General features: G+C 39.8%; 35 protein-coding genes (2 of these 35 only partly in view). 2 read left to right on the plus strand and 33 right to left on the minus strand.

The window, feature by feature from the left end:
• The 9 genes from A33Q_RS13520 to xylA all read right to left on the minus strand — a co-directional run.
• Positions 1 to 9, minus strand: the 5' end (the start) of a protein-coding gene (locus A33Q_RS13520) for a CHY zinc finger protein (RefSeq protein WP_009033388.1). It extends 429 nt beyond the left edge of the window; 9 of the gene's 438 nt are visible here — the first part of the coding sequence; the start codon lies at positions 7 to 9; the stop codon falls past the left edge of the window.
• Positions 10 to 128: 119 nt separating this feature from the next.
• On the minus strand, positions 129 to 2,885 hold the full coding sequence (locus tag A33Q_RS13525) for a M14 family zinc carboxypeptidase (protein ID WP_009033389.1): 2,757 nt from the start codon (positions 2,883 to 2,885) through the stop codon (positions 129 to 131).
• Positions 2,886 to 2,950: 65 nt separating this feature from the next.
• Positions 2,951 to 4,102: an aminotransferase class V-fold PLP-dependent enzyme gene (locus A33Q_RS13530; RefSeq protein ID WP_009033390.1), complete on the minus strand. Its 1,152-nt coding sequence runs from the start codon at positions 4,100 to 4,102 to the stop codon at positions 2,951 to 2,953.
• A gap of 255 nt (positions 4,103 to 4,357) precedes the next feature.
• Positions 4,358 to 5,569 carry a glucuronyl esterase domain-containing protein gene (locus A33Q_RS13535; protein ID WP_009033391.1) on the minus strand — a complete coding sequence of 404 codons (1,212 nt, stop codon included), beginning with the start codon at positions 5,567 to 5,569 and terminating at the stop codon, positions 4,358 to 4,360.
• 10 nt (positions 5,570 to 5,579) lie between these two features.
• Positions 5,580 to 7,220 carry a sulfatase family protein gene (locus tag A33Q_RS13540; protein ID WP_407635786.1) on the minus strand — a complete coding sequence of 547 codons (1,641 nt, stop codon included), beginning with the start codon at positions 7,218 to 7,220 and terminating at the stop codon, positions 5,580 to 5,582.
• A gap of 330 nt (positions 7,221 to 7,550) precedes the next feature.
• Positions 7,551 to 9,140, minus strand: a complete 1,590-nt coding sequence (locus tag A33Q_RS13545; protein ID WP_009033393.1) for a hypothetical protein — start codon at positions 9,138 to 9,140, stop codon at positions 7,551 to 7,553.
• Positions 9,141 to 9,285: 145 nt separating this feature from the next.
• Positions 9,286 to 9,807, minus strand: coding sequence for a hypothetical protein (locus A33Q_RS13550; RefSeq protein WP_152527412.1), 522 nt, complete (start codon positions 9,805 to 9,807; stop codon positions 9,286 to 9,288).
• A gap of 172 nt (positions 9,808 to 9,979) precedes the next feature.
• On the minus strand, positions 9,980 to 10,558 hold the full coding sequence (locus tag A33Q_RS13555) for a hypothetical protein (RefSeq protein ID WP_152527413.1): 579 nt from the start codon (positions 10,556 to 10,558) through the stop codon (positions 9,980 to 9,982).
• Positions 10,559 to 10,952: 394 nt separating this feature from the next.
• Complete coding sequence (xylA, locus tag A33Q_RS13560; protein WP_009033396.1) at positions 10,953 to 12,266, minus strand: xylose isomerase; 1,314 nt, start codon at positions 12,264 to 12,266, stop codon at positions 10,953 to 10,955.
• Between the two features lie 719 nt (positions 12,267 to 12,985).
• Between xylA and A33Q_RS13565 the strand changes: the two genes are divergently transcribed.
• Positions 12,986 to 14,293, plus strand: a complete 1,308-nt coding sequence (locus A33Q_RS13565; protein ID WP_009033397.1) for an IS110 family RNA-guided transposase — start codon at positions 12,986 to 12,988, stop codon at positions 14,291 to 14,293.
• Positions 14,294 to 15,262: 969 nt separating this feature from the next.
• On the opposite strand, the gene A33Q_RS13570 is transcribed toward A33Q_RS13565, so the two are convergent.
• The 4 genes from A33Q_RS13570 to A33Q_RS13585 all read right to left on the minus strand — a co-directional run bounded on the left by A33Q_RS13570 (position 15,263) and on the right by A33Q_RS13585 (position 28,518).
• Positions 15,263 to 17,701 carry a GumC family protein gene (locus tag A33Q_RS13570; protein ID WP_009033398.1) on the minus strand — a complete coding sequence of 813 codons (2,439 nt, stop codon included), beginning with the start codon at positions 17,699 to 17,701 and terminating at the stop codon, positions 15,263 to 15,265.
• A gap of 5 nt (positions 17,702 to 17,706) precedes the next feature.
• Entirely contained in the window at positions 17,707 to 18,519 is an 813-nt protein-coding gene (locus A33Q_RS13575) for a polysaccharide biosynthesis/export family protein (protein WP_009033399.1), read from the minus strand.
• A gap of 282 nt (positions 18,520 to 18,801) precedes the next feature.
• Positions 18,802 to 19,764, minus strand: a complete 963-nt coding sequence (locus A33Q_RS13580; RefSeq protein WP_009033400.1) for an MraY family glycosyltransferase — start codon at positions 19,762 to 19,764, stop codon at positions 18,802 to 18,804.
• A gap of 57 nt (positions 19,765 to 19,821) precedes the next feature.
• Positions 19,822 to 28,518, minus strand: a complete 8,697-nt coding sequence (locus A33Q_RS13585) for a T9SS C-terminal target domain-containing protein (protein ID WP_040490457.1) — start codon at positions 28,516 to 28,518, stop codon at positions 19,822 to 19,824.
• 240 nt (positions 28,519 to 28,758) lie between these two features.
• On the opposite strand from A33Q_RS13585, the gene A33Q_RS13590 reads away from it, so the two are divergent.
• On the plus strand, positions 28,759 to 29,772 hold the full coding sequence (locus tag A33Q_RS13590) for a glycosyltransferase family 61 protein (RefSeq protein ID WP_009033403.1): 1,014 nt from the start codon (positions 28,759 to 28,761) through the stop codon (positions 29,770 to 29,772).
• A 78-nt stretch (positions 29,773 to 29,850) separates the two neighbouring features.
• Here the strand turns inward: A33Q_RS13590 and A33Q_RS13595 are convergent, their stop codons facing one another.
• The 20 genes from A33Q_RS13595 to A33Q_RS13685 form a co-directional block, all read right to left on the minus strand.
• On the minus strand, positions 29,851 to 37,140 hold the full coding sequence (locus tag A33Q_RS13595; protein ID WP_009033404.1) for a PKD domain-containing protein: 7,290 nt from the start codon (positions 37,138 to 37,140) through the stop codon (positions 29,851 to 29,853).
• A 234-nt stretch (positions 37,141 to 37,374) separates the two neighbouring features.
• Positions 37,375 to 37,743 (minus strand): hypothetical protein, encoded by a 369-nt coding sequence (locus tag A33Q_RS13600; RefSeq protein WP_009033405.1) that lies wholly within the window; start codon positions 37,741 to 37,743, stop codon positions 37,375 to 37,377.
• Between the two features lies 1 nt (position 37,744).
• A complete protein-coding gene (locus A33Q_RS22450; protein WP_009033406.1) occupies positions 37,745 to 37,894 on the minus strand; it encodes a DUF5989 family protein in 150 nt (49 codons plus the stop codon).
• 6 nt (positions 37,895 to 37,900) lie between these two features.
• Entirely contained in the window at positions 37,901 to 38,983 is a 1,083-nt protein-coding gene (locus A33Q_RS13605) for an SGNH/GDSL hydrolase family protein (protein WP_009033407.1), read from the minus strand.
• Positions 38,984 to 38,985: 2 nt separating this feature from the next.
• Positions 38,986 to 40,851 carry a carbamoyltransferase family protein gene (locus A33Q_RS13610; RefSeq protein WP_009033408.1) on the minus strand — a complete coding sequence of 622 codons (1,866 nt, stop codon included), beginning with the start codon at positions 40,849 to 40,851 and terminating at the stop codon, positions 38,986 to 38,988.
• Between the two features lie 238 nt (positions 40,852 to 41,089).
• Entirely contained in the window at positions 41,090 to 41,929 is an 840-nt protein-coding gene (locus A33Q_RS13615; RefSeq protein WP_009033409.1) for a methyltransferase domain-containing protein, read from the minus strand.
• 51 nt (positions 41,930 to 41,980) lie between these two features.
• Positions 41,981 to 42,934 (minus strand): polysaccharide deacetylase family protein, encoded by a 954-nt coding sequence (locus A33Q_RS13620; protein ID WP_009033410.1) that lies wholly within the window; start codon positions 42,932 to 42,934, stop codon positions 41,981 to 41,983.
• Positions 42,931 to 44,052 carry a GNAT family N-acetyltransferase gene (locus tag A33Q_RS13625; RefSeq protein WP_009033411.1) on the minus strand — a complete coding sequence of 374 codons (1,122 nt, stop codon included), beginning with the start codon at positions 44,050 to 44,052 and terminating at the stop codon, positions 42,931 to 42,933. The genes A33Q_RS13620 and A33Q_RS13625 overlap by 4 nt, the downstream gene beginning before the upstream one ends.
• 7 nt (positions 44,053 to 44,059) lie before the next feature.
• Positions 44,060 to 45,160 carry an exostosin domain-containing protein gene (locus A33Q_RS13630; protein WP_016255259.1) on the minus strand — a complete coding sequence of 367 codons (1,101 nt, stop codon included), beginning with the start codon at positions 45,158 to 45,160 and terminating at the stop codon, positions 44,060 to 44,062.
• Complete coding sequence (locus tag A33Q_RS13635) at positions 45,157 to 46,092, minus strand: glycosyltransferase family 8 protein (RefSeq protein WP_316929413.1); 936 nt, start codon at positions 46,090 to 46,092, stop codon at positions 45,157 to 45,159. The genes A33Q_RS13630 and A33Q_RS13635 overlap by 4 nt, the downstream gene beginning before the upstream one ends.
• Complete coding sequence (gene asnB, locus A33Q_RS13640; protein ID WP_009033414.1) at positions 46,089 to 47,957, minus strand: asparagine synthase (glutamine-hydrolyzing); 1,869 nt, start codon at positions 47,955 to 47,957, stop codon at positions 46,089 to 46,091. Before asnB ends, A33Q_RS13635 begins: the two co-directional genes overlap by 4 nt.
• A 1-nt stretch (position 47,958) precedes the next feature.
• Positions 47,959 to 49,008 carry a glycosyltransferase gene (locus tag A33Q_RS13645; RefSeq protein WP_009033415.1) on the minus strand — a complete coding sequence of 350 codons (1,050 nt, stop codon included), beginning with the start codon at positions 49,006 to 49,008 and terminating at the stop codon, positions 47,959 to 47,961.
• Positions 49,009 to 49,024: 16 nt separating this feature from the next.
• Positions 49,025 to 49,909, minus strand: coding sequence for an NAD-dependent epimerase/dehydratase family protein (locus tag A33Q_RS13650; RefSeq protein WP_040490502.1), 885 nt, complete (start codon positions 49,907 to 49,909; stop codon positions 49,025 to 49,027).
• A gap of 60 nt (positions 49,910 to 49,969) precedes the next feature.
• Positions 49,970 to 51,163 (minus strand): glycosyltransferase family 4 protein, encoded by a 1,194-nt coding sequence (locus tag A33Q_RS13655; RefSeq protein WP_009033417.1) that lies wholly within the window; start codon positions 51,161 to 51,163, stop codon positions 49,970 to 49,972.
• Positions 51,164 to 51,200: 37 nt separating this feature from the next.
• Positions 51,201 to 52,307 carry a PleD family two-component system response regulator gene (locus A33Q_RS13660; RefSeq protein ID WP_009033418.1) on the minus strand — a complete coding sequence of 369 codons (1,107 nt, stop codon included), beginning with the start codon at positions 52,305 to 52,307 and terminating at the stop codon, positions 51,201 to 51,203.
• A 2-nt stretch (positions 52,308 to 52,309) separates the two neighbouring features.
• Positions 52,310 to 53,533 carry a phenylacetate--CoA ligase family protein gene (locus A33Q_RS13665; RefSeq protein WP_160169352.1) on the minus strand — a complete coding sequence of 408 codons (1,224 nt, stop codon included), beginning with the start codon at positions 53,531 to 53,533 and terminating at the stop codon, positions 52,310 to 52,312.
• A 92-nt stretch (positions 53,534 to 53,625) separates the two neighbouring features.
• The gene (locus A33Q_RS13670) at positions 53,626 to 55,041 is read right to left on the minus strand and encodes an O-antigen ligase family protein (RefSeq protein WP_009033420.1); all 1,416 of its coding nucleotides are present in this window, start codon (positions 55,039 to 55,041) and stop codon (positions 53,626 to 53,628) included.
• 68 nt (positions 55,042 to 55,109) lie between these two features.
• Positions 55,110 to 56,279 carry an acyltransferase family protein gene (locus tag A33Q_RS13675; RefSeq protein WP_016255263.1) on the minus strand — a complete coding sequence of 390 codons (1,170 nt, stop codon included), beginning with the start codon at positions 56,277 to 56,279 and terminating at the stop codon, positions 55,110 to 55,112.
• Positions 56,279 to 57,253, minus strand: coding sequence for a hypothetical protein (locus A33Q_RS13680; protein ID WP_009033422.1), 975 nt, complete (start codon positions 57,251 to 57,253; stop codon positions 56,279 to 56,281). The genes A33Q_RS13675 and A33Q_RS13680 overlap by 1 nt, the downstream gene beginning before the upstream one ends.
• Positions 57,254 to 57,266: 13 nt before the next feature.
• Positions 57,267 to 57,671, minus strand: the end of a protein-coding gene (locus A33Q_RS13685; RefSeq protein WP_009033423.1) for a glycosyltransferase. Its footprint extends 684 nt past the window's final position; 405 of the gene's 1,089 nt are visible here — the last part of the coding sequence; the start codon falls outside the window, past its right edge — the gene reads right to left on this strand; it ends in the stop codon at positions 57,267 to 57,269.

Below are 57,671 nucleotides of genomic sequence, written 5' to 3' on the forward strand. Positions count from 1 at the left end.
AAACTTCATTGTATTGAAAGAATTTGAATTTAAACTATTCCAAAGTTGGTTAAAATTAAAACAAACTCAATTGCCAAAACTCAACTTTGGAATAGTTATCCTAACTAAACGATATTGAACCAATAGTTTTATTTCCTCAATTTATCCCAATTGATCAGGGCGTTCCAGACCATTGGAGAATCATGATGGTTCAGGTAACGGTGAAGAGGATCAAATGTAAAGGCTACCACAGTTCCTTTCCCAAGTGGCAGGCTGAACACAGAACCATGACCTACGATCTCCTGCTCATTTCTGACCATTCCCGCAATCACATAATCAGGATTTTTCTCGTTCTTCTCCCTTTTCTCTACTTTTTCTCTTTCAGGCATTCCCATGATATGGCCATCGTATTCCACTTCGTCCTTCAATGGATCAAAACCATATTGAACCAACATCAAGTCCCTGTTGTATTTGTCAGTCTGCAATAGTGGCCCATTTCCTCTGAATAACTGGAAACTTTCTCCAAAGCCGTACAATACCGGAGAATCAGATTTTCTGGCTTTGGCCCGGATAATAGAACCCGGGTGAAACAATCCCGAAGTACTTACAGGTGACAGTTCGGAAGCGATGCCCAGCTCAGCCAAGATAGCGCTCATATTGTCAAAGCTTATAATGACCCCACCCTCTTCACCGAATTTTCTCAAGTTATCCACTCCCATGAAGCCCGGACCACCGGTCATGTCATTGGTAGAGGCAGGAAATCCATGAGATGGGAATTCAGCTGTTTTGGTAAATGGCATAGGACCGAATTTCTTATCGACCCCATTGACGAAATTCTTGGCATTCCCTCTGATCCTAGGCATGATGATCACATCAAATTTGGACTTCAGGCCACCTGCTTTCAGGTCATCCTTGTCAATAGAAGTGTAAGGAATTCCCCTTTCCTCAAACGTGTACCTGGTCCAGCCTTCGTCCTGTGAATTATACCAAGTGTGGTAAACTGCCACTCTTGGGAGATTGACTGTTTTCAAATCATCAGAGGAAATATTGGCATTACTGGATTCTAAATCCAAACCGAAACCTGAAGCAATTTTCGAAGCCTGATCGGCATTGACTTTTTTCAAAATCAATGACCCTGCTCCGTAAGTCTGTCCTCCTATCTCAGTTTCTTTGGTAAGAATGGATATTTCGGCATTTTTATTGTCCTTCTTCAAACTATACAAGGCAGGCAGAACAGTGTTCTGGGCATGATAAGGAAGAATATAGGTATTTCCAGATCCTGAAATCTTTCCTTCATAAACGGCATCTTCTGTCAACATTTTCAGGGAAGAAACATCAAAGTCCACTTCCTCCTTGGCTTCCACATTTACGCCATACAGGTATGGCAATGTCCAAGCAATGGCATCATAAGGCGGATATTTGGCCTCTTTTGGATAAGACTGTGGCGTCAAAAGAGACACCAGAAGATTTCTGTAAGGTTGCTCTGAAAGCACTACATAATGGCTGTCGTTTTCATGAACTTCTATACCTTGAACCTTAAGCTGGTTGGCAAGATAGGCTACCATGGCCGGGTCTCTTTGCTCCTTGGCGATGGTAAAGGCTTTTGGTCCTTCTTTTTTTCCTTTTTCTATGCTGTTGTATCCTTTTTTATAAAAATTCCTCAACAAAAGTTGTCCATTGGTGGCCGCATAATAAAGGGAAGCGATGACACCCACTTGGGTATAGTTGATGTTATTTCTGAAAGACCAATACACCAGAGGTGTAGCCGGATCTGGTCTATACCATTCTTTGGAGGAGGCGAGGTCTCCGGCAAATTTGGCTGTGGAATAATCCCTCAAATAGGTATCTGCTCCTGCATTACCATAAGTTTCGTAAAAGCGGCCGTTGGAATTGTGGTTGTTTGCCACCCAAATTCCATATCCTGGCCACCATCCATCATAAAATGCCCAGGTAAATGCTCCAGGCATACCTTGTGCAGAAACTTCCGCCACATCATGGTTGCCCATGACCTGCCATTCACTTTGGGTGATTGGATCTACAAACTCATTGTAAGGACCTGTTCCGGTAGAGATATAAAGCAAAGGCACAGACTCATGCAAATCCAACATCACCGTGGGGTGAAATTCAAAGAAGCCTTTAAATATTGATTTGGTGATTTCCTGGGAGACCTGAAGACCGTCTCTATTATTGTCATGGAACACATACTTAGCCCAGTAAGGCGTGGATCTTGGGAATCCATCGTCAAACTTTTCCCTGCCTTTGGTATATCGGAAATACCAATCCACTTGCTTGTCCCAGCCATCCGGCTCTGAAACAGGATTAATCACCGTGATGACATTTTCACGGATCGCATTGATATCATTGGCATCGGAAGTGACCAGCCTGTAGGCCAATTCCATCAACATCTCGGGCGCACCCATTTCGGTGGCATGCATGCCGGCTGACACATAATAAACAGGCTTGCTGTCCATGATAATTTGCTCGGCCTGTTCCGGACTAGTTTTTCTGGCATCCGCCAGTTTGGCCAGTTGGTCTTTGTAATGGTCCAGCCGGTCCATAGACTCCTGATTACCGATGACGATCAGGTAAAAAGGCCTGTCTTCTTCCGTCCTGCCCATTTCCTGCATGTGTACCAATGGAGAGCTTTCAGCTAATTTTTGGTAATACCCATAAATCTCAGAAGTACGATGAACAATTCCTTCTGTACCTATGATATGTCCAAAATGCTTCAAAGGTGAAGGAATGGAAGGATGATCTACAATATCCAGTAAGGACTTGGGTAAAAAGCGCTCATCTGTAGTGAAATCTTTGATTTTTTGCACATAGGCTTCATCTACCTTTTGAGCCTTCAGCTCCAAGCTGAATAAGACCAAAAGGGCAAACAAAATTTTAAAGGTAGGCTTCATATCGATGGTTATATTATTTTCTTGAAGGGAAGCTACAAAAAAAGAACGTATAGATAAGGTGAAATTTATTTGGATGGTCGATCCAATACATCCATCAAAGCCTCAAGGTCCTCAAGAGTATTGAAAAGATGTAAGGAAAGCCTGATGGCCTCTCCTCTTACAGAAACATATATTTTACTTTTCTCTAAATCCGCCAAAAGACTTTCCTTGTCCATGGTAGCGGGTAGATGAATCCCAAAAAGATGCCCGCTTCTGAAAGCCTCTTCCTCAAAATCATATCCTTTTTCTTTCAGGAAAGGGAAAAGAGGTTCCACCAGCTTTTTGGTGTAAGACTCAATATTATCCACTCCCCAATCGAGTATTTGTTCCAGGGCTTTGTTCAGCATAGGCAGAAGTATAAAGTTGCTGAATTCTCCCATATTGTACCTGCCGGCGCCTTTGGAGTACACCGGATCATACTTTGTAAGTGATGAAAATTCCTGTGAATTGGACCTGTTCATCCAGCTTTCTTCCAAAGGAATCCCATCATCAAACAGCTCCGAAAAGTACGCCAAACCTATGGAATATGGTCCCAACAGCCATTTGTATCCTGCGCAGACCAGGGCATCCGGTTTCACTTTTTGTACATCAAATGGTATCGCTCCAACAGACTGGGTCCCATCCAGAATAAATACCACCTGATGCTCCCTGCATTTTTGGCCTATTTCTTCCAAGAGGTACTTTGTCCCATCTGTCCAGTGAACCGTTGACATCATCAATACAGCCGTTTGATCTGTAATGTTTTCCATCAATTGTTCGTGCCAATCTCTACCTACCTCAGGACTTTGAGAAGGTCTCGGAATAGTTTTGAGCTGTTTGTTATGCTTTTCACACCAGCGGACTATGCTGAAGTATCCGCTTGGAAACTCTTCTCCTACTACCAAGGCTTCGTTGCCATTTCCCAGAGGCAGGTTATTGATCGCCGTCATCAGTCCATAGGAAGCTGAAGGCACGATGGCAATCCGCTCCGCAGAAGCATTGATGATTTTTGCGAAATTTTGCTTCAATACTCCAGCTTCTTCAAAAAAATGTTTCGGTTTGATCTGAGTTGGATTGTTTTTCTTCAGGACTGCTTCAATGCCCGCATGCTCCACAGTCTTGAGCTGTGGCCCCATATAAGCACAATTCAAGTAGTGGATATCCTTGGGAAGAGAGAAAAGGTGTTTTTGGTTTTTCAATTGGTATTGGGTTGATCTTTATTCACATGCAAACTACTGCTTGTAGATCTATCGACAAATTATAATTTGATCTAACTAAAGAAAAAATTCAAAAATTAGCTCCTCAATAATTAATGTACATAATTTCTATTATGATCGAAATCATTCACCAAATGAATTTACATTTCAATTGTAATCGAAATTTATATTATTGCCAAAAAAAAGGAAATGACATTGATTATTATAAATTTTGCCCGAATATAAAACCTGCCAGGATTAATACAATGATTTGAATGTTGAAAATCTCTTTTCTGCAAAATCCAGAAAACGCTTCCAATCGTAAATACTCAGGTCATGTTCTCCCTCACGGAGATGGTATCCTATATTTTCCAAATGAAGAGTATTGACTTCGGTATTGAAGGTATCAGGTAATTCCTGTGACGCTTGATAAATTTCATCATACACCCTTGAAGCAAAAAGCAGAGAAAGGTATTCTCCTTTGGGATCAGCCCATTGGTCATCTTTGGAAGAGGCGACATAAAGTCCCCTCGGCGCGATCAGCGACAAAAGCATGTGTTGGTCCAATGGCAAAGATTCCTCGTTTCCATTGTACTTTTTGAAATTATCGGTAAACCAAAACGGGAAAGTGGTATTGATCCTTTCTATGGTTTCTCCATACTTCCTTTTGGATAGTGCAGCACCCCCACAACCAGACTCATTGGAGACGGTTATAGACCAACGGTTATCATTGGCACCTGCCCACAAAGCAGCCTTACCACCTCTTGAATGCCCTACAAGCATGGATTTTTTAGTATCAAATTCACTTTTGCTTTCAAAATAATCCATGGCCCTCATGGCTCCCCAAGCCCATGCCCCCAAACCCCGCATGCCATCTGACCTTTGGAGTTGTTCCGGATAAAGCTTCTCCAAGACTCCTTGACTAAACCTCCCCTTATGATCAGGGGAGACATCTTCCACATCAAACACTGCAGCTACCATTCCTTTGCCGATGATTGCTTTTAGAGGAAAAAAACTGTCGGTAGTATCTGACAACAAATCCAAAACATTTCTATGACTGATCAACAAAACGACAGGTAGCGGTTCGGTAAAATCCTTAGGAAAAAACAAGTGCAGGTTCATTGTATTTTGGTTTCCAGACCTTTCCACCTTGATTGCCACCGTTTTCATTTTGGAAAAATCACTGTAAGGATGCTCCGTAACTGGTTTCTCCTCAAAGCCTATTTGGTCAAAATTCTGAGGCAAATCTCCATAGACTTCATTTGCAAATTGCCTGAGTATTTCTGCTCTCCTAAGCTTTTCCCAGGATTGTACATCTTTGATAAGCATCCCGTTCTTGCTGATAAACAGATCCGGAATGCTCAACGCCGGCACTTTACTTTCGTCATAATTGGGTTCTTTTTGGGCCATAGCAATAGGGATGTTAAGAATGAATATCCATAGGCAAATGTTGGAGATTTTCAATAGCATGGATTTGGATTTATTTAAGTGAGGTATTTTTCTTCAAAATCTCCTGCAATTGTGATTCTTTGAATCCCTGCGCTCCTTTTATTTCAAATTGCCTGAGGTATTCTTCCAACAAGCGCTGACTGATTTCAGAGGAATCCCCGTATTTTTCTCTAACGGCATCAAGTTCCCCATGCAGCTTTTCTCTTATTCCAGCATAATCTGGGTCCTCGTATACATTTTTGAGCTCATTTGGATCATTGATTCTGTCATATAACTCCCATTCATCCACATCAAAATAAAAATGGATCAATTTGTATTCCTTGGTGACAATGGCATAATGCCGCTTGACCATATGAATAGAAGGGTATTCATAGTAATGGTAATAAACGGCATCCCGGGTCCATTGGTCCGACTCCCCTGTCAAAAGCGGAATCAAACTCTCACCCTGCATGTCTGAAGGGGCTTCAATGCCTGCAGCTTCCAAAAATGTCTGGGCGAAATCGAGGTTTTGCACCATTTCATCTGATTTGCTCCCTGCCTGAACCTTTCCTGGCCAAGCCACCAACAAGGGAGTTTTGAAGGATTCATCATACACAAATCTTTTATCGAACCAACCATGTTCTCCCAAATAAAATCCCTGGTCGGAAGTATAGACAATGATGGTATTTTCCATCAATCCATTGGCTTCTAAATAATCCAGGACTCTTCCCACATTTTCATCCACAGAGGCAATGGTGCCCAGGTAATCCTGCAAGTAGCGTTGGTACCTCCATTTCATTTTTTCCTCTTCGGTCATCTTGGGATAGGCGGCTTTGAAGGCCTCGTTTACAGGACCATATACCTCATCCCAATTGGCCCTTTGTGTTTCATTCATTCGCCCAACTTCCCTTTGGAAGGCTCCCTTGTCCCAGCCAGAGGCGTCAGGAATACCCAATTCATCCATCACTTTCGGATACACCTTGGAATCCCCTGCCCAGTTCATGTGATGAAGCAAATTCATCTCCGCCTCTTTGGCAGCAGTACCACGACCTACATAATCATCAAAAAGTGTCACAGGCTCAGGATATTCTTTCTGGGTAAATTCTGCGATGTGCCTTTCAGCAGGCAGCCATTCCCTATGTGGCGCCTTATGCAGGTACATCAACATAAATGGTTCTTCTTCTTTCCTTTCATTCTGTAACCAATCCAATGTCATGTCAGTGATGATATCCGTCACATAACCTTCAACTTTTATATTTCCTTCATTTTTGGTGATGAAATCAGGGTTGTAATAAGACCCTTGTCCAGGGAGAATTTTGAACTGATCAAAACCCTTAGGGTTATTTCCAAAATGCAGCTTTCCAAACATGGCAGTCTGATAGCCAGCCTCCTGAAAAAGCTGAGGAAAGGTGACATTGGTCGTGTCAAATGGAAAATGGTTGTCTGTTTTCCCATTGAGGTGGGAATGTTTCCCGGTCAGAATGGTCGCTCTAGAAGGAGCACATATGGAATTGGTTACAGAAGCATTGGTAAACAACATACCCATTTTCGCAATCCTGTCGATATTTGGAGTCTGTATCAAACGCTCATCGTAAGCAGAAATGGCCTGATAAGCATGGTCATCAGACATAATAAAAATGATATTGGGTCGCTTTTTTTCTTCTTCCTTTTGTTCACAGGAAAAGTTTAACATGATCAAAGCAAAATAAAAAGGGAGAATAAAGGCGACATTACGCATGCTATGGAAGGTTTTTAGTGATTATTGAGAAGAGAATTTTTTTCCTAGAGTCACCCCTTTATTATTGGATTTTTAAAAGGATATTCTATAATCCCAATTTAAGGTTCAATTCCCCTTATTCAAATTTTATTTTGCTCAATGGTAGTAAAAGCCAAATATACTATTCCACAACAATACGAATGGATCTATTCTGGAAAGAAATAAACATCTAAAGTTTTGGCTTGGCAAAGCTAATTTACTTGCTAAGATTGCCTAAAGACTATTATGGCCATTTTATGGAATGAATCACAGATCAGTCACTTTCAATTCCTGAAAGAAAAAGTTGTTTTCATCAACTGCTTGACCATCCTCTTTCACATACCTTATTTGTTGCCTTCCTGTCAATAGAAATGACCCATTATTTAATGCTTTGACCTCTAAGTCAGAGTTTCTTAAACTCAATACTTTATCACCTTTCTGAGGATTCAGGATTTTGACTTCTTGGTTAATTTCCTGAAAATCACCTTCTGAAATTAACGAATAGAAAAGCTTTCCTTCAAATTCATATATAAAATGATCCTTGTTACCTGAGAATATCTGGCCATAAGAGAGCGGGACAAAAGTAGACTTTTTGGGCAGGGGAACGGCATAATCCCATAACACATTTCCATTGTTGTCAAACTGTACCACATGAGAAGAAATAAAAGAAAAATAAATTTTCGGATCCCCAAGTTCCACTTTCACAGTACGGCCTGTATCCGTATCTATAAAACTGTCATCCATTCCTCCCTTCCTTCCGATGGAAAGATTTTTCATGGGATTAAGACGGTAGTAGTTGCGGTCATATACACCGTCTTTGATATAAAATGAATTGCCCACAGGCAAGAAATGATCTGAATACAAAAGATAGCCGTGATCATTTTTTATGATTTCCCTTGCAGCCAAAGCTCCTTTCAAAGAAGGGTTCCTGGACTTTTCCCAGCTTTTACGGCTCTTTTCACCTCCATCTTTTTCAAAAGCAAAGAATCCGTCCAGGTCATTGATCTCCACAATATTGTTAAAGGGGTCACTCCCATCGGCAAGGTATCCTCCATAAAAACCATTATAGCCAACTTTATTCGTCATCCCAACAGTTCCTGCAATAAATTTCAAAGGACCTTCATTAGAAATGATCATGTCAATGTTCTCTCTGTTTTTGGATTCGTTTTCAAACAAGTGGTTTCGGAGCAATACACCTTCCTTGTTGATCGAGGACATGAGAAAAGATTTGCTTCTGTCTTTCGTCCTGAAATTGATCAACAGGTTAAAAACCCCTGTCAATTCATCTCCAAAAACTTCCTGAACAACCATCCCAGGTTGAAAAACATCCTCTACCGTATAAACCTTCCCGGTAGCCATTTCTTTGACCTGGGCAATAAGCCTATTTTGAACATAGGACAACAGAAGAATTCTGTCATCTAAAATTTCAAAATCAGAGATTGGACTTTCTACTGTATTCTTAAGGTCAATTTCTTTTGATTCTTTGGTTTTCAGATCTAAGATCAACAGGTATCTCTCATTCAAATACCTCTCGGTATTTTCACATAAAAAATACACTGTATCCCCAAATACTTTTATTCTTTTGAGGACATGACTCCATTTGAGAGGAATGTCTACCACCTTTTCATCCCCAAATGACATATTCGCCGTGAATATCTTCAACTTCATCTCCTTATCCGCCATTCCTTTATTGACCTGATATGCAAAAAAGTAATCCTCAGAAACGTCTAACCACACTGGCTGGATGGAAAATTCGCCGCTTACCTCAAGTCGTTCGCCAAAGCTGACTTGCCCAAAGGAGTATGTGCAGAATACACTTAAAAAAGATGCCAGGAAAAATTTATACAGTAATTTCATAACTAAATATAAATTATTCCAGCGAATAAAAAAAACCTGCTCAAATCTTGGATCTAAGGAGGTTTAAATGAAAACACAAATTTCTATTGATTAATGTTAAGTATACGGACATACTTAAACCCATTAAGCTAACTCTTTCTCATTTTTAAAGAAAAAAAATGTTATTGGTAAAAATTGCTGTAAAAAGATCCAATTCCTTTTCAAAGTGATCAAGGTGAATATTCTTAACAGGTATTGATGCATAAGCATTATCAAATTTGGAATACTGCGGAAAAAATTCTCCTACTTCATGGAATAACTTTCTTGCGAAAATCTCTCCCTCTTCATCATAAGGGTAATAGCTATACCAACCTTTTCCGGTACCATCCTCTAAAGGAACTAGTGCCCGCTTTTCATAATCGGCAAAATACAAGCCATAAAGCCCGAGCATACTTACCAAAAGTACTACTCCCCGACAACCCGGAGCATCCATCCTCACTTTCACACTCAGTATATGATTTCCATGCTGAAAAGAAGAGTCCCGAACTTCATATACCTCTTCAAAGGCTCTGATTTTTTCGGCAAACTTCTCCCATTTTGGTAAATAACTGCTTCGCATTTTACCCAGTTTTGAATATTGCTTCTCCATAGCAGGAATTAAGGGAGAATTCCAATCCCAGGGATCCATGGTAAAATCCTTTAATAAATTTAAATATGCTTCTGGTTTATTGACAATGGGTTCCATATACGGCTGGGGAGTCTTATACAATTATTTTATTGTCTTACTAAGAAAAACTCATCAAAGTTAACCTTATTCAAAACCTAAAAACCTTGTTTTACTAAAAGACATTGTAACATATCTATAGAAATATAGTATTAGTAGTAAATATGGCCTTAAACAAATCAAGTTCCTTTTCAAAATTACCCAAATAAATGTTTCCCACTTTAATGGAAGCATATGCATTATCGAACTTGGAAAAATCAGGGAAAAGAATCCCAATCTCGTTAAAGATTTTGCGAGAAAGAATCTCCCCTTCCTCATCGTATGGGTAATAACTCAACCAACCTTTTCCATAACCATCATCTAAAGGGACCAGAGCTGGTTTATCATAATCCACAAAAAAAACGCCATATAGTCCAAGCATACTTACTAAAAATACAAGCCCCTTACATCCTGGCCCTTGCAGTCTAATTTGTGTACTTAAGAGATGGAAACCGTGTTGAATCGAGGTTTCTTTCACTTCATACACACATTCATAAGTACTGAGTTTGTTTACGAATTTCTCCCATATTGGGGATAATTGAATTCTTTTTTGACTTAATTCTTCCTTTTTTGATTCCATAGCCGGAATTAGGGGAGAATTCCAATCCCAGGGATCCATGGTAAAATCCTTTAATAAATTTAAATATGCTTCTGGTTTATTGACAATTGGTTCCATAGTTTGCTGAGGAGTCCGGGGCATTTATTTTATTGTCTTTCTGGCATTAACTAGAGTCGACTAATTTTCTAATTTAATAAAAAACCTGCTCAAATCTTGGATCTAAGCAGGTTTAAATGAAACCTCTAATTTATTCTCCCGCATCACTGCGTATGAATATCATATTTTCTGTCTTGAGGGGATATTCATAGATATCAAATTGATATTGGGATATTTATCACTCAGATTCTACGAGTTTGAGTGGGAAAACCCAAAGGATATACTTACTTTTTTAAAGAAATATTAGTTTTCCAAAGAAACCAACATTCAAATTATGTTTAACCCCAATATCCAATATCTACTAGTATCCATTAATATCTTAATCTATGAATCCTGGCAAGTTGACCGAATATTATCAAATATAATCATTCAAAATATTCTCGAACAACTCCTGTCTGCCACTTCTCTGCTTAGGCTCACCTACTGACTTGGCATGGTTTCTCAAATCCTCCAAAGTCAAATTGCCTTCTTCAAAAGATTTTCCGTTTCCGGAATCAAAAGAAGCATAGCGCTCTTTTCTCAGGTCTTTGTAGGCTGATTTTTCCAATATTTCACTGGCAATCAAAAGTCCTCTGGCAAAAGCATCCATACTACCGATATGGGCATGGAAAAGATCCTCAAGGTCTGTGGAATTCCTTCTCACTTTGGCGTCAAAGTTGACCCCTCCTCCTTGAATACCTCCACCTTCCAAAATGACCAACATGGATTCTGTAAGTTCTTGGATATTGATGGCAAACTGATCGGTATCCCAGCCATTCTGATAATCTCCTCTATTGGCATCTATGCTGCCCAACATGCCGGCATCCACAGCTACCTGAAGTTCGTGCTGGAAAGTATGGCCCGCCAATGTGGCGTGGTTCACTTCAAGATTCAGTTTGAAATCTTTATCCAAACCATGATGTCTCAGGAATCCAACAACGGTAGCGGCATCATAGTCATACTGATGCTTGGTAGGCTCCATAGGCTTAGGTTCGATCAGGAAATTCCCTTTGAAACCTTTTGATCGGGCATAGTCACGCGCCATGGTTAAGAATTTGGCCAGGTGCTCAGTTTCTCTTTTCATGTCTGTATTGAGCAAAGACATGTAGCCTTCTCTACCGCCCCAGAACACATAATTTTCACCTCCAAGCTTGATGGTGGCATCAATAGAGTTCTTCACTTGGGTACCGGCCCATGCCAATACGTCAAAATCAGGATTGGTGGAAGCACCGTTCATATACCGCGGGTTGCTGAATACATTGGCCGTACCCCAAAGCAATTTGATACCTGTTGCTTTTTGCTTTTCAAGTGCATAATCTGTGATGATCTGCATACGCTCTTCGTATTCTTCCAGCGTAGCACCTTCATCTATCAGATCCACATCGTGGAAACAATAATATTCTGCTCCGATTTTGGTAAAAAATTCAAAAGCCGCATCCATTTTGTCTTTAGCACGCTGTACTGCATCGGCATTTTCATCCCAAGGTCTGTTCATAGTACCCGGTCCAAACGGATCTCCACCGGTTCCACAGAAGGTATGCCAGTAAGCAATCGCAAATTTGAAATGCTCCTTCATGGGCTTTCCAGCCACTACTTGGTCAGGGTTGTAATACCTGAATGCAAAAGGGTTCTTAGAGCCCTTGCCCTCAAATTTTATCTTTTCGATTCCCGGGAAATAAGTCTTAGCCATAATTTTGGGTTTGAGTTAAAATAGGATTAATAGGTTTAAGAAATAATTTTTTAAGACTACCAAATTATGGATTTTATATGAATATGGAAAACGTTTGCACTTCCATTATGACCAGCGTTGCTTTAATTTTATGAAATCGGTTGCAAAAATGAAGAACGGAAAGCGTTTGAGATTTATGAATGACGATTTGGAATTTACGATTTACGATTTACGATTTACGAATGACGACGTCTTTTCCAGTTTATCAGTTTGTCGAATCATCAACTCATTTACGAATGAGGATTTACGATTTACGGCGTTTTTTTGGTGCATATGTTTTTGAAAATGTTAAAAGTTAATAGCTAACATCATATAAAGAATGCATCATTGTGTCATGCTGAGATTTTAAAATTTATCATTTACAGAAAGGGAATGACATCTGCAGACTCGTCATTCTGAGTCATTAAAATTGGCATTTACAGAAAGGATATGACAGTTGGTGTACGTCATCCTGAGATTTTAAAATTTTGCATTTACAGAAAGGCAATGACGTATTAAATTTAGAGAAACTCTGTGCAGTTTGGCCGCTCTCGGTATAGTGCACTTGCCTGTTCCTGAGTATGGTTCCGTGAGTGATAGACAGAAGTATGGTACAGCAATCTGCTTGTCCGCATGGTAGCCTTTTAGACTGTTATCCCATGGGCATAGAGTTTATTCTTAACAACTAATTCGTTGCGAGTATGGAAAAGATTCATCTACATTCAGCCGGCATTGATATTGGTTCACGCAATATCTATATCGGCATCGAAGGGGAACAGGTAGTATCATTTGGGACCTTTACTCAGGACTTCAGAGATGCTGTTTCATACCTACTTTCCCACGGAGTCAAGACTGTTGCGATGGAAGCTACAGGTAGTTATTGGGTAATTCTTTACGATATGCTTCAAGCAGCCGGGCTGGATGTTTGGCTCGTTGATGGCAGACAGACAAGACAGGTCCCAGGAAGAAAGACCGATGTAAAAGATTGCCAATGGATAAACCAACTTCACAGCTTCGGATTGCTCAACCGCTGTTTTGTGGCAGAAGGCTTGGTTAAAAGCCTAAGGAACTATCAGCGTCTGCGTGAAGATCACATCAGAAGTGCTGCCATGCATGTCAATCACATGCAGAAAGCCCTTATAGAGATGAATATTCGGTTGCCCGAAGTGCTGAGCCAGATTCATGGCAAAAGTGGTCTTGCTATTATTGAGGCTATTTTAGCAGGTGAGCGAAACCCTCAAGTGCTATTGTCCTATTGCCACGTGAGCCTGATCAAAAACAAGTCGGAAGATATCCTCAAGGCTTTGGAAGGACACTACTCCGAAACCGGGTTGTTCAGCTTAAGACAAGCTTATGAAGCCTATCAGTTCTATCAGGGACAAATAAAGGCATGTGATAAAAAAATAGAGGAAGTATTGAACCAAAATCAGGATCTTTCCAATGAAAAACCAGAAAGGAAGTCAAAACCTGTCAGACATAACAAGCCTGATATAGAAGGGTTGGAAGGACATCTCAGGTTATTGTTCGAAGGAAAAGATGCCACCCAGTTATCAGGAATTACATCCTATACTTGGTTTCAATTGTACACTGAGGTAGGCAACGACCTTTCAAAATGGAAAAGCGAGAAACACTTTACCAGTTGGCTGGGTCTGTCTCCCGGACAAAACCATTCAGGCAAGACACGTAAAAATAAATCGAAGGGAAAGCCAAAGGCAGGCCAAATATTCCGCACAATAGCACAATCGCTGCTTCAAAGTAAGCGAATAGCTCTAGGAGAATTTGGGCGGAGAATAAGAGCAAGAAAAGGCGCAAGAATTGCAATCAAAGCGGTAGCAAGAAAACTGGCAGAACAGTATTGGAATCTAATGGTCAAAGGCCAGGATTTTGTAGAGCGGGGTGTAGAGGATTATAAAAACCGGCTAATGGAACAGAAGCGAAAATATTTCCAAAAGCTGGCTATAGAGTTAGATGAACAGACAGCGGTAATGAAATTTATACAAAATCAATAAATAATTGTATTTATCGAAAATACGTCAATGGTATCCGGAGCTTGCGGAGGTGAAAGCCTGTCCCGCAGCATTGCGGGGGATCTCTTTCCTTGAGAGTAGGAGATTCTTCACTACGTTCAGAATGACGATCCCTCCACATCTGTCAATGGTAGTGAGGAACGAACGAGTAATCTCCTACTTTATTTATCAAGAGACTCTTCCTTCGTCAGAGTGAGGTACATTTCTGTCAATGGAAGAATGGGAATAAAAATAGGTGTACGTCATCCTGAACCGGAGCTCGCGGAGGTGAAGGATCTCCTTCCCTTGAGAGTAGGAGATTCCCCGCAATACTGCGGGACAGGCTTTCACTAGGTTCAGAACGAGGGTCCTTACATTCTGACATTGGTAATGCAAAGAGACATCCTATTTCTCTGCTATCCTTGGTGTCTTTACTGGCTCCATTTCTGATTTTGTTGAATGGGTATTGGTCAATAGTTAATTGTTTTCATTGCCTAAATAACGTTGGCCGTTTTTTATCAAAAATGGTTAAATTATGGCAAAAAGAGAAGAATAGGTAGTGAAGAGTAAAAAGTTAAGAGTTAAAGGCTGACGATGCCTAAAGATGGTTGTCACTTTTCTTTATGGGTAATATCGAATAATGAACATTGAATATAGCCCGCCTGCTTCGGGCAGGAATAATGAAGTAGGGATAGCCTTGATCCCACTTCATGTCATATGTCTAGCGTCTTATGTCTTATTTTACGTCTTCAAACTCCGGATTACAAATCCATTTTATCTTTATTTCGGAATTGCAAATCCCTTAGAGCGCAAGGATCAATCTCCCTTCGACTTTAGTCGAAATCTGCGTCATCTGCGATATCTGCGGGAGAAAAAATAAAACCCTCGAGGTTTCAAAATCCTCAAGGGTTAACAAAGCTTCAACATAAGGAAAAGCCAATCAATTCAACAGTTCATCAATTAAACAATTAATCATTTTCTCTTCAAGGCTCTTTTCCACCAAGGCACATGTACATCATCATGGTATCCGTAGCTATTGCCTCCGTATCCATAGCCGTAACCATAACCGTAGCCATAACCATAACCGGTGTCAATATGCACATCATTGAGAATACCATACACCTTCTTCACCCCTCCTTTTTCTACCAGGTTATTCAGAATTTGAATATTCCCTTTTTGAGAGTAATCCTGACGGAAAACATAAAAACTTACATCTGCATAATTGAATAATTCTTTGGTTTCTGAAACCAATCCCACAGGAGGACAATCCAAGATGACAATGTCATAGGCCTCCTTGATCTCATCCATAATCACAGCAAACTTGTCCTGCAAAAGCAATTCTGCAGGATTAGGTGGGATAGGCCCGGACAAAATCACATCCAAATTCTCATATCCGGAAGGCTTCACCACGGATTGCCAGGGCATATCTGTACTTAAGCAAGTACTCATCCCCTTGTCATTAATCATTCTGAAATCTTCTGCAATTTTTGGCTTCCTCAAATCCAAACCAACCAATACTGTCTTTTTTCCCATCAAAGAAAAAACAGATGCCATATTGATGGAAATAAAGGTTTTTCCTTCCCCGGAAATACTGGAAGTAAAAAGTATACAGGTCTTTTGCTTGTTGACGGCCAAATAAGAAAGGTCCGCCCTCAAACTCCTGAATGCCTCCGTAACAGATGATCTTGGGTTATTCAAAACCGGAATACCATCGTCTCCCGTACTTCTGCCAATCACTCCTATCAAAGGTACCTTCAACTGGTTTTCAAGCTCTTTAGGATCTTCAATTTTGGTATTCAAAAAGTCCCTTACTGTAATGACCCCAATGGGCAAAATCAATCCCAAAATCAAGCCAATCAATAAATTGAGGGTTTTCTTGGGAGCTATAGGGTTTTGCAAGGCCCTTGCATTGTCCAATATGCTGTTCTTTGGCATATTGGAAGCCCTGGTGATTTCAGCCTCTGCCCTTTTTTGCAAAAGGTAGATATATATATTCTCATTGATGGTAAACTGCCTCTGAATACCCAGTAACCTTCGCTCCGTTTCAGGTAAAGTATTGATTTCCCGCTCAATCGTCCGGATTCGGTTATTCAGCTCAAAAAGCATGTTGTTGGTATTTCTAATGGCAGAATTGACATTCTCCTGCAAGGCTTTCTTGGTGTTTTGTATTTTACTCCTCACCTCTCTTACAGCTGGAGTTTGTTCCGAAAAATTGGCCGTCAGTCTGATCCGCTCTGCCTGCAATTCTGATAGGTTGATCACCAAAGCATTCAACAAAGGATCTGTAACGCCTATAATGGATGGGGCGACCAGGTCATCCAATTGATCATTGCTCAGGTAAGTCTGTAAGGTCTGATAGTATTTCAGGCTGATTTCACTCTGTGATTTCTCCTTTTCCAGTTCCTGCAAACGCTCAAAAATTTGAGATCCCTCCTGGGATAAATTAAAGATCCTGTTTTCCGACCTGTATCTTTCTAACCTATTTTCAAAATAAGTCAAGGAATCCGTAATCCCACTCAATTGCTCTTCTATAAAGAGAATCGTATTCTCAGCAGCCCTGTTTTTCTCCTTCAGTTCTCTAGCCAGGTACATCTCCATCAGTTTGTTCAGGTAATCCTCTCCCAGTCTTCTGACAGGAGTCTCCAAACCCAAGGTCAAAATAGATGCCTGTTTGTTGATGGGGTTAATGCTAATGTTATTTTTATATTGAAGAGCCAGACTGGGGGAATCTTTCAGTTGAAACAACAATTTCTCTCCTGCCAATGCGGAAATATTCTGTACCTTGATTTTGTAATTATCTCCTTTAATCTCTTCTCCGAAATATTGTATGGATTTGATAAAAGGATCTTGGGTCAGCTTAGACTTATAGAATGGATCTGCGGGATTGTAAACCTGAAAACCATCATCTTCTATACTCAGAGAAAACTTTTCATTGTCCAAAACCTCAATTCTAAACATCCCCCCCACCAATTGAGGATGCCTCCAATCCACCTCGATCAAAACGGGTACATTGCCATACATTTGCTGTTGATTGATAAACCCATCAGAGAAATACAGTACGTTCAGATTCAGTTCACTGAGGGTTTCCTCTGCCAAAGTGTAGGATTTCAGGATGCCGATTTCATTCTCTACATTACTTTTGCCTTGCAACAAGCCACCAGCCTCAAAAAGGTCTGCACCTAAGGTGGGCTTGTCATCTACTACAATGACTGAAGACTCTACTTTATACACCGGAGTACTGTACCTGTTGACCAAAAAAGCAATAAGAATCCCGGCAAACATACAAATACCAAGTATTGGCCAATATTTGAGGTAATTAAAAAGTAAGGCCTTCAGGTCAATCTCATCTTCCTGTACAGCTTGAAAAGAGGCTCCCTGTTGGGGATATTGTGGATTGTTGGGGGTATGCATATTTTTTATCGAGTCACTAGATTCAAAACTAAGGCAATGGCAGTCACTGATGAAATGATCAAAGCAATGGATTGGGCTGCATTTTCACCTGCACCGATTTCTCTGATTTTCAAAGGTTCAGCGTATATCTGATCATTGGGCTGAATAAAATAAAAGGGGGATTGAATCAACTGTCTGTCATTCAGGTTTACTCTGTGCAATTTAGATCCTTCAGGGTATTGCCTAATAATCAGTACCTCATCCCTTTTGGCCACCGGTGTCAGATCACCTGCTTGGGCTATGGCTTCAAAAATGGTCATCCTATCTTGTAAGACTACATGCTTTCCGGGCCTCCTAAACTCACCAAGTGTGGAAAAACGAATACCTCCTAATTTTACCCTTACATACAGTTCAGTCGTTACATATTCTCTCAGCTTTTCTTCAATCACCTCTCGTGTTTCTTCCAAGGTTTTATTCATCACATTAAGCTCACCAATTATCGGTAATCTGATATTTCCCTTTTTATCAACGGAGTATCCTGTCATGTAATAAATATCGCCTCCTGTTTGTGCAATTTGCCCCACCATTCTATTTGCTCCATCCTGAAACTTGGCATTAAAACCACTCTGAATCATATCCTCAGCCGTTTTAACATCCACATCAATGATATCATTATATTGGAGTTTATATTCCGGGAGTTCGTAAGTTACCATTACGTCTTCCTGAATGGGCTCATTCCCTTCTAGATTTTGGAGATAAATAATTCTTTTGTTGGAAACGCAGGAGGCTGCCGTCAGGACAGTCAAAATAAGCCCTAGTAGTTGATAAAATCTATTCATAAATGATGTTGTATTGGCAAAGCCACTTTTACAATAACCGTGCAAACTTAATTATTTTATTCTATTCATTCAGAAATTAAATGGGTAAATTGAGTTGAATACTTCATATTTACGCATAGCCCATATCCTAAAAAGCCAACTCAAAAATTACAGAATACTATTATTTTGTGTTTAAGTACATTTATTCAGGGTTAATAAGTCAGTCCGATAATGCATCTCTTTACCAATCATACAAAATGTGTAGACAAACTAATTCAAAAAATTGGCTATATCTCCTTCCCCTTAAACCTCAAACTTCTCCTCTAATTTTCTTTTTCCCAACAAATACAATGCTGCTACAGCAATCATCAGGCAAAGCATAACCCAAGATTCAGGAAAACGCTGGTCCCGCAACACAAACAAATAATTGATCAAGAACTGCGTACCTGCAAAAATAAAAGCTACAATAATGTGTGGCCAAGCCATTTGATTGGCCATAATCTGATAAAGATGTTTCCTATGCGGCTCAAAGATATTTTCCTTTCTTTTGATTCGCTGCACCAAGGTTCCAATGCTATCGACTCCATAGACAAATAACAAAATTATCACAGTCCAATTTCCGGTTTCCAAAAACATCTTTAACATAAAATACACCATCATATATGCAAAAGAAACACTACCTATATCCCCGGCAAACATGAGAGCCCTGCCATTTCTCAGGTTATAATAGAGAAATACAAAAACTGCAATGCCCAAATACAAAACCATACTCTCTTTGACGCTGGGAAAAACCCTGTCCAAAAGAAAAACAGTTCCCAAAAAAACCAATGCATAAAGTCCGGTGATCCCATTGATCCCATCCATAAAATTAACTGCATTTAAAATACCCAAGGTCAAGACGAGAAGAATTGGGAAAGCCCAAATCGGCAAATCTCCAAAAAGTCCCAAATCAGCAAAGAGCAGTACAATGGCAATTAGCTGAACCAATATCCGGATCCTCCTGGACATTCCTTTGATATCATCCCAAAAGCTAACCCCTGATATCAATACCAAACCTGATACCATCAGACTATTTTGGAAATCCATCAAAACCCACCATAAAACTATAGAGATTGGAAATAGAATACCTCCACCCCGAACTGTTGGGATTTGATGGGAAGAGCGGGAATTGGGTTTATCTACTATATGGAGGCCTTTAGCAAGTCGGTAATAGATCAATGAAAGAATGGTAAGAATGGAAAAAACCAATAAATATCTAATAGGCATATGACAGCTATAAGTGATTTGCAAAGAAAAATATTTCTTTCTTTAATTCTAAATTTATCAGCGAATAAGCAGGAATACTCCTGTTCTATTTACCTTCTCCCCACTTCTGGTTAAAAATTCTGCCTTATACACGTAGTTACCATTAGGCACCTCTACCCCGTTCAGCGTTCCGTCCCAACCTCTATTTTCCAGTCCTTCTCCTTCGAAAATCAAATCTCCCCACGTGTTGAAAACATATAACTTCATATCAGCCAAACCTCTGAATTTAGGAACAAAGAAGTTGTTTTTCCCATCAAACCTTGATGGAGTGAATGCATTGGGAATTTCGATCAAATAGTCATCGTACACCTGAACTAACCTGGTAAACTCTGACTGACATCCAAAGGAGTCAATGGTCACCAACTTCATCACATAGTCACCTTTTTCTGAATACTGGTGAACAGGATTTTGCAAACTACTGGTATTCCCATCACCGAAATCCCAATTCCAAATAACAATATCTCCCTTTGATTGATCAATAAACTCCACGTCTTCCAAAATATTGATATCCTGATTGACCAAAACCTGACCCGGTAAAATCTCAAGTTGATAATCAAAGGAAGCTTCATTCAACTCATCTGCAATCAAAACAAGAATCCTTTCAGTACTAGTTCTACAGGCACTTCCTTTAAAGCCCATTTCAACCAGGTAAGTACCTGACTGATTGATTGTCCTCAAATCAGCCAATCGTAGGGATGCTCCAGTTGGAGAGGTGATAAAGTAATCAAACACATCAGGATTGAATCCTTCTATAAATTGGGTTAAATCAACAGTTTCATTCGGATCACATACAATAGAAGGGTTTGAAGTCCTCAATTGGGGCAGTGGATCTACCTGAACCAAAACCTCCACCATCTCAGCGTCACAAACCCCAGACCCTTCCACTGTCACATAGAATTTATAGGGCTGACTATTTGCCGGAAGACCTTCTATCCCCACCCTACCTATGCTGGAGATAGTGAATATGGCTCCTTCCGCCGTAGTATAACCTGAATTGATCTGATTGTTGCCATTGGGGTCAAGATACCATTTGTAAGTAGGACTGAGGCTGGAATTTGGAATAGACGGAATCAAATTCGCAATTTCTCCTTCACAGATGAATACATCATCGGCTCTTAAAGGGGTTGGGCTATCACCAACTATCAAGTCTTCCGAGATAACCTGGCATCCAGCAGCATCAGTGATCTGAATTTTGTAGCTGCCTATACCAATTGAGCTTATTTCCAGCAAATCATTACTCCATAAATACGACGGAGTTACCCAGTTTCCATTTGGCATTTGTAGGCTAACCGTGTAAGGAGCTGTTCCCCCATTCACATTCATACTCAACATACCATTCTCTTCAGCACAGGAAGCGTCCACTGCCTTGGCATCAGACAGAGAAAGGGCCGCATCAGGTCCTGATACTACCACAGGTTCAGCCAAAGTAAATGTACAGCCTGAAGCATGTTCTGCAGTAAGGGTATAGCTGCCAGGTTGCAAGTTCTCTATGATATTATTTGGATATGTAGTAAATGCACTTCCATTCAAACTGAAGCGGATATTTGCTGCAGAGGCCACGGGGTTAATGATGATACTTCCTCCCTCACCAAAACAGTTCTCGTCTACTGCTGTGGCTGTAAACTGGGGATCGGGATAAACCCTTACTTCTACCCTTTTCTGATCACCCTCACAGATCTCGGGACCTTCTACAGTAACAAAATATACTGCCGGAGAGTCTTCAGAACTCAAACCTGATATTCTCAACCTACCTTGGGCATTGATCTGGTAATTGACACCTCCTATAGTTTGACCATTACTGATCTCATTCCCAGCAGAGACCATGTTCCTGTACCACCTAAAAGTCTTTTTGGAAGAAGCTGGATTTACATCAGGAAGTAAATCAATTATCTCTCCCTCACAAACTTCAAAAAGGTTGTCGATAAGGATTTCAGTAGGCCCATCTTCAATATTGATACCGTTTGCTAAGGTAAAGCTACAGCCTTCTGCATCAGTCACAGAAACCTCATAGTTGCCCAAAGGCAGCTGATTGAATGTATATGTCGAATCAGAAGTCTGTATTTCTCTCCCTTGCCCGGAATTCAATTCTGTCAGTTTCAATGTATAGGCTGGCCACCCTCCTTTGATCCCTATAGCAATCAAACCATCTGATGTGCCACAAGCCGCATCTTTACTATCCAGCAATTCGAGTGATAATGCCTGGGCTGCTATAATCTCTACTTCTTCAACTTCGCTGATACAATCAAAGGAATTCTTTGCCTGCAGGGCATAAATACCAGGTCCAAAATTCCTACCTTCCAAAGCAGTCCTGCTCTCCCAAGGTCCGTTATTTACTGAATAAACCCAATCAGAAGGAGCATTTCCAACTATTTTTATACTACCATCCTGACTTCCTGCACAACTCTCCCGTTCTACTTCAATTATAGGGACAGGTGTAGGATGGACAGTAACTTGGATTGGCATTTCTGTATCCGTACAGGATACATAGAAATAAAACGTATAAACCCCTGGAGCCAATCCACTTACTGTCAATACTGGATTGATCCAATTACTATCATCAATGGCGTAGGACACCTCAGCATTATCGGGATCCAATCCTTCGCTGATCAGTCCATTTTGACTGGGAAGCTTATACCAGAACACATCTGTAGGAGACGCAGGCGCTCCAGATGCCAAATGTACAGGTGCCAATATCACATCTTGTCCCTCACAAACATCCATTGGAGGAATCAATTCATATTCGGGATCAGGTGCGGTACCAATTTCAAAATCAAAAACAGCTTCACAGCCAAAATCATCCTTTACAAGAAGGAAGTATGTACCCGGTGCAAGGTTTTCAATCCCTGCTAAAGTTCCACCTGATAGACTTTGCCCGCTGATGGGATCATCCTTCTTCCATTCAAAGGTGAAATCTCCCCATCCACCTGTGACCTGCAAATTGAAAATCCTGCCATTATCCAAACCGCAGGAAGCTCTGAAAACATCAGGAGTATTGGCAGTAATTGGTTGCTCAGGAGCATCTACCAAAACATCAGGAATAAGAAGTTGGCAGCCATCCTGATAAACAGCATCTCGGATATAAATGGTATAAATACCTGAAGCCAGCTGGTCAAAACTACTTTCACTTTGCCAATTATTTCCATCAAGACTAAATTCATAGCCACCGCTTCCCCCAGAAACTGAACCTACACTGATCAATCCATTCTCATCCCCAAAACAGGTAATGGGCTCCACCTCAACAGAGGCTGTCAAGCCTTCCAAAATTTCAAGATTGGCTTCTGTAAGCTGCGTACAGATTCCCTGGCCTGATATTCTCAAATAATAAGTATAAACACCAGGACCGATACCCTCCAGATAAAGAACTCCGTCTACAATGTTGTAGATAATGCCATCTTCAGCCGGATCTGAGCTTGAGACTACCGGCTGCGAAGTATTTGAAGTCTTATACCAGCGCAGCTCCGGCACTACCCCGGCAGGCACATTGATATCAGGTACCAATGCAGCTGTATTGGCCTCACAATAAACTGCTGAAATCGGCTGTGAGTCCACAGACACACCTTCATTATTTACAAGGTTAAAAAGACCGTTAACCTCCAGCTCACAACCATTCTCATCTCTTACTTTCACACTGTAAGAACCCGGTGAAAGTCCTGTAAGGGTATAATTATTGCTGTTCTCTTCAAATTCAAAATCACTGATTCCCTGTCCGTTGACTGTAATTATATAAGGAGATGTTCCTCCATTCACAGAAAAAGTCAACTCCCCATTACTGTCCCCACAACTTGGATCTGTGCTATCAACAGCTTGCACTTGCAATGGGGAAGGTTCTTGAATACCCAACTCAAAAATGGAAAAGCACCCATTTGGGTCCTCTACCCGAACACTGTAATCCCCGGCTGCAAGGTTGCTAAAACTACCGGTCTGGTTACTCTCGCCTGTATTGAGCGAGTAAGTATAGCTGCTCTTACCTCCGGCAGTCAGATTGATTTGACCATCATTACTTTCAAAACAAGTCAAATCTACTACTTCAAATATAGGGGCAGGCAATGGGTTGACCAATATTGTAGCAGGAATCATAGGAGCAGGACAAACGCCATCTCCTGAAACATCCATAAGGAATTCATAGGCATTTTCTGAAGCCGTCAAACCTGTGAGATTGAGGTCACCGGCATTGATACTTACCTGAGCACCGAAGATTTCATCTCCGGAATTAATCTGCAAGGTATCTCCCTGCGCATCAATATAATACCAGGTAAATACAGGTACCGACCCTGCTAAATCAATGATCTCAGGGCTTAAAACAGCAGTAATTGATTCTCCACTGACTGGATCTTGCTCGCAGATTTCAGCATTGCTAACTCCAAAAACAGGTATTGGAGAGGCTTCTATGGTAATCGTTTCACTCAGTTCGCAGCCATTGGCATCCAACACCTGAATGCTGTATGTACCCGGAGCCAAACCTGAAATGCTGGCAATACTGCCCTCAACATCAAGATCCAAAGCGGTTTGTTCTTCACCATCCAACAACATGGAATAACCTGGAGTACCACCCGAAATCAAAATTTCAATGAGCCCGTTGTCTTCATTACAAGAAGTATCCAGCAGATTTTCTAAAGAAATCAGCAATGGATCGGGTTCTGAAATAATTACTTCAATCAAGTCAAAACATGAAGTCACCGTATTGGTAGCTCTGACTTGATAAGTTCCAGCTGAAAGACCTGTAAATTGGCCACTGTTGTTAATTTCACCAGTTGACACCAGTTCATAGCTGAATTCAGGTTCTCCATTAGCAGTCAATATAATCTCTCCGTCAGAAGCACCATGACAGGTAGGTGCTACAAAATCGAATTCAGGCGCAGGTAAAGGATTTACCAACACTTCTACTTCAATTTTGGGTTCCACGCAGACCCTGTCTCCGCTTACATCCAAGAAAAACTTATAAGGAGTAGCACTTGCTGGTAAGCCTGTCAAAGATAAGATTCCATTTCCATCAATACTCGTATTGGCACCAAGCACATTGTCCCCTGTATTGATCTGCACTTCATTTCCTGAACCATCCAAATAATACCAAATAAATACGGGACTGGCTGAAGCCAATTCAATTATCACCGGACTCAAGACGGCCGTATTCGCTGATCCTGAATTCCCATCCAATACACAAATTATATCTCCTAAAGCATCAAATTCGGCAAAAGGATCTGCTTCCACTGTGAAATTTAACCCAGTCTCACAAAGATTGCTGTCTCTTAAAATCAATTCATGGTCACCAGGGCTAAGGTCAGTTAGGGTGATATCCAGACCATCTATCGAAAAATCAAAGCCGCTTACTGGAGTCCCATCCAAGAGCAGTTCATAAATAGGGCTTCCTCCACTAATTCTGATGTTTATAGTGCCGTTTTCCTGGCCGCAGAAAGAATTTTCCTGAGCCATAAGATCTAAAACTAAAGAATCAGGTTGTTCAACCACAATGGAAGTACTCTCCTCGCAACCAGTGATTTTATTTCTTACAAAAACCTGGTAGGTGCCTTGGATAATTCCTGTATTGAATACCGGAGCATCCTGATACCCTGCGGATAATGGCCCATCAATTCTAAATTCAAAATCAGTGATTGAGCCATTGAGTACATTGATTTCTATTTCACCATCATTTCCACCAAAGCAGGAGACATCATTTTTATAGGCTATTTCTATTTCAGGAAGGGCGAAAATTTCAAATGTGACCGCTTCTCTGGGTAGGTCACAGGCATCAGGTCCTGACATTTCAAGGTATAGCGTATAGACACCTGCCTGCAAACCGCTTATATTCAATTGTCCATTGGCATTATTGATATCATAAACCATCCAAAAAGGCCCATTCCCATTTCCGATTGGGCTTCCACCGTTAGGCTCAGTATACCAATTAAATATAGGTACCGCTGTTGCTTGTATTTCGAAGAAGTCGTAGGTTACATCAATAAAAAGTCCACTTTGGTCTTCACATACCGGAGCAGGTTCAATGATATCAAAAACAGGCTTGGTAATGGCATTTAATGTAAAATCCATGGAAGCAGGGCAACCTTGGGCATCCGTGAAGGTAATGGTATATGGTGTATTGGGAGCCAAGCCCTCATAGGTATAAACTCCTCCTGAACCAGCAATCAAATTGCTGGAAGGTCCTCCTGAAATACTGATATTACTACTGGAATAAGGTGTATTTCCACCTGAAATTTCAAAGCTAAAGCGTCCATTGTCCAATTCACAGGATGCCTCTTGCCTTGCCTCTTCAATAATCAATAAATCTTCTTCAGGACCTTGAACATTGACATCAATCAATTCTATACAATCCGGTCCAGAAGAAGTGACTTCAACTTCATATTCTCCAGGTAACAATCCTGTAAACTCACCTGTACTGTTTGGCCCTTGAAGTTGCTGTCCTGCCAAATCCAATAGACGGAATGTCTTATCACCATTTCCCCCTGTTGCGCTCACACTAACAGTTCCTATTCCCGCTCTGCACCAATCCGGATCGCTGCTCCAGTTCGCATTTATGGGTGGGTGAACTGTAACTCTGGCCGTGGTCTGAATATCACCGATAAACGGACAGAAATTGGGTGCGTTGGGAAAGTTGGAATTGTTTTGGGAAGCAACCTCAACGAAAAATTCATAGGACTGAATATTTGCTCCATCGGAAGGAAGGCCTGTCAAAGTCAATATCCCCTCTGGACTTACTTCCACTTGTACAGCTCTATCGTTGATAGTAACCGTAGTACCGTCAACCAGAGCTCCTGTTCTGTTTGCTGTCCGATACCACCTGAAATCGGCTTGAATACCGGTAGGATTAAACTGCCCGTCAATAAAAGGAGTAAAACTTACAGGCTGGAAAGCACAAATAACCTCTTCCTCTGAAGTCAATTCTACTGGGGTTCCAAGCTCCTGATCCACTTCAATAGGAATTTCTAAAGGACAGCCATCTTCGTCTGAAGGATTCCAAACTTTTAAGGTGTAAGTACCTAAATTGACATTATCCAATTCAAAAAGCCCAATACCTGTGGCTGAATCAAAAACCTCAGAAGCTCCACTTTTCCCAAGATTGACTTCTGTACCTGAAACAGGTTGCCATATCCACTCATAATCAAAACCATTGACCAGAGAGGAAACTTCCACGTCAAAAATCCTACCATTGCCCTGGCCGTCACAGGTCGGAAAATCGATATCCCCTTTATCTTTTTCTTCAGGGAATGGATTGGAAACAACAGTAACTGTTTTCGCAAAAGACGTCAGCCCATAGTTATCAATGACCTGATAGTAGATTTCAGCTTCCCCCAGGAAACCTGGTTCTGGCACAAATTTAATGGCAGCCTTCACCCTGTCTTCGTCATCACTTAAATCAACATTTACGTCCAGTTCTACTGTAAAAGTACCCTTACCGGGAATTGTGACTGAATTATTTAATGGATTACATTTTTCAATACAAACATCAGATGCACCACAATTATTATCACTTGGATCTCCTCCTGTTGGAGGAGTATTGTTTGGAGCTAGGGGATCGTTTTCGTAGAGTTGTACGCACCTTACAAAGGAGTTGTCTGATGTAAGTGTCACATCAAATTCGAATAAATTCTCCTCATTTTCACAGATCTCCGCTCTCAGATTATCCACCTCAGGGATGGGGATAGCCAAATAATCAGATACCTCCACCGTTACATTCCTGATTTCATGAAAGTTGGTTTGACCACCAGTAGAGGCTGCAAATCCAATTTTAAGGTTTTCAGGTGCAGGGAAATTATAAGGAATATCAGTCACTATAGGTTCTACCCTTCTAAACCCATTTGACCTGACCAACATGTCAATAGAAAGAAGATAAAATCCACCTCCTACTGGTTTCAGGTTCACAAATACTTTCCTATACCCATCTATGTCGCAGTCCACAGCCTTTACAGCAGAAGCTAAGGAAAACCTTTTATCTATGTCGGCAACATTTGGATATAAATATGAAGCTGGAGGCAACAAAACTGCCGGATTAGGTTCGTTGTCAGGGCCGTGAAGCACCCTTTTCCCTGCTATAAACCTGTAATCCTCTGTTTCTGGACCCCTTATGGAGATGGATTGAAAAAAATCCTTACCTAAGGCAGGTGGAATAAATGAAGTGTTTATTGGAGGAGCATTCGGGTCATCAAAACCTCCAAACCTTCCCTCCATATTATTTCCAAAATTTTTAAATGCGTCCAACCCCAAACCCAAGTAGCCACCTTTCAATCCAGGAAGGATAACAGGGGGAACATTTGTTGGGGCATTGATTGGAGCATAGCCTAGAGAACCTCCCCAACCACCAATCTGAAAATCAGCCTCTGAAATATTACCGTCAAATAAAAAGACAGAAATGCCATCTGCACCTGATCCTCCATACATAAAATATTCAAAAGAGAATTTCAGACCATATGCCGAAGAGAACGGAAGATCTACAAACACATAACCCCGCTGGTCATTGTTGTTATTGGTTAGTCTTAAAAACCCTTGACCATCCACATGTTCTGGGGTTGAGGCAGTCAGAATAGGAATATTGGGACTTCCCCCCAAAACAGTATTTTGCCTAAATCCTGAACCCGTAAACGGCTCACAATAAGGAAATCCATCACGCGGAATGATTACTTGAGCTAAAAGATTTGGTGAATATAAACCCAGCAGTGCCCAAAAAAACACAAATCGAATTAGCCCTATAGTATATTTCTTATCCATTAGCCTTGCTTGCGCAAAACAGTTTTAACACTTATATTCTTACTAACTACTATGGGCTCTGGGGTGAAGGGAACCAATAGATTTGATCCGCTTCGCTACAACAATAAGGCCAAATATATACAAAGAATGCTTCTCTTCAATTAACAATTCGAAAATTTATTTAAAGCATTTTTTCATGTTTTTGGTTACTTTTGGCACATATTCAGTAAAAACCATTTCAGTCCCAGAAAAACACCCTTGATGCCAAGTCAGCCCCAGCTTTTAAGGATACTTCCTACTTATATATCTGAAAGAAAAAAACCGATTAATTACCAAAGTTCCGATTTCGAAATTTTCAAAGATTATTTTGTAAAAGAAATCAAAAGCTTTGATGTTCAGACTTTTAAGAATTGTATTTTGGTTCAGGATAGCCTTTTGACAAAACATCCGCTCAAAATTCAGGACCAGTTATCCCATGCGATCCCCTTTAAATGCACAGCCAAACTCAAAAGACTTGCCCTCAATTACAGCAGAAAAGTGAAGTATATTGAAAAAGCAGCTTGGGGGATAGATAATTGGAGTGATAATTATTTTCACTGGATGGGTGAAGCTCTTCCCCGGATGTACATGATGAAAGACCTACTTCAGGAACACCCTTTTCTTTTGCCCCATAGCTACAGGAAGCTTAGATTTGTCCAGGAATCAATGGAGCTACTTGATTTACCTTTTCTTTTTTACGACCCTAAAATCAACTACAAAATCGGAGAACTTAAAGCTGGGAGCAGAATGGGGAATGTAGGTGAGTTCCAACAAACTGCACTCCAACAACTTAGTAAAGCATTTATCGGGGAAATCCAGGAAAAACCTTTTAGAAAAATTTATATCAGCAGGAAAGATGCTCAGTATAGAAAAGTACTGAACGAGCCTGAGGTGGAAAGTGTTTTTTCAGACTTTGGCTATGAAATCCAAGTTATGGAAAAATTTAGTTTAAAAGATCAGGTCAACATGATCAGACAATGCAGTCATCTGGCAGGGCTTCACGGGGCAGGGTTATCCAATATGATTTTTATGCCTGAAGGAGGAAAGGTTCTTGAGTTTAGGAATATGGGAGACTCTTGGTCTTTAAGTCAAAGTTTTTTCGCAATGGCTTCAGACTTAGGCCATGAATATTATTATACCCTCAATCCTGCCACAAGTCAGCAAACAGGTTTTGCTGATTTTAAAATTAATTTAGAAAAATTGAAACAGGTCCTGAAATTGATGGCAGACAATTGATTTTTAAAAAATAATGGTTAAAAGTTTATTTACCCCAACGTTTTCGCAATAGTGTTTTTTTCAGTAAATCAATAAAAATCATCGAAGAAGCATAAAGACCCCTGTTCTTACTATGGTTTCTCCTCCTCTGGTTTCAAACTCCGCCTTATAAACATAATTTCCATTAGGAGCCATAGTGCCATTCAGTGTTCCATCCCAGCCTCTATCCTCTAGGCTGTCTGTCTCATAAATTAAATCTCCCCAGGTATTGAAGACATAAAGTTTCATACTCGCTATTCCTCTAAAAACAGGTTTGAAGTAGTTGTTTTTGCCATCGGTACGGGAAGGTGTAAAGGCAGTTGGTATTTCTATCAGATAATCATCGTAAACCTGAACCACCCTAGTAAACTCTGACTGGCATCCATTGACATCAATGGTGGTCAGTCTTATGGTATATATTCCTTTTTCTTGATACTGGTGAATGGGGTTCTGCTGAGAACTGACTGCCCCATCACCAAAGTCCCAGTTCCAAATGACTACATCCCCGGTGGACAAGTCTGTAAATTCCACATCTTCCAGAATATTGATATCCTGATTCACAATAATGTTTCCCCCACCAATATCCAATTGGTAATCAAAATTGGCGATAACCTCTTCTTCTGCTATGATCACCAATATACGCTCAGCTGGGGTGTAGCAATCACTTCCCTTGGTACTCACCTGCACACTGTAATTTCCTGAGCTGCTTACCTCTTCCAATTCATCTAAACGGAGACTATTTCCTGAAGGACTTACCACAATATAATCGTACAAATCTGCATCAAAACCTTCAATATAACGGGTCAAATCAACCGTCTCAGTAGGATCACATACGATTGAGGGATTAGACACCCTAAGCTGAGGAAGTTCATTGACAATCACTTCAACTTGTTCCAAGTCATCGCCGCAGACACCCTCTCCCTGAGCTCCTACATAGAAGAAATAAGGCGAAGCTCCCACGGGCAAATTCCTTACCCTTAAAGTTCCTGCTGCATCGATTTCATAGCTTTCCCCATTTGGACCTGCCTGATTTGAGATTACAGGGGTTTGCCTATCTGGATCACTGAACCATAAAAACTCAGGATTGGCACCTGAGACATTGATAGAAGGCATCAATACAGCTGTCTCGCCTTCACAAATACTGATCAGATCATCCACATCAATCAGAGTCGGTATGTCTGAAACAATGATCTGATCCTCCCGAACAATGCACCCAAGGGCATCTTCCAAGACCAGTATATAATCCCCAGAAGGCAGGTTCGCAAAAACAAAATCATCTCCAGTGATTTCAGGACTTAAATTCAATGCATTGCCTGAAGCATCTGTCAACTGTATTTCATATGGAGCTATGCCTCCTTTCATGGTACCGGATATCCTACCGGCATTTTCCTCACATTCTGTATCCAGAGTTTGAATATCGAGCAATTCCAAGGCTGAGTCCGGGCCTTCTATAAGGAGATCATCCTCCAAAATGTATGTACAACCTGATGCATGTCTCGCTTCAAGAAAATATGATCCAGGGTTTAAGTTATCAATCCTGTTATCAGGGTAACTCTGGAAACCTCCTCCATTGATACTGATTTCCAAATCAGAAACATTGACCTCGGGATTGATAAGTATAGAACCACCTTCACCAAAACAAACCTCATCAATCACATCAGCGGTGAAGACCGGCTCTTGATAAACAAACACCTCCAATTCCTTACTGTCACCCTCACATACCTCGGGCCCCTCTACGGTCACCCAAAAAACATAGGCCTGACTTCTTGATTCAAGCCCACTTATACTCAAAAAACCATTTGCATCAATGCTATAGCTGACTCCACCCTCATTCTGACCATCACTCAGTTCATTGGCCGGGTTGATGTTTTCCCTGTACCATCTGAAATTTCTTTCTGTTGCATCGGGGTTGATTTCTGGGCTGAGGGTTAATGTTTCATCTTCACAAATGTCAAAACGCTCATCAATAACAATTTCAGTCGGCAAATCTTCAATAACAACAGGATCAGACAAATTGGCCAAACAGCCTTCTGCATCAGTAAGTGTTACCTCATAGGTTCCGCTACCCAAATTTTCAAACACAAAAGTTCCAGTTTCACCCAGACTTAACTCTAAGCTATTGCCATTATCCAAATTGGTCAGGATTAAAGCGTAAGAAGGCCATCCTCCGGAAAAAGCAACTTCTATATTTCCATCTTTTTGGAGACAAGAGGCATCCTTCAAGGCTATAAACTCCAAATTTAATGGTTCAGGACCTTCTATTTCAATGATTTGAATTTCAGGAGAACATCCAAAAACAGACCTGGTCTCAATGCTATAGGTGTTTGGAGAAAAAAGCAATTCCTCTAATTCTTCCTGACTGATCCAGTCTCCACCGTTGACTGAAAACTCAACATCGAAATCACCCCCAAGTCCGGAAAGCAAAATCCTCCCATCATTAGCTCCATGACAGGACACCCTTTGACTTTCGAATATAGGTTCGGGAATTGGGTGAACAGTGACTTCAACAGGTATTTCCACATCGGTACAAGCTACATAAAAGTAAAAAGTGTAATCACCTGGAGCCAAACCTAAAATCCTAAGCTCTGGGTTTATCCAACTGCTGTCATCAATGGCATATACAATCTCGGGGTTTTCAGAATCCACCCCATCCTCAATAAGACCTTGCCTGTTAGCTTCCTTATACCAAAATACCTCTGTCGCTGCTGCAGGTGGCAGACTGGGATCCGGAGCTAAGTGCACTGGCCTGATCAATACATCATCCCCAAAACATACATCCATCGGTGGAACCAAGGCATATTCAGGATCAGATAAGGCTCCAACCTCAAAATCAAAAATGGAAACACAGCCATTTTCGTCCTGAACTATAAGGTAATATGTGCCAGGAAAAATGCCATCCAACTCCTCAATACTTCCCTGAGTCAGTAATTCTCCTGAATCAGGATCATCACTTCTCCACTCAAAGGAATAATTTCCCCATCCACCCTGAACATCTACATTAAAAATCCGTCCATTGGCTTCACCGCATGAGGCTCTAAAAACCTCAAACCTTTCCAATGAAATAGGAGCTTCCGGACTTTCAATTGATAAATCCGAAATTTCAAGGAAACAGCCCTCAGCTGAATTAACATCACGTATATTCAAGGTATAGTTACCTGGGGCAAGGTTTTCAAAAATAGGCTCTGTTTGAAAATCAACCCCATTTAGGCTAAACTCAAAATCTCCTGAGCCTCCTATGACATTCACAATATTGATAATACCGTCCGTATCACCAAAACAGTTGATGTTTTCGATGTTTACACGAGCATCTATAGCTTGTAAGACATTGACCTCAGCGGTACTGATCAAAGTACAGATGTTTTCACCAGAAATCTCCAAATAATAGGTGTAACTCCCCGGGTCCAAACCGGAAACAGTCAGAACTCCATCATCGCTAATGGCGTAGGTGAGTCCACCTATACTCCCAGAACTTACCTCCTGTGTAGCAGCAGCATCAAAATACCATTTCAATTCAGGGGATGCACCCGTGGGAACATCTAAGTCAGGAGTAAATTCTACATTGGCTCCTTCACAGATTTCATCTTCTAGAGGATTGGAAAATATCTCAAAGCCTTCATTATTGACCAAATCAAAATCCTGGTCAATTTGTGCCAAACAAGAGAAACTATCCTCAACCTCTACTATATAGCTGATTGGCTCAAGGTTGGTTACCCTGTAATTCCCATCTGATTCGGTAAAATCAAAATTACTGATCAAACTTCCATTGATAAAAACATTGTAAGGCGCTGTTCCACCGGATACTGAAAATTCGATTACTCCATTGAAATCTCCACAGGTAGGATCCTGGAAGCCCAGGGAAATGACCTCGAGTAATTCCGGTTCATCAATAGTGATATCAATTTCAGCCACACAACCTGTACTTTTGTTCCTTACCAGCCCAATATAGCTTCCTGCAGCTATGTTATTTGAAAAAACAGGGCTATCCTGAAAATCCGTCAAGCCTTGCAAAGCAAATTCAAAGTCAGCAATATCTCCTTCTGTAAGGCCCATCTCTATGATTCCATCCACAGAACCGAAGCACAGTGCGGCTTCTTCCCTAAATACTATTGGTTCAGGCAGTGGGTTTACACTAAAATCCAGTCTTTCGAAGACTCCCTCACAGGTAAAAGGGCCGGTCATTTCCAGAAAAAGGCTATATTCCCCTATACTGAGATTACTGATTTCCAAAGACCCTGTATTGCTATCAATGCTATAGTCAAAGCCAAAAGGTCCCGTCCCTCCGGCAATGGGATTTTGTCTTTCTTCATCTTCGTACCAAATGAAAACCGGACTGGCTTCGTTCTGAAGTTCAAAGAAATCAAAATCAACAGTGAAGGAAACAGCATCTTCGTTCTCACATATTACCCTGTCGCCAATAATATCAAAAACAGGTTCAGGTGTGTCCGGCACATTAAAAGAATAACTGATTGTACAGCCATTTCCTTCATCAATCGTTACGGTAAATTCCACACCTCCTTGCAATCCAAAGAAGTTGTATGCCTGATTGTCCGGATCCAATTCCCAATTTTCAAAAGTACCTCCGCTTATTTGTGGATTATGTGAACCATAACTCAGATTACCTCCATTGATCCTAAATGAAAATTCTCCGTTATCCTCTCCACAACTTGCAGGAAGAATGGAAAGCTCCTCAATTTCCAAAGCGAATTCAGGCCCTTCCACCTCTACTGGCCCTAAATTAACCAGACAAGATGGGTTTTGGGTAAAAACTTCTACTTCATACACACCTGGTAATAAATTCTCAAAAGTAAACTGATTGGCATTTGACACTTCAGAACGAATGGGATCATTTTCACCTTCCCTGTATAGATTGTAAGTTTTTGCTCCCTGGCCTCCGTCCACATCCACTGCAATAGACCCAATCTCCTCCCTGCACAAATCAGCTATCGCCGAAACCACTCCTGTAAGTTCGGGTACCACTGTCACGTCTATACGGGTCATTTCTCCTCTTGACATACAGAAATTACCATCATCCGGAAAATCTGTATCCATTATATCCACAAAAAATGAATAATTCCCTTGGGGCAGGCTGGCAAAAGAAATCAAACCATCAGCAGAAATGGAAATGGCGCCAGTATTGATAAGATTTCCATTAATATTCAACTGATTACCCTCCTGAATAGGAAATTGTCTGTTTTCATCTGTGTACCATAAAAATTCTGGATCTCCAGGAACATTATCCCTATACACCTGATCTACATCCGCCTGGATAAACAAGGGAGTCAGTTCGCAGATTACATCAACAGGATCCACCAAAATCACAGGGGTGCCACGTTCTTGAGTTATCTCTGGGAAATCATGAGTTACAAAACAGGTATTCACATCCACATCGTCAAATTCATCAGAACAGAGTAGATCTGAATCATCACCAGTAGGGTTGAAAATCTCAATAGAGTATGATCCCAGATTAACACCGTTCAGACCTAAGATTGCCCTGATATATCCCCCAACATTTGTTTCATCAGCTGTGTATAAATCAGGATTTACCTGATTTCCTTGTCCATCATACCACCTCACCTCATAACCCTCAACAAGATTTTCAACTACAACACCATCTATCGCACCGTCACTTTGCCCGTCACAGGTAGGCTCTTGTATATTTCCAAAATCAACGAATTCAGGAAGGGGGTTAATTGTAATGGTGATTGGAATCCCATCTGACTCTAGACCAAAATTATCAACTACTTTATAGTAAGCCGTGATCGTGCCAAAAAAACCTGGAACCGGTTCAAAGCGTATCCTTGCCTGGGTTCTTCTTTCTTCAAAATTATCTGTGTCCAGATCCTCTAGGTCAGCAAAGAATGTCCCAACAAGTACCCCGTTTTGGAAAAATGGTAATTCGGGAATATCCTGGCATCTTGTACCACAGACATCATCCAGACCACAACCAAACTGAGTAGTATTTGTAAAGTCATTATCAGCGGCTCCTGGATCATCCTGGAAAAGATTAATACATTGTATAAATGCATTTGCAGAAGAGGGTAACTCCACACAAAATGGGAAATCCACATCATCCGAATCTTCAATACAGATAGTTCTCTCCAAGCTCGGTGGGTTAGGCTGCTGGGCATTTTCAAGGCTAGAAACTTGCACAGCAACGTTTCTGATTTCCTGACGACTGTAAAAAGGGGCTCCAGTAGAAGCGGCAAACCCTACTTTCAATGTTTGGGGAGCTATACCTTGATATCTAATATTATTAAAAATATTTACCGGAACCGGATTGTTGCCTACGAGCACATCAACTGTAACATCGTAAGGCTCACTCGGTATACCTGTAGGTTTTAAATCAATATAAACCTTTCTATAACCGGGAGGCAACTGCTGCTGCTCGCAATCAACATCAGAAGGAGATAAATAATTACCAATTCTAAACTGACTATTTTGCATAAAATAGGGAGAGTTTGAAGGAAGGGACCCTACTCCATTGTCTACCCTATTTTGAACTATTCCATAATCATCTGAAGGATCGAAAAATACAATTTTACCAGCTCTGAATTGATAACTGTTGTATTGAGGATTAGTCGTATCTATAACTGGTGGAGGATCTCCATTCTTCCTCCTATTGTCATTATTTACCAATGGGCCTCTAATTACTACAGAATTTGGATAGAATTCAATATCATTATTTGGTGTTGAGAAATTAAATTGATCCGGGTTAGAAAACCCACCATATCTCTTTTCTTGAAAATTCCCAAAATTACCTAAAACATCAAAACCTATCCCCATGTATCCTCCCGTAACACCACCTGTTGTGTAATTGTAATTATCACCTCCAGCATATGTTGCTCCATTCGCATTACTGCCATGAGGTGCATATCCCAAAGACCCGCCTACACCACCAATTTGAAATTCAGACTCATTTACTTCTCCATCAATAAGGAAAAAACTCAACCCATCCCCAAGATCTGCACTTAAAGATGGAGAATTTATAAAGTATTCAAATGAAGCTTTAATTCCATATTCCGATGAAAAAGGAAGATCTATCAAAACATAACCTCTTTCATTTTCACTGCTGGGTGTTAATTCAATAGATTCTCCTGTCAATACCAATGATCTATCATCTGACAAGATCAAAGGATTGTATGAAGAAATTGTATTCCCTTTTGCTATTGTGAATTCTAAATCATTTGGATCCCCAGTATCTGTAAAAGGCTGACAATAAGGGAAACCTGCCCGAGGAATCGCTAATTGAGCATAGGTTTGATTTTCTAGAAAAAAATACAAGAGTATCCCCAAAAAAAAGAAGACTTTTTTCCAATTCAAATGATAGTTTAAGAGAAAATACTTTTTCACTATCAAGGATTTTAGGTTTTTATCTATTGCTGAACTCAATTATCGGGGCTTATACAAATGGCTGATTAATTGCTTTCCTAGCCTCCAAATATAGATAATTTAAAGTTTTATGAACCCAAAAACAAAAACAATGCCTACACCTCTACTAACAATGGCAATCCAATTGGTATAAATCAATAGTTTCAGATCAGGAAATCAATTAAATAGGTAATAAAAAAATCTTTGGGATTAAACCTACCAGGGTTTTTCGAAACTGGTTGCAGGAAAATTCTTTTTTACCGACTTGAAGAGACTCTTCTCTGTATTTTTGAGACTCAGGGGATTTTTCTTGCCAAACAGCCTGGATGCTAGGGCTATTGGAGTAAGCAACAAAAAGAAAACCAAGCTTAAAAGAACATTAGGGACAATCAAGCTTAATACAAATGTAAGTTTTCCCCAAACCCAATCTATCTTCTTCGCCAGATAAGCTGACAACATCCCCAATACACCCACAGTTAATGAAACATAAATTGCCCATTCCCAAGAAAAAATAACATACAGCAATATCATACCTACGGTAATGACCAAAACTGTCTTGGTGGGATCGGTTTTAACCTTCTTCATATTAAAACATGGTATAAATAAAAGGTGCTAGGGCAGAGCTACCACCAAAAACGATAATAAAGCCAAGAAGTAGCAAAACGACTATGATTGGCGCAAGCCAAAACTTCTTTCTTTCCTTCATAAAAAGCCATAAATCCTTCAGAAATTCCATACTGGGTCAGTTATTAATATGATTGATCAATGCATCTGCAAGCTTTTGATGCACAGTTACAGAAGGGTGAGTATCAGAATAGTTGACGATTCGCTTTCTCAAAGGAAGATCTGCCACCATCTCACCTACATCCAATACGTGAACACCTTTTTCCTCAAAAAAAGCAGTTATTTTATCAGTATACAAGTGTTTACTTTCATTAATTTCCTGAAGAAAGGGAAATACCAATACAGTCAATTCAATCTCTTTACTTTCTGCATAATCCACAAAACCTTGCAGATCTTCCAAGTGCTTTTCCAATACCGCTTCATCTTGATAGGCCTCTTTTAGAAATTCCTCGTACGTTTCCCCTCCATTTTTGGGAAACATCCAATAAACAAAATTTCCGAAAAATGTACCTCTTGCCAAATATTCCACAATAAAATTATCCCCAGCATAAGGTTTGGTCTTGCTAATGTTTAACCCCAATTCATAGGCAGTATCTTCTATATCGTTTCCAAAGTACTGTAATACAATCTTTTTCACTGGGACTTTAGTCTCTGTAACAAAATCCAGCATCATCTCTAACTCTCTCTCCGTATCAGCACCATTCAACCCTAAATTAATGGACTGAAGTCCTCTTGTATTTCCTTCTTCAACAAGATCGGAATATCGGTTGGAGATACTTTTTATTCCATATCCTGCAGTAAAAGAATCTCCAACAAACAAAATACTCTCTTTGTCCAAATCAGGTTCCTTATCCCTAAACCCGAAGGAATTGATAGGTTTCCAATAATACTGAAACCAAATGGAATTGGCATAAGTAGAACCTATACCATGGGTTCGGGGAACAAACATAAATAGGATGTCAATCAAGAGGAAAATTACCAGAAAGCTTGCCAGAGACAGAATCGTATTTTTCAGACCTTCAGGAAATGAACCATAAAACACTTTTTTGCAAATAGCCGCCGTCTCCAATAAAATCATCAGGATCACCAAAATCCTCAAAGGATAAAAAAGATAGGGAAATTCATCTTTAGATCCGATTGAAATATAAAGCAAAACAAAAAACCATAAAAACAAACGTATTAACGCTGCGTACTTAGCCATTCTTAATCAGGTTTGAATTCAACCATCCACTTTTCTCTATTTCCCCAATCCGGTTGTTGGTTTTTGATGTATACAAAATCTCCAATAACCAAATAATCCATCTCTGTACTCATAAAACACCTATAGGCATCAAAAGGAGTACAGACTACTGGTTCACCTCTCACATTGAATGAGGTGTTGACAACCAAACCAAAGCCTGTCTGCCGCTCAAATTCTGCTATTAGCCTCCAATATCGGGAATTGGTTTCCTTGTGAACTGTCTGAATTCTGGCTGAAAAATCCAGATGAGTTACGGACTGTATATCACTTCTTTCTCTGTAAAGCTTCTCCCAAAGATCCATTTGGTGGTAATTTTCAGGAAGCAGTTTTCTTCTCTTCTCCAAAACAGGAGCTACAATAAGCATGTATGGGGAGTCTTCATTAAGATCAAAATATTCCCCGCATTTTTCTGCCAAAACAGAAGGGGCAAAAGGTCTAAACCCTTCTCTATATTTTATCTTTAGATTTAGCTTTTTCTGCATTTCAGGATTCCGGGCGTCCCCTATAATGCTTCTGTTTCCCAAAGCCCGAGGACCAAATTCCATTCTACCTTGAAACCAACCTATCACCTTTCCTTCTGCAATCTTTGAGGCAACTAATTGTGCCAGTGAATGAAAATCACTATATTTCTCACATACTGCTTTCACTTTCCTATTCATCAATTGAATTTCCTTTTCAGAATATTCCGGTCCTAAATAAGAACCCTTCATTTGGTCTGAATCCGTTTTAAAAACCCTTTCTTCACCAAAGTACAGGTGACTGACCGCCAAGGCTGCACCCAATGCCCCTCCAGCATCTCCGGCGGCAGGCTGGATATAAATATCCTTGAAAATTCCTTTTTGCAACAGCTTTCCATTGGCCACACAATTTAAAGCAACTCCACCTGCAAGGCACAAATAATCCGCATCGCATATTCTCTTTGCAGTTAATGCCATTTTGATCACGATTTCTTCTGTCACTCTTTGAATTGCCAAAGCCAGGTTGCAATGATACTGTTCAAGCTGATCCTCAGGCTCTCTTCTTTTAAACCCAAAAATACTTTTCCAAGACTCATCTTTAACCATTCTCAAGCCTGTGGCATAGTTGAAAAATTTCTGATCAAGCCAAATAGAACCATCCTCTTTGATATCGACTAGATTCTCCTTTATTTTTTTTTCAAACTCGGAAGTCTGAGGGTCGTCCGGATTACCATAAGGTGCTAGCCCCATCAGCTTATATTCCCCCGAATTGACTGTAAAACCCAAAAAATAAGTAAATGCGCTGTAAAGAAGTCCTACAGAATGCGGAAATTCCAATTCCTTCAGCATATGAAAGTTATTACCTTCTCCTAACCCTATAGAAGCAGTGGACCACTCGCCTACTCCATCTATGGTCAAAACTGCAGCTTTTTGGAATTTAGAAGGGAAATAGGCGCTTGCTGCATGTGAGAGATGGTGTTCTGAAAAAAGTAGGTTAAGCTTATTTTTATCATAACCCCCTACCTCTTGAAGACCATCTTTAATTAGCTTCTTAAGAAACATCTTTTCATCTAACCAGACCGGTATAGCTTTAAGAAAAGACACTAATCCTTTGGGCGCAAAGGCATAATAGGTTTCCAGTAACCGTTCGAATTTCAGCAGTGGTTTGTCATAAAATACAACGGCGTCCAACTCATCTATGCTCAAACCTGCTTCCTCCAAACAGTAGCGAATAGAATGAATCGGGAAATCAGGTGTATGTTTTTGCCGGGTAAACCGTTCCTCCTGAGCTGCTGCAATTATCTCACCACCAATAAGTATTGCTGCTGCCGAATCATGATAAAAAGCAGATAATCCTAAAATTTTTTTCACACTTCCAAATTCAATTCAAATAATAATTCTCCTAAAATAATCAGGCAAATTGAGAAAGTTCAAATAAAAACATTCCATTTTATATTTTATCAATTCATGTACAATAATAAAAGGTTCAACCCTGATTGAAATCAAAAATATAGGATGCATAAATAACTAAAAAATTAAAGCCCGAAAAAATCCTTTCAGATTTCTTCGGGCTCACATATTCTTTTGGAAAGGAGTTGTTTTAAAATAGCTATCGTAAATGTTTATTTATTTTAGGATACTCTTGGGTTCTCATAAATAGCCACCTCATGTTTTCAGGCCTATTTTCATTGAGTAAGAATTTTTTCTCCTCTTCATCTAAATGATCTAATTGATAGTCCATCTTCCTCCAAGGATAATCGCATATCAAATCGATCTGATGAGTTTTTGAAAATCTATGAATCAATAATTCAGTCAGTCCTTTTACAAAACAGTCATGCGCTTCTACCAAAATGTCACAGGATGTTAGCATCGGCACTTTTATTGGATCAAGGATTCGAACTTCTTCACCTTCAATATCACAAAAAATAAGGGTTTTAACCTCACAAATACTTTCTAGATCTTCAGGGGATAATGCCCCGACAAACTGAATGTTATTTACTTCATTTAGTTTAGCCAATTGCTTGGCCAGCTTTAAAGCTTCAGGATTGATGTCCGAACCGGTGACATTGGCATAGGGCATCTTTTTTGCAAATCCGACTGCATAATACCCCTCAGCACAGCCTATGTCAATTATCTTTTTATAATTACTATTTCCAATTATTTCATAGACCCAGTCATGAATCGGTTCTTCATAAGAGCCGATCAATTTGGGGAAAAACATACTACCTGTTGCTTTATGAATATAATTTAACCCTTTAAATGGTCCATTAACTACTTTAAGTTCTTGGTGCAAATTCAGCTTCTGAAGGATATTATCCTGGATTTGAAGATTACTTTCTCTGAACTTTTCCATCAAGGCCATTTGTCTTTTGAAAGCAGGCGTATTTCTGAGCATCCTTCGATAGAGCGGATACAGCATTTTCTTAAGGTGGAATTGCTCAAATGCCATTAGTCAGGATTTAAATTTTTAAAGAAATATAATATGTGATATTTCAAAAAACTATTTATTTAATGATTTTGGCAAATCATTGGTATCAAGTCGAGGCAAGGCGAGAAAATTGTCGTTTTTTGTATTGGCTACTTTGACTTTTACAGAAAAACCAAGCTTACATCCTAAATCCTTCAATATACTTAGTGTGTCCTCATTATGTCCACCATGGGGAAAACACATGGTCCAATTTTCCATGTCAACTCCTACATCTTCCAAAAGCTTATTGCAAGACAGAATTTCCATCTTCTGTTCCGGTGTGGATAAGGTGTTTAACCAAGGATGAGAATAGGTATGATTCCCTAAATGCATGCCTCCGGCAATCATATGGCGCATTTGTTCTTTATTGATATATAATTCCTTACTGAAAGCTACCTCATCCATCCCTATGGCTTCTTCAAACATTCTATTGACAAGCTCGGAACGATAGGGCTGCGGGAGAACTTTCTGAAGCATTCTTTTGACAAACATCACCTCACCGGTGTCTTTCCCGTTAGTAATGGCATAAGTTTTATAAAGAACTTCATTATCAGGTAATTCGAATTCCCTTCGGATAATGTCAATTTCTTTAAAAAGCTGCTTGATAAGCAAATTTACATCCTGCATGGTAGCCAGAACAAAATGGATTTTATTTACATCCAATACTTTGTTTTCGATAATCATTTTTGCAGGGACATAGAATGAGCCCTGAATTCCCAAGTTTTGTAAAATAGGAAATGCATGCATGTAATGATCTATATAGGCATCATCGAATGTAAGTAAAGCTGCTTTGGGGGGCAGTTTCTCTCCTTCGTGTATGGCTGCGATCAAATGTTCAACACTGATAATATTATAATTGTGGCGAAGGAATTCAACCTGCCCTTTGAAGTCTTTGATTTCCAGCCCTTTTATACCAGGGAACCTTGAGGATTTAATCTCTCTGATATAATGGTACATCACTATCGTCACTTCAGTATCCATCTTCATTTTATCTGATTAATTTTTGCAACCCTGTCTCTGTCGGAGTCCATTCTGGTAAAATATATATCATTGATTCCTAAAGCCATGATTGGCTCATCAAATTCCAGACTTTTGAGTGCTAAATATTCATGATTCGGTCTCTTTGCAACGGGGGCTGAAACTTGGGGAAACAAGGCCACATCATCTTCTTCGAGCACTGAAAAGCCTGATTCCATTAATACATGATCATATAATTCGCCTATCTTTGAAAAATCCAAATACAGAAGACTCTCATTATTTCCCCATTGTATTGCAAAAGAAATCACTCCGTATAAATCCCTAGCATCGCCATACATATCAACAATCCTTCCCACCATCCGCCCAGAAGGCTGAAGCAATTCAGGCCTAAGTGCCAAGTAAGCAGTAATCCCATTTTCTCCAACAAAAGCAAAGACTTTATATGCTATAAAAGGATGATCCAAAAATCTCCACTTCAGAAATCCCTCATCTCTCAGTGTAGTGCAGACTACCTGTCGGCCTAATTGCAAGCCATGGGTTTCAAGCATTTGGGAATTGAGTTCTACAATATGTCCGGGGTCATTCCAATGGCTGACAGTGATTGGAGAACCTACCAGTTGCTTTGCCTTTCCAATATCTGCTCCTATTTCATTTACCAACTCAAATGCTTCCACCCTAAATAAGAACAAATACCTTTTTAACCTCTGGTGGTCAAAGACATTGTAGCCCAATTTTTTATAAAACTTATGCGTATCCAATGCCATTCCTAGGGTTGCATTGATTGGGTTGGCATCAAATAATTTTTGCACCAGTGTACTATTAAAGCCCAAACCTCTCCAATCAGGCAATGTATAAGCATTCACTCCCCAGATGGTATCAATGATATTTTCGCCCAGAATCAACTTGTAATGAAGGCCTCCATAATGTGATACTATTTCGTCCTTCGAATTAAGCCCAATCCAATTTGACTCTAGGATAGACTCCTTGTTCCAGGGACTTTGGAAATAATATCTCAAAAAAGCTTCCACCTGAAAGACTGTTTGCTCTCCATAGATCTGGATGAAAAACTCTATAAGGTTGGAAATATCACTGGGCCTTGCCTTTCTTATTTTAAGTTGCTCTGACATTTACCAGTCAATTTTGATAGAAAGTCATATTTTTCAGTTCTTGTGATAATCCGTAAATCAAGCCCTTTTTTCTAAAATGATCTAGCCATGTCTGTCTACACCTTTTTTGAATAACTTTCAGTTCCGATTCTGAATAGCTGTTGATAAAGTTAATTATATATTGATCAGCTTTGAAACGATCCCTGTATGGCACCACAACGCAAATTTCTCTGTAATCAATCTGAGACTCAAACGGCAATATTGAATCTGTTTCAATCACCACCGGTATTCTTCCCATGGCCAAGGTTTGAAAAAACCTGACAGAATAGTTTCCAAACCCTCTCATACAAATCGTGAAAAGATTGTCATAAATATTTTTAAAAAATTCATATTCCAGTCTCTTTTGGTCCTGGTCACTTTTGGCTCCTCCTTTATACCTTTCTCTTTTCAGAAAATCTGTATGAACCAAGTTGGAATTCTCCAAACTGGAAAGCAGTGCAGCCCGCTCACTGGCAGCCATAAAATAAGGGACATAGAGGTATCTGGACCGACCGATCACCTTCATTGCATTCAGTCCAAGGTATTGCAGATGGTCTTTGACCGTTTTAAGAAAATTCGATGTAGCCTGTCCACAAAATCCCACTGACACTCTATCAAACTTTTCAATGATTTTAAACTCCCCATGAAACCATTTTTCAAGCGGATCGTTTGGCAACAGCGCCGGCAAAGAAACTTGGTTTCCCATACTTTTATAAGCACCTGGAGTCAATAAGATAACATCTCTAAATCCAGGATCAAAAAGTAAATCCGCATCTGAAACCAACAACAAGGGCTTATGAAATAAAATTGATATCTCTCTATGGAAAGCGATGATATCCATCCCCTCTTGGGTTCCGTTTAGCTCCGATAATGGTACCGGAATAAAGATAAAATCAGCGTTCTTAGGATCGGATACTTTTTCAAAACAACTTTCAGCCTCTTTGTTTAAAATTATGGTTCCGTTATCCTTCCTTTCAAACAAATCAAAGACATAGCCTAAAGGCAGTTTTAGGCTGTCAAAGTAAATTTTCACTCTGGAAAAGTTGATGATTTTATCCAGCTCATTCCTTAAAGTAACATCGTCCATCATTTCCATTTGAATTTACCTCTGGGGAAATACCTGTACTGGATTTTTCTAAAAAAGCTTCTTACAGATTTTGGAGTAAGGTATTTGACAACTCCTGTAACACAAAAGTCTTGCGGTAGAAGCCTAGAGTAAGGCGTTTTCCAAAGGTATTTCCAAAACTTCCATTTGTATGGATGCTGATTGCTGGTATGCCAAGGTTTACTGGTCCCTGAAAAATGAACTATAACAGGATCCTCAATTGCCTTTCCGATTTCTGCCATATCAACTCCAGGGTCTGACTCATGAAAGATTCCTTCATACACATCGACAGTAAGGTTATACTTCAGGGGAATCTTCACCCATTTACTTTTGGTTAGGGCATTGAGCCCGCATTGGTCTACAAACCAAATCAGTCTGGGATTATCCTTCACAAATTGTATTGTTTTTTGCCCTAGGTTTTCTCCTCTCCATTTATCCAGGTTGATCAACATGACACCTGAATTGAAATAACCATCCTTTTTGCTTACTCCCAACTCAGGATGCCATTCTACTCCCGGAGTCCAGACTGCCGCCAAATAATTATCTTCAAGGTTGACCTCCCAAATTGGCATTAAAGAACCCAAAACTAAAATGTCAGCATCCAGGTACAGAATCTTTTTTTCGGCTATCAACTCTGGGATCAGTAATCTGTAATAATTGGTTTTATTAAAGTGAAGTGTGGTGACAAGCTTTTCCAATTGAGCGTCATCTACCTCAATACATTGCATTTCCACTTGGAAATCCGATATGATTTTTTGAAGTTTCAGCTTCTCATCTCCTGAGAGAAAATCACAAAAAAGATAGATTTTTTCGATATCCCCTTTATTGTTTTCCAAAAGGGATAGTAATGCCACAGAAAAGGGCATTAAAAATGTATGATTTATTGTAAAAGCTATTTTCAACTTATCCTTCGTCAACGGTTCAAAGGTTGGACTTTTTGATTTTCAAAGATTTCCCTGTACCAAAGAGACGTGAAAAACAGCTGTTTCATCCAACCTAAATTTTCTCTAGGGTTTGCTTTAAAACTATCAACTGCTTTTTTAATATCCAAGTGGGCTAAAAACCCCATTTCAAAGAGTGGGGATTGATGCATATTCTCAAGATGGTCTCTTAATTCAGGATTATCAACAATATACTGATCCCAAGGCATAGATAGCCCAATCTTTCTATGCTCTTTGATATAGTCCGGCATTTTCTTCCCAAAAGAATTCATGGCCAAAAGCTTGCCTTTACCCTTACTTTCAAAATATTGATCTGGAAGGGAAGCTGCACCGGTCACAAGTCTATAATCTAAATAAGGCTCCCTGCATTCAATGGATGCCCCCATTGTAGTCCTATCGTTCTTGTCATTTAGGGAGTGTAGATGTGAGTGTTGTTCCAGGTATAGTAACTGCCTATACCTGTTTTTGGGATAAAGTGCTTTAGCTTCCTCAAGGATATCTACCCTATATTGCGGCATCAGGCTGGATGATAAAATCCCAAGCTTTTTTATATCTGATAGATAAACTTCATTGGCATTCATAATCATTTGGGCATCCGGATTCCTAAGTGACATGTATCTTTTGAGTTTTTTCAACCTGTCCTGTTTGAGAAAGCGATCGGGAACAAGATTCATCAGGTCCAAAAGCCTGTATCGCATGGCTCCATAATGCACCTTATACCTGACATATCCACCAAGCACCTCATCGGCACCTTCACCTGTAAGTAAAACAGTAACCTTCTTTTTGGCTTTTTGACTAAGTCCCAATAAAACATTGTCGGTAAAGTGCATCAAAGGCTCATCATTGATCTGAATGGCTTTTTTTGTCAGCTCCACCTGCTCAGTTCCCAGAAATTCATGACCGTTGTAATTTACGCCCAATTCCTCGGAGAATCTTTTTGCAATATGGGATTCATCATGTTCATAGCCTTTGAACATCACGTTCCAGGAACTGAGGTCATTAAAGCCCTGTGATGCTTGGCTCAATACAATTCCGCTACTGTCCAGCCCTCCGCTAAGTAGTGTACCTACAGGGACGTCAGCAATCATCCTAAGCCTTACACTGTCATTAAAAGTCTCTTCAAACCACTCATAGGGTTTGGAAATGCTCCCAAAATTTCTTGCAGCATCAGCAAGGTGAAACCACCTTTTGGTCTTTACTTGTTCAGCATTGGTAGACAATGTCATTAGATGTCCAGGAAGCAAACGTTTGATACCTCTAAATATGGTATTCTCTCCTGATACATATCTGTAAATAAACAACTCATCCAAGTGGTCTGGATCTACAGCCTTTGAAACACCTCCTGCAAAAATACCTTTTGGCTCACTTGAAAAGCTGAATCCTTCTTTGCCAAAATGATAGAATAAAGGTTTAACCCCAAACCTATCCCTTGCCAAACTTAGTGTTTGCTTCACCTTATCCCAAAAAGCAAAAGCAAAAAAACCATTGAGTTTTTCAAGTATCTCAAAGCCATATTCCATCAGAAGAAATAAAAGTACTTCAGTGTCTGACGTGGTGTTAAATGAATAGCCTTTGGCTTTCAGCTCTGGATAAAAGTCCTGAAAATTAAATATCTCTCCATTGTAAACTAAGGTGTAATTTCCACAAGGAGAGTGAAATGGCTGGTTTGCATGTTCTGAAAGATCAAGAATTGAAAGCCTCCTGTGCCCTAAAGCCAGCTTGCCTTCAAGAAAAGAGCCCTCGGCATCAGGCCCTCTGTGATAAATGGCATCACTCATATTTTTCAGCCTACCCAAGGAGGCTGGCTCCTGATGCTGCCAAAACCCTACAATTCCACACATATTATTTTCCTTTTTTCTGTTCCAAAAGCTGTAAATACCGAGCAAAGATAAGCTTCATATTCTTATCAAAACTAACCCTAGATTCAATAAAATCCCTATTCAATTGAGTTTGAATTCTATAATCATTCTTATTTAAAATAAATTTTTCAATAGCTGATGCTAAAATATCCGGCTTGCCTACTGGTACAAGAAACCCATTTTGTCCTGGCCGTATGAAAGCCCTATTGGCTGGCAAATCAGTTACAATTGGAAATGAACCGCATGCCATTGCTTCAAAAAGAGATGCTGAAACGCCTTCCGTTTCCGGTACAGCTAGGTAAAAATCGCTTTCTTCTAACAATTCAGGCAATAATTTATTGTCTATCCTACCAAAAAACCTTATCCGATCTTCAATTTTGAGTGCTTTACTGATACCTTCTAGCTTTTCCCTTAATACACCATCCCCAACAATCCAGCAATCGACTTTTACCCCCTTTTCCTTAAGGATTTGAAAGGCTTTCAGAATATCTTCATGCCTGTAAATCTCAGACAGAGACCTCGTAACTATCCCAATGGGGTCATGATTTTTTTCCGAAAAAGTTCTGTAATTATACAGAGAGAGGTTGATGCCTTTTGGCAAGACCATAATTCTGGAAGGAGGCGCTCCTGACTCCAACATCGAATAGGTCATTACATTTCCCCAAGCATGGATCAAATCCACATTTTTGTATACCTTCCTTTGAAAATATCTTTTATAAACTCCTGTAAATCCTGACTCCGGAAAAGCATCAGTAATTCCTTGCTGTGCCACCACTTTCAATTTAGACTTGACCAGCAATGCAAAAAAACCGTAACTCGTCGCTCTTTCAGCCAGAACAATATCATATGGTTTTTTGAACCTCAAGATAAAAAGTTCGCACAGAAACCTAAGGAAATAAAGAATGCGTTTCCATCTTTGGGGAGTAAAAGGCACTTCCTTCGTCTCAATTTTTTTTCCAAGATTCAGTTCTACACCTTCTATCCAGGTTTTTGCATCCGCTCTGTACGTTTCACCTAAGAATAATACTCTCATAATTGATCTCTTTCCGTTAAGATTTTAAAAATTCCAAGACAGAGCTTGGTCTCCAGCCTAATTTCCTGCTGGCCAAATTATCACTAAAGGTAAGTGAGGAAGTAAGTTTTTCAAGACGATAGGAATTCAAAGGAAAGAAAGAAAACCTGTCACCTATCCATGTAAATGGCTGTAAATAGGAAATCGGGATTCTTCTGATCTTTTTTTGGTACTTTTTGGCAATGGCTTCCTCTATATCATACATACTTGGATGGATAGTATCAGTTAGATTAAAAACACCACTTTTTCCTTCAAGATTGGGGATAAAAGCTGCAACATCCTTCGCAAGGACAGCTGATTTTCTTGACGAGCCATCCCCTATGCCTAGATAATAGCCCTTTCGGATGGCCTTTTCCATGGAGCCAAGATTCCCCGGTGCATTGTTACCAACAACCAAAGGCAACCTTAAAATCACCAGATTTACCTCCTTGTTTTTACACCAATTTTCCAGACATTCCTCAGCCTGAATCTTACTCTTGGCGTAAGGCGTACTTCCAAGTAAAGGAAACGTTTCATCTATTTCCTGACCCTCTTCCCTCCCGTACACAGCTACTGTGCTGATAAATATGAAATTTTGTGGCAAATTTCCGGAGGATTCCAAACCATGAAGCAGGTTTACCGTCCCCTGATAATTGATTTTAAAAAAAGCCTCTTTTTCTTCTTCTGTCTTTGGGACTACATGAGCTTTCCCTGCACAATGGATAAAAGTTCTTACTCTTGGAAGTTCCATTCTCTCACTTTCCAGATCTAATTGTATATCATTTTCAGCCCCTCTTCCAAGGGTATAACAGTCATTGGCAATCTTTTTGTGAATTTCTTTTCCCAAAAACCCGGATGCTCCTGTCAATAGATAATTTTTCATTTGATCAAAAAAAAATAAATTTTTAAAAGCTGAGACTGCTTTAGATAATCCCAAATTAAATTACAGTTCTTTAATTCTTTGAAGATAGCGCAAAGCCAGCTTCCCCCTGTCAAATGTTTCTTTGGCTACATTTTTTGCTGCATCAGCCATCGCCTGCCTTTGTTCAGGTTGGGAATGTAACAGTAAGATAGCATCTGAAAACGTCTTAGGATCATTAGGATCAACATTGATTCCGCAGCCTGTCTCATTCACAAAATCCTTGATCCAGCCTTTTGTAGACTGTATGATAGGTACTCCTGCAGCAAATGAATCAAACATTTTATTAGGTGAATTTGTATGGAGCACTGGAATATCCTTGAAAGTGACAAAACTGGCTTTTGCCACTGAAAACCATTTCACAACCTCACGCTTTGGGATTAATCCAAAAAATTCAACGGTTTCCTGCAATCCCAGTGATTCTACCAAGCCTTGTAAATGCTCCCTTTCAGCACCATCTCCTATGATAGCAATTTTGATATCCTCATGGTTTACCTTTGAGATTCCCTTGATTATCTGAGAACACTCATCCATTAAGCCAAGAGAACCCGCATAAATAAAAACCGACTTACCCTTCCAATTTTGAGGAAATTTATCCGGGTACATGCTTTCTGAAAGGTAAAACAGATCGTTATCAGATGAATTGGGAATTACTAGAGTAGGTGATTTTGCGTTAACCTGTAACACCCCTTCTTCCATTCCTGGAGAACAGGCCACTACCAAGTTGGCATTTTTGTAAATCCATTTTTCAAATGCAAAGCCAATTTTGACAGCTATGGGATTTTTGATTTTCTCCAGTTCAACAGCGCCTCTTGGCCAAAGGTCCCTAACCTCAAAAACAAATTTCTTTCTTCTAAATACAGAAGCAGCTAAACCAGGTAATGCTATAGTAATTGGTCCAGAGCTACACAAAACTACATCATATGACAATTTAAGAGCATAGAATACTGATACAGAGGAAAAAATAAAGGCGTTGAGCATTCTGCGGAATAAACCAGCCTTATTTGAATCAGGAGAATTAATTACAATTAAATCAATATTTTCTATCCACTGTTTAGAGATGAATTTATCGGCTTTGATATCAGACTTATAGTATGGCGAAGTCACTACTGTCACCTGATGGCCTTCGTTACCCCATCTTTTTGCAAACTCGTAAAATCGGGTACTCCACCCTCCGTTAGGTGTGCCGAAATACTGATAAAAAATAAGGATTTTCAAAATATTATATCTTTAAATGGGTGGGATTAATTATTTACTACCTGTTTTCAAAATTCTCTTTTGCCTTTTCAAGGATCCCCCTAAAGTGTTTGACGAATTCAGGGCCTGAAATTTCCGGATTGATAGCATTATCAAAATCCATCTTCCCCCTATCGGCCAGATGCTGGAATGCACTGGGATCAGCTAAAACCCTGTTAATCTTTACTTCAAGATCTGAGGCATCCCAGTTGTAACTGATATGGTTTTCTGGTTTGTAAATATCAGGATAAGTATCAATATGGCTCATGTCAGGCTTAAAGAGCAATGCGCCTGATTTAAAGGATTCAAAGTCTCTGTAACATATTTCTCCCCAACCAAATGGAGATAGACTGATTATAGTATTTTTCATCTGGTCCAGGTAAGCCTTTGGACTGATTTTAACATTCGCTACAGATGAGGTGAAAGGGTCAAACTTTTTAAAAACCCTTAAAGTCAAAAGGCGGTGAAGCCTGAAAACATCATGGTCTTCCGGGAAAAGATTGCCCCTAAACATAATTTTGATTGATCTCTGATCAAGAGGATTCACAGCCTCTGGGGATATGACACTGTTGTTTTTGGTGAAAATTTTAAAGTACTTTTTAAGTTTGTTGCTGGATTGCGTTTTCCAGTCTATGAGTGCTAAATTCCAAGAAACCCCAATTTTTGGCAAATGGCTTTTATCCAAAGCAATAGGTTCGAAATCACCTGCATTTTTAAATTTAAATTGGTTCATCATTTTATCTCTGAAAAAATGACGTTTCAAGGGTTTAAGGTAGATTGATTTGTCTTTGAGAAGTTGCTTGACTAAAAACAAGTCCACTTCCTCTACAAAACTGGGGAAAATAGGACCTGTAGCATCATTGGCCGAAAGAAATATTACTGGACAATTTTGGGTCTTTCTTAGCACCTTCAAAAGATCCAGCTTGGTAGACCTTCCCTTTAAAAGCTGCGACAGAGAAATATCCGAAACTATCAGAAAATCTACCTTGGTTGTTAATGCCTCTTTATAGGAATGAATATAAATAAATTCCAGTCCTTCATTGTGAAGTGCTTCTTTGAATGCCAAAAGAGGGAATATGGAGTTGTTACCTTCTCGATGAAGCGAATAAATAACGCCTATTTTCATAGCTATCCCTTAACATCATTTATGATGAGTTGAAATTTCCCTGATTTGCTTCTAGGTAATTTTTCAACAAGCTTGAATTCAAATATTAAGTCCTCCTTAAAAAGGGTATTAAATGATTGCTGTACATTTCTTTGACTTGATTCTGATAATTCATGGGAAGCAATGTACTGGAGCTGAAATTTGTTTCTTTCTTTTTGGATAAGTGTAAACTGTTCAACGTCTGGGAAAAATTTCAAAACTCTAACTACAGTTTGAACAGTTATATATTTGTTTTCCGGAGTTTTTAAGAATTCTGTCGTCCTTCCTAAGACTTCTTCAATCATGGGCAAATCCAAACCACAATCACATTTTCCCTTTTTACTTTTGATTACCAAATCGCCGATTTCGTATCGGATCAGTGGAGTTGTGAAATTATCCAAACCGGTCAGTAACACGCGCCCCATTTCACCCGGTTCTACCTCATTCCCTTTTTCATCCACTATTTCGAGGTAGACATGTGGTGTCATGACATGATATGAACCATGACTACACTGGGAGGCTACCATCAGACCTTCAGAACTACCATAGGTATCGTACACTTTGCAATGAAAAGCCTTTTCGATAACTTCTCTGAAATTGGGCAATAGCTTTTCACCTAAAGAGATTACTGATTTGAATTTAATATCCAGGATACTATTTTCCAGTGCGGTTTTCGCAAACAGATATAAACTGGAAGCATACGCCACATAGTGATCTTTTGGAGCCTTTCTCAAACCTTCCAGTTCCTCCAGAATCTCCTGTTCATTGTGCTTGAGCGCCTCAATATACTTTGTCCTAAAAAATAAATCCTTAAGTCTTTTTTCTCTCGACCGATTTAAGTTTACACCTGTCTGTAAAATACTGTTGCCATATTCGTATCCCGCCCAGGACCACCAAGTGAGTTGTACTGCCCTAGTAGCAGCCATTTCTTCTTTGTTGAAATACACTTTGCTTGGGGGGCCGGTAGAACCACTGGACATAACAGCTTGCAAACCATGGAGAGACTTTACTGTAACCAGCTGATCAATTTTTTCCCTAACGGTTTGTTTATCCAAAATAGGAAATTCTGAAAGTAGTTGCACTGGATCATCAGAGGGACTAATATTTAATGCTTGGTAATAGGGGCTATTTAACAAAGCGTATTTAAGGATCTCATTAAGCTTATTTTTTTGAAGCGTCATAAGCTCGCCCTTGGGTAGCTGGCTCAACTTTCGAAGATTTTTGATTTTTTTCGGCAGCCCACCTCCCAAAAATTTGTCTCCAAAAGGAAGTAAAAAGTTTTTTAGCAGAAACGAGTAGATCATAATATATTCAAAACAGGTTTTTGCTTTTCTTCTTGCTTTAATTTTTTAATCGGCTTTTTTCTCTTCGGCTGAACCACAAAAAGAAGGCTTAAACCAATCATCATGGGTGATATAAATGTACGCATGGCTGCATGAAAACTGGTATATATTCCAACCAGAAAGAATGCCAGTAAAAGTCCCTTGATCATTGGGTTTCGGTGTCTTTTGAAATTGACCAATCCCACATAGCAGAGCAAAACAAAATACATTAAACCCAGAAGCCCATGCTCTGCCAACAATCTGCTCAACTCAACATGGGCTGCAACTTCCTCCATAGTATTTCTGAGATACCTCGATGCTCCTGCTCCAACACCCAAAAGAATGTTATCTTCCCATAAATCCAGATCACCTGTAAAAATTTCAAACCTGCCTGTAGTATATGTATTCAAATCCTTTTCCTTGGCTCCTGCAAGGGTACCGGCAGTCTCCCCCTGATACCTCAGTAAAAGCATGCCCCTTGTAAGTTCATTGGCAACATAAAAAGCTGTAACGATCAACAAAATAGCTGGTATAACATAAATGCCGATTTTAGGAAGCCTGTAGCGTCTGATTTGTTCACCCGAGCTCATGGAAAGAAAGAATAATACCACAACTATACCTACTACCGTGCCAAACATTCCTCCCCTTGAAAAAGTAAGCAAGCCTTGAACACAGAATACCAAAAATATAAGTGCATCCAACCATCTTATCCCTGAAAGTTTCCACTTGTTAAGCCAAATCACAAAAACCAAAAAAGCACCCAAGCCCAAAGCTGTGGAAACCTGATTTGATCCGAAACCTGCACTAGCAAGTGTATTGGCACCAAGCTCAAAATCTACATCATCAAAATCAGGAATTCTGTATAGTGTAAAACTTAAAACTGAAACCAAAGGCAATACAGCCAGCATTAGCGTATATGAAAGTACTTTTTCAGGAACTCTTTTTTTATAAAAAAACCAAACAGCTAAAGCCACATTTAAAGGCCCCAAAACATTGAAAACCAAATCAAGCCACTCAACTCTTCCAGATTCATCAATAATCAATGAGGGAAGCAAAAGAGCAAACATAACCAGGCCTATATAACTTTTGGTCTGGTACATGAACACTCCAAAAATCATTAATGCAAACAAAAGATATTTACCAAGCTCATAGGGAATGAAGGGCGAGGTTCCAGCCATCCTGGCTAACAGTTCAAATGAAGTCAAATAAACCGTATAGAGAATAAGTGGGGCTGGTGAACGGGTAGACTGCAATACCCAGAAAATAGATGATATGGCTACCAGGTAAAACCAAACAATGACCGGTAATGGTGAAAATGCCGATGCCAAACCCAAAAGCGCATGGAATGCCAGCCAGACTATGGGGTATTTGGATGTCACTATATACTTCAGCAATTTTTACCCAGTTTAAATACTTTTCAAATTTGAAAGACGATATAAAATACCCTGCAAGATACGCTCCTTTAATTTATCAGGTTTGATACTTTTGCTTTTATTTTTTTTGGCCAATCCTTATCCATACATGGTTTTTCCACAAGGACGAAAAATAATGCTGAAACCAACAACACCAATGGAATTCCAATTCCCAATTGCCAAAGTAGATTCAGTAAATAAACATTCGATACTGAATACTTCGCAGTAAACTTCATCAGCAAATGAAAAAAAGGATAATGAATCAAGTAAATGGTGTAACACATTCCACCTATTAAATAAATAATTGATCTAGAAAAAAACCAGTTGAATAGGTTCCCTTTGAAAGTCGCTATGAAAAGCAGAAGTATTGACAGGTTAAAAAGAAAGTTGTTCAACATATCCACTTGCGGCTTATAAAAATAAAAAAGTGTGAAAATGGAGATCAAACCAAAAACATCCCATAAAACAGACTTTGTCTTGAAATAAACCTGATAATGCAAGTATAGCAAGGCAAAAAAGAAACCTGTCAAAAAATTACTTAAGAAGACGAATACTGTAAAATCCCACCCAGGAGTAACGTGGGAATAAATGTAATTTTTTGCAAAAATCGATGCCATAAAAAATAGCAATAAGCTTAAAAGAACCCACACACTATGTTTTTTTAAAAAAATCACCATGGCCAAAAATGGAATTATGGTGTAAAATTGGACCTCAGTCTCCAAGCTCCAAGTAACCGGGTTGATGATGGATGGCATCTCATATACAATTGTATGCAGGTAAAACAGGCTAACCCAAAAATGCGGCAGCATTTCAGCGGTGTCTGCTCCAAGTACAAGAATATGAACCAGAAAAAACAAAACCAAGGTCACAATAAATGGTGGTTCGAGTCTTGTCAGTCTTCTGATAAAGTATTGCTTCAGGGAAATTGCCCTGCCACCATACCAATAGTGTTTGATAAAAGGAACCGCCAAAATGAACCCAGAGATACCGAAGAATACTTTCACTCCCAAATCCATTCTTACAATCCACCAACCTATATTTAAAAAACTGTGATCCGGCAGATAGACCAACCAATCCACGCCTATCTCTCTGGAATAGGACGTATTGAGATGGAATATTAGGACTGTGAAAATCGCAAAAAATCTTAGACCGTCAATTTCAGGAATGAAGTTTCCACCCGAAGTCTTTCTCCTTAATAAAGTTGTGAATTTCCAATTCATTATTGACTACTCTGAAGGGGACTTGTATTACCTGAAAGTACATCGATCAAGTAGCTTACCTGTGTTTCAGGCTTGCAATACTTTTCAAAATATTGTTTTCCCCCAAAAGCAATTTTTTTGTGATATGCTTCATTTCGGGCTATAAAGTTGATCACATCAGGCAACTCTCCACTGTCATGAATGTAATGTGTTTCCTCTTCATGTCTGGGCATGACAGGAAGATAAATTTTGAAAGGAAAAGATAAGACAAAGGATCCAAAATTCAGGCTTTCGGCCAATCTCCAGCTAACTGCTCCCAATACAGCTGGGTTGTTAAATATGATCATGGACTTCTTGGACCTCTTTGCAAAATCCGACGGGCTGTAAGCCCGGTTGTTCAACAAGTGGTCATAGGCACCATGAGCTCCATCTTTTCTCCTTACAAAGCCACCCTCAAATTCTATTGATGGGTTTTGTTTGCAAGCTTCAATAAAAGCTGCCCTAAGTTCATTGGCCCACTTTTCCTTTTTCCATATAGATCCCGAAAAAAAAACATAATTCGAAAAGCTGTAATTCAAAACCTCTTCCTTATAATTAGTTCTCAAATTTTGAGCATATAATTCCTTCAAAAGAGCAATTGGAGGGATTTTGATGAAAGGCTTTTGTTTATAGACACTGAAATAATCTTTATGCACATTGACGGGGTAATGGGGGAACAAAGGGAATACATTTTCTCTCTCATAAGCCTCGTGTCCTTTCACCTTGTTGGTGGCAAAATAAAAATCGACTTTATCAAGAAGTTTTTCATCTACCCCCATGGGGTCATGATTATCAACTACCCCAAGCTTTCCGTTGATTTCAAAAATCAGAAATCCTCTGTTGTTATAGGCTTCAAACTCTTTGGAACAGGTAAACTCCAAATCTGCTGCTTTATTAAAACCATGCAAATAGTAAGAAGAATAATAATTTGAAATGTTATGAATGTAAACTTTCAATGAGACACTAATTTTAATTCTCTAAACCTAAACCAGCTTCGCGGAAAAATTCAAAATATGCTGTCAAAAACTGTTTGCTTCCATAAACCTCCTTTACATGATACTGGAAATCCATGGCTTTTTTTTCTGATGAATTAATTTCCTGGGACACATGCTGAATAGCCAATGCCAGTTGATCCGGACTGTTGGCAGGGACAACACTTCCGAATTTGCCGTGTCCCAACACTTCAGCACATATACCCACATCTGTAGATATGACTTTTAAGCCTGCCAATCCATATTCAAGTAATGCCACAGGTAAACCCTCCCTATCTGAACACACAAGACCTATATCACCGCTCTGGAGAACTTTCCCTATATCTTCCACAGGCCCAAGTATACTTATTTTTTCGGCCCAACCATTGGAATCTATGAGTTT

The sequence above is a fragment of the Indibacter alkaliphilus LW1 genome (assembly GCF_000295935.2).
In the GTDB taxonomy this organism is placed as follows: domain Bacteria; phylum Bacteroidota; class Bacteroidia; order Cytophagales; family Cyclobacteriaceae; genus Indibacter; species Indibacter alkaliphilus.

Bases quoted from the DNA above. Each gene is read 5' to 3' on its own strand.
- A33Q_RS13525 (WP_009033389.1), bottom strand. From the start codon at position 2,885: ATGAAGCCTACCTTTAAAATTTTGTTTGCCCTTTTGGTCTTATTCAGC.
- A33Q_RS13535 (WP_009033391.1), bottom strand. From the start codon at position 5,569: ATGCTATTGAAAATCTCCAACATTTGCCTATGGATATTCATTCTTAAC.
- A33Q_RS13540 (WP_407635786.1), bottom strand. From the start codon at position 7,220: ATGTTAAACTTTTCCTGTGAACAAAAGGAAGAAGAAAAAAAGCGACCC.
- A33Q_RS13545 (WP_009033393.1), bottom strand. From the start codon at position 9,140: ATGAAATTACTGTATAAATTTTTCCTGGCATCTTTTTTAAGTGTATTC.
- A33Q_RS13550 (WP_152527412.1), bottom strand. From the start codon at position 9,807: ATGGATCCCTGGGATTGGAATTCTCCCTTAATTCCTGCTATGGAGAAG.
- A33Q_RS13555 (WP_152527413.1), bottom strand. From the start codon at position 10,558: ATGGAACCAATTGTCAATAAACCAGAAGCATATTTAAATTTATTAAAG.
- xylA (WP_009033396.1), bottom strand. From the start codon at position 12,266: ATGGCTAAGACTTATTTCCCGGGAATCGAAAAGATAAAATTTGAGGGC.
- A33Q_RS13565 (WP_009033397.1), top strand. From the start codon at position 12,986: ATGGAAAAGATTCATCTACATTCAGCCGGCATTGATATTGGTTCACGC.
- A33Q_RS13570 (WP_009033398.1), bottom strand. From the start codon at position 17,701: ATGCATACCCCCAACAATCCACAATATCCCCAACAGGGAGCCTCTTTT.
- A33Q_RS13575 (WP_009033399.1), bottom strand. From the start codon at position 18,519: ATGAATAGATTTTATCAACTACTAGGGCTTATTTTGACTGTCCTGACG.
- A33Q_RS13580 (WP_009033400.1), bottom strand. From the start codon at position 19,764: ATGCCTATTAGATATTTATTGGTTTTTTCCATTCTTACCATTCTTTCA.
- A33Q_RS13585 (WP_040490457.1), bottom strand. From the start codon at position 28,518: ATGGATAAGAAATATACTATAGGGCTAATTCGATTTGTGTTTTTTTGG.
- A33Q_RS13590 (WP_009033403.1), top strand. From the start codon at position 28,759: ATGCCAAGTCAGCCCCAGCTTTTAAGGATACTTCCTACTTATATATCT.
- A33Q_RS13600 (WP_009033405.1), bottom strand. From the start codon at position 37,743: ATGAAGAAGGTTAAAACCGATCCCACCAAGACAGTTTTGGTCATTACC.
- A33Q_RS22450 (WP_009033406.1), bottom strand. From the start codon at position 37,894: ATGGAATTTCTGAAGGATTTATGGCTTTTTATGAAGGAAAGAAAGAAG.
- A33Q_RS13605 (WP_009033407.1), bottom strand. From the start codon at position 38,983: ATGGCTAAGTACGCAGCGTTAATACGTTTGTTTTTATGGTTTTTTGTT.
- A33Q_RS13615 (WP_009033409.1), bottom strand. From the start codon at position 41,929: ATGGCATTTGAGCAATTCCACCTTAAGAAAATGCTGTATCCGCTCTAT.
- A33Q_RS13620 (WP_009033410.1), bottom strand. From the start codon at position 42,934: ATGAAGATGGATACTGAAGTGACGATAGTGATGTACCATTATATCAGA.
- A33Q_RS13625 (WP_009033411.1), bottom strand. From the start codon at position 44,052: ATGTCAGAGCAACTTAAAATAAGAAAGGCAAGGCCCAGTGATATTTCC.
- A33Q_RS13630 (WP_016255259.1), bottom strand. From the start codon at position 45,160: ATGATGGACGATGTTACTTTAAGGAATGAGCTGGATAAAATCATCAAC.
- asnB (WP_009033414.1), bottom strand. From the start codon at position 47,957: ATGTGTGGAATTGTAGGGTTTTGGCAGCATCAGGAGCCAGCCTCCTTG.
- A33Q_RS13645 (WP_009033415.1), bottom strand. From the start codon at position 49,008: ATGAGAGTATTATTCTTAGGTGAAACGTACAGAGCGGATGCAAAAACC.
- A33Q_RS13650 (WP_040490502.1), bottom strand. From the start codon at position 49,909: ATGAAAAATTATCTATTGACAGGAGCATCCGGGTTTTTGGGAAAAGAA.
- A33Q_RS13660 (WP_009033418.1), bottom strand. From the start codon at position 52,307: ATGAAAATAGGCGTTATTTATTCGCTTCATCGAGAAGGTAACAACTCC.
- A33Q_RS13675 (WP_016255263.1), bottom strand. From the start codon at position 56,279: ATGAATTGGAAATTCACAACTTTATTAAGGAGAAAGACTTCGGGTGGA.